The 55,068-nt window shown below is 62.8% G+C and carries 59 protein-coding genes (1 of these 59 only partly in view); 20 read left to right on the top strand and 39 right to left on the bottom strand.

Going from position 1 to position 55,068, the window contains the following annotated elements; translation table 11 throughout:
* Nucleotides 1–239 precede the first annotated feature (239 nt).
* Nucleotides 240–1,547 (top strand): PQQ-dependent sugar dehydrogenase, encoded by a 1,308-nt coding sequence (locus tag SB765_RS12600; RefSeq protein WP_410931422.1) that lies wholly within the window; start codon nt 240–242, stop codon nt 1,545–1,547.
* A 56-nt stretch (nt 1,548–1,603) separates the two neighbouring features.
* Here SB765_RS12600 and SB765_RS12605 read toward each other — a convergent pair whose 3' ends face one another.
* The 5 genes from SB765_RS12605 to SB765_RS12625 form a co-directional block, all read right to left on the bottom strand.
* Nucleotides 1,604–2,137 carry a C40 family peptidase gene (locus tag SB765_RS12605; RefSeq protein ID WP_341797795.1) on the bottom strand — a complete coding sequence of 178 codons (534 nt, stop codon included), beginning with the start codon at nt 2,135–2,137 and terminating at the stop codon, nt 1,604–1,606.
* A 139-nt stretch (nt 2,138–2,276) separates the two neighbouring features.
* Nucleotides 2,277–2,918, bottom strand: a complete 642-nt coding sequence (locus SB765_RS12610) for a C40 family peptidase (protein ID WP_410931423.1) — start codon at nt 2,916–2,918, stop codon at nt 2,277–2,279.
* Nucleotides 2,919–3,044: 126 nt separating this feature from the next.
* On the bottom strand, nt 3,045–3,752 hold the full coding sequence (hda, locus tag SB765_RS12615; RefSeq protein ID WP_016485270.1) for a DnaA regulatory inactivator Hda: 708 nt from the start codon (nt 3,750–3,752) through the stop codon (nt 3,045–3,047).
* 195 nt (nt 3,753–3,947) lie between these two features.
* Nucleotides 3,948–5,021 carry an AI-2E family transporter gene (locus SB765_RS12620; RefSeq protein ID WP_016501106.1) on the bottom strand — a complete coding sequence of 358 codons (1,074 nt, stop codon included), beginning with the start codon at nt 5,019–5,021 and terminating at the stop codon, nt 3,948–3,950.
* A 12-nt stretch (nt 5,022–5,033) separates the two neighbouring features.
* The gene (locus SB765_RS12625) at nt 5,034–6,101 is read right to left on the bottom strand and encodes a DUF2066 domain-containing protein (protein WP_410931424.1); all 1,068 of its coding nucleotides are present in this window, start codon (nt 6,099–6,101) and stop codon (nt 5,034–5,036) included.
* Nucleotides 6,102–6,356: 255 nt separating this feature from the next.
* On the opposite strand from SB765_RS12625, the gene purM reads away from it, so the two are divergent.
* The 4 genes from purM (at nt 6,357) to SB765_RS12645 (ending at nt 9,203) form a co-directional block, all read left to right on the top strand.
* Nucleotides 6,357–7,415, top strand: coding sequence for a phosphoribosylformylglycinamidine cyclo-ligase (gene purM, locus SB765_RS12630; RefSeq protein ID WP_043204324.1), 1,059 nt, complete (start codon nt 6,357–6,359; stop codon nt 7,413–7,415).
* Nucleotides 7,415–8,068, top strand: coding sequence for a phosphoribosylglycinamide formyltransferase (gene purN / locus SB765_RS12635; RefSeq protein WP_258655554.1), 654 nt, complete (start codon nt 7,415–7,417; stop codon nt 8,066–8,068). Before purM ends, purN begins: the two co-directional genes overlap by 1 nt.
* A gap of 8 nt (nt 8,069–8,076) precedes the next feature.
* The gene (locus SB765_RS12640) at nt 8,077–8,787 is read left to right on the top strand and encodes a DUF3108 domain-containing protein (RefSeq protein WP_016501109.1); all 711 of its coding nucleotides are present in this window, start codon (nt 8,077–8,079) and stop codon (nt 8,785–8,787) included.
* A 233-nt stretch (nt 8,788–9,020) separates the two neighbouring features.
* The gene (locus SB765_RS12645) at nt 9,021–9,203 is read left to right on the top strand and encodes a hypothetical protein (protein ID WP_341797791.1); all 183 of its coding nucleotides are present in this window, start codon (nt 9,021–9,023) and stop codon (nt 9,201–9,203) included.
* A gap of 44 nt (nt 9,204–9,247) precedes the next feature.
* Here SB765_RS12645 and SB765_RS12650 read toward each other — a convergent pair whose 3' ends face one another.
* From SB765_RS12650 to SB765_RS12680, 7 genes are all read right to left on the bottom strand, one after another.
* Nucleotides 9,248–9,787 (bottom strand): DUF2058 domain-containing protein, encoded by a 540-nt coding sequence (locus SB765_RS12650; protein ID WP_086974697.1) that lies wholly within the window; start codon nt 9,785–9,787, stop codon nt 9,248–9,250.
* Between the two features lie 26 nt (nt 9,788–9,813).
* Entirely contained in the window at nt 9,814–10,647 is an 834-nt protein-coding gene (mazG, locus tag SB765_RS12655; protein WP_049276301.1) for a nucleoside triphosphate pyrophosphohydrolase, read from the bottom strand.
* Between the two features lie 124 nt (nt 10,648–10,771).
* Nucleotides 10,772–13,012, bottom strand: a complete 2,241-nt coding sequence (relA, locus tag SB765_RS12660) for a GTP diphosphokinase (protein WP_019473071.1) — start codon at nt 13,010–13,012, stop codon at nt 10,772–10,774.
* A gap of 96 nt (nt 13,013–13,108) precedes the next feature.
* Nucleotides 13,109–14,467, bottom strand: coding sequence for a 23S rRNA (uracil(1939)-C(5))-methyltransferase RlmD (rlmD, locus tag SB765_RS12665; protein WP_410931425.1), 1,359 nt, complete (start codon nt 14,465–14,467; stop codon nt 13,109–13,111).
* A complete protein-coding gene (gene cysM / locus SB765_RS12670; protein ID WP_410931426.1) occupies nt 14,468–15,367 on the bottom strand; it encodes a cysteine synthase CysM in 900 nt (299 codons plus the stop codon).
* 159 nt (nt 15,368–15,526) lie between these two features.
* The gene (locus tag SB765_RS12675; RefSeq protein WP_410931427.1) at nt 15,527–16,918 is read right to left on the bottom strand and encodes a histidine kinase sensor domain-containing protein; all 1,392 of its coding nucleotides are present in this window, start codon (nt 16,916–16,918) and stop codon (nt 15,527–15,529) included.
* Between the two features lie 3 nt (nt 16,919–16,921).
* Nucleotides 16,922–17,641, bottom strand: coding sequence for a response regulator transcription factor (locus SB765_RS12680; RefSeq protein ID WP_232877173.1), 720 nt, complete (start codon nt 17,639–17,641; stop codon nt 16,922–16,924).
* A gap of 193 nt (nt 17,642–17,834) precedes the next feature.
* Here SB765_RS12680 and SB765_RS12685 point away from each other — a divergent pair, with 193 nt between their 5' ends.
* The 4 genes from SB765_RS12685 to SB765_RS12700 all read left to right on the top strand — a co-directional run bounded on the left by SB765_RS12685 (nt 17,835) and on the right by SB765_RS12700 (nt 22,521).
* A complete protein-coding gene (locus tag SB765_RS12685; RefSeq protein WP_410931428.1) occupies nt 17,835–20,588 on the top strand; it encodes a response regulator in 2,754 nt (917 codons plus the stop codon).
* Between the two features lie 73 nt (nt 20,589–20,661).
* Nucleotides 20,662–21,651 carry a 2-hydroxyacid dehydrogenase gene (locus tag SB765_RS12690; RefSeq protein ID WP_410931429.1) on the top strand — a complete coding sequence of 330 codons (990 nt, stop codon included), beginning with the start codon at nt 20,662–20,664 and terminating at the stop codon, nt 21,649–21,651.
* Nucleotides 21,652–21,682: 31 nt separating this feature from the next.
* Nucleotides 21,683–22,120: a hypothetical protein gene (locus SB765_RS12695; protein ID WP_016501120.1), complete on the top strand. Its 438-nt coding sequence runs from the start codon at nt 21,683–21,685 to the stop codon at nt 22,118–22,120.
* Complete coding sequence (locus tag SB765_RS12700) at nt 22,117–22,521, top strand: META domain-containing protein (RefSeq protein ID WP_041167849.1); 405 nt, start codon at nt 22,117–22,119, stop codon at nt 22,519–22,521. Before SB765_RS12695 ends, SB765_RS12700 begins: the two co-directional genes overlap by 4 nt.
* A gap of 117 nt (nt 22,522–22,638) precedes the next feature.
* On the opposite strand, the gene SB765_RS12705 is transcribed toward SB765_RS12700, so the two are convergent.
* Nucleotides 22,639–23,103 (bottom strand): TlpA disulfide reductase family protein, encoded by a 465-nt coding sequence (locus tag SB765_RS12705; protein WP_410912622.1) that lies wholly within the window; start codon nt 23,101–23,103, stop codon nt 22,639–22,641.
* An 85-nt stretch (nt 23,104–23,188) separates the two neighbouring features.
* On the opposite strand from SB765_RS12705, the gene arsC reads away from it, so the two are divergent.
* Genes arsC through SB765_RS12720 form a run of 3 tightly spaced genes read left to right on the top strand, consistent with a single transcriptional unit; the run spans nt 23,189 to nt 24,550 of the window.
* Entirely contained in the window at nt 23,189–23,542 is a 354-nt protein-coding gene (gene arsC, locus SB765_RS12710) for an arsenate reductase (glutaredoxin) (RefSeq protein WP_410912620.1), read from the top strand.
* Entirely contained in the window at nt 23,539–24,144 is a 606-nt protein-coding gene (wrbA, locus tag SB765_RS12715) for an NAD(P)H:quinone oxidoreductase (RefSeq protein ID WP_016501124.1), read from the top strand. The genes arsC and wrbA overlap by 4 nt, the downstream gene beginning before the upstream one ends.
* A complete protein-coding gene (locus tag SB765_RS12720; RefSeq protein ID WP_341797782.1) occupies nt 24,137–24,550 on the top strand; it encodes a DUF2069 domain-containing protein in 414 nt (137 codons plus the stop codon). Before wrbA ends, SB765_RS12720 begins: the two co-directional genes overlap by 8 nt.
* Nucleotides 24,551–24,581: 31 nt before the next feature.
* On the opposite strand, the gene SB765_RS12725 is transcribed toward SB765_RS12720, so the two are convergent.
* The gene (locus SB765_RS12725; protein ID WP_341797781.1) at nt 24,582–25,253 is read right to left on the bottom strand and encodes a DNA-3-methyladenine glycosylase I; all 672 of its coding nucleotides are present in this window, start codon (nt 25,251–25,253) and stop codon (nt 24,582–24,584) included.
* A gap of 4 nt (nt 25,254–25,257) precedes the next feature.
* Entirely contained in the window at nt 25,258–26,082 is an 825-nt protein-coding gene (gene ttcA / locus SB765_RS12730; RefSeq protein WP_016501127.1) for a tRNA 2-thiocytidine(32) synthetase TtcA, read from the bottom strand.
* Between the two features lie 262 nt (nt 26,083–26,344).
* On the opposite strand from ttcA, the gene SB765_RS12735 reads away from it, so the two are divergent.
* On the top strand, nt 26,345–26,944 hold the full coding sequence (locus SB765_RS12735) for a Yip1 family protein (RefSeq protein ID WP_016501128.1): 600 nt from the start codon (nt 26,345–26,347) through the stop codon (nt 26,942–26,944).
* 131 nt (nt 26,945–27,075) lie between these two features.
* Nucleotides 27,076–27,570, top strand: coding sequence for a SprT family zinc-dependent metalloprotease (locus SB765_RS12740; protein ID WP_016501129.1), 495 nt, complete (start codon nt 27,076–27,078; stop codon nt 27,568–27,570).
* 110 nt (nt 27,571–27,680) lie between these two features.
* On the opposite strand, the gene fpr is transcribed toward SB765_RS12740, so the two are convergent.
* A complete protein-coding gene (gene fpr / locus SB765_RS12745) occupies nt 27,681–28,460 on the bottom strand; it encodes a ferredoxin-NADP reductase (protein WP_016501130.1) in 780 nt (259 codons plus the stop codon).
* A gap of 118 nt (nt 28,461–28,578) precedes the next feature.
* Here fpr and finR point away from each other — a divergent pair, with 118 nt between their 5' ends.
* On the top strand, nt 28,579–29,505 hold the full coding sequence (gene finR, locus SB765_RS12750) for a LysR family transcriptional regulator FinR (protein WP_016501131.1): 927 nt from the start codon (nt 28,579–28,581) through the stop codon (nt 29,503–29,505).
* On the opposite strand, the gene SB765_RS12755 is transcribed toward finR, so the two are convergent.
* The 3 genes from SB765_RS12755 to SB765_RS12765 form a co-directional block, all read right to left on the bottom strand.
* Nucleotides 29,502–29,867, bottom strand: coding sequence for a diacylglycerol kinase (locus SB765_RS12755; protein WP_010952700.1), 366 nt, complete (start codon nt 29,865–29,867; stop codon nt 29,502–29,504). The genes finR and SB765_RS12755 overlap by 4 nt on opposite strands.
* A gap of 73 nt (nt 29,868–29,940) precedes the next feature.
* Nucleotides 29,941–30,591 carry a response regulator transcription factor ErdR gene (erdR, locus tag SB765_RS12760; RefSeq protein WP_003252375.1) on the bottom strand — a complete coding sequence of 217 codons (651 nt, stop codon included), beginning with the start codon at nt 30,589–30,591 and terminating at the stop codon, nt 29,941–29,943.
* A gap of 178 nt (nt 30,592–30,769) precedes the next feature.
* Complete coding sequence (locus tag SB765_RS12765) at nt 30,770–31,480, bottom strand: tRNA-uridine aminocarboxypropyltransferase (protein WP_341797780.1); 711 nt, start codon at nt 31,478–31,480, stop codon at nt 30,770–30,772.
* Nucleotides 31,481–31,698: 218 nt separating this feature from the next.
* On the opposite strand from SB765_RS12765, the gene SB765_RS12770 reads away from it, so the two are divergent.
* Nucleotides 31,699–32,118, top strand: a complete 420-nt coding sequence (locus tag SB765_RS12770; protein ID WP_016501135.1) for a quorum-sensing-regulated virulence factor family protein — start codon at nt 31,699–31,701, stop codon at nt 32,116–32,118.
* A 15-nt stretch (nt 32,119–32,133) separates the two neighbouring features.
* On the opposite strand, the gene SB765_RS12775 is transcribed toward SB765_RS12770, so the two are convergent.
* Nucleotides 32,134–32,343: a hypothetical protein gene (locus SB765_RS12775; protein ID WP_016501136.1), complete on the bottom strand. Its 210-nt coding sequence runs from the start codon at nt 32,341–32,343 to the stop codon at nt 32,134–32,136.
* 160 nt (nt 32,344–32,503) lie between these two features.
* Between SB765_RS12775 and SB765_RS12780 the strand changes: the two genes are divergently transcribed.
* Nucleotides 32,504–33,622: an LOG family protein gene (locus SB765_RS12780; protein WP_174370640.1), complete on the top strand. Its 1,119-nt coding sequence runs from the start codon at nt 32,504–32,506 to the stop codon at nt 33,620–33,622.
* Between the two features lie 191 nt (nt 33,623–33,813).
* Here SB765_RS12780 and recX read toward each other — a convergent pair whose 3' ends face one another.
* From recX to SB765_RS12805, 5 genes are all read right to left on the bottom strand, one after another.
* Nucleotides 33,814–34,284 carry a recombination regulator RecX gene (gene recX / locus SB765_RS12785; protein WP_410931430.1) on the bottom strand — a complete coding sequence of 157 codons (471 nt, stop codon included), beginning with the start codon at nt 34,282–34,284 and terminating at the stop codon, nt 33,814–33,816.
* Nucleotides 34,285–34,304: 20 nt separating this feature from the next.
* A complete protein-coding gene (recA, locus tag SB765_RS12790; RefSeq protein ID WP_016501139.1) occupies nt 34,305–35,372 on the bottom strand; it encodes a recombinase RecA in 1,068 nt (355 codons plus the stop codon).
* Between the two features lie 103 nt (nt 35,373–35,475).
* Entirely contained in the window at nt 35,476–35,958 is a 483-nt protein-coding gene (locus tag SB765_RS12795; RefSeq protein ID WP_016501140.1) for a CinA family protein, read from the bottom strand.
* A 44-nt stretch (nt 35,959–36,002) separates the two neighbouring features.
* Nucleotides 36,003–36,152: a hypothetical protein gene (locus SB765_RS12800; RefSeq protein WP_155737839.1), complete on the bottom strand. Its 150-nt coding sequence runs from the start codon at nt 36,150–36,152 to the stop codon at nt 36,003–36,005.
* 1 nt (nt 36,153) lies between these two features.
* The gene (locus tag SB765_RS12805) at nt 36,154–36,807 is read right to left on the bottom strand and encodes a hypothetical protein (protein ID WP_410931431.1); all 654 of its coding nucleotides are present in this window, start codon (nt 36,805–36,807) and stop codon (nt 36,154–36,156) included.
* Nucleotides 36,808–37,110: 303 nt separating this feature from the next.
* On the opposite strand from SB765_RS12805, the gene mutS reads away from it, so the two are divergent.
* A complete protein-coding gene (gene mutS / locus SB765_RS12810; RefSeq protein ID WP_410912650.1) occupies nt 37,111–39,684 on the top strand; it encodes a DNA mismatch repair protein MutS in 2,574 nt (857 codons plus the stop codon).
* Between the two features lie 140 nt (nt 39,685–39,824).
* A complete protein-coding gene (gene fdxA, locus SB765_RS12815) occupies nt 39,825–40,148 on the top strand; it encodes a ferredoxin FdxA (protein ID WP_012270863.1) in 324 nt (107 codons plus the stop codon).
* 627 nt (nt 40,149–40,775) lie between these two features.
* On the opposite strand, the gene rpoS is transcribed toward fdxA, so the two are convergent.
* From rpoS to SB765_RS12855, 8 genes are all read right to left on the bottom strand, one after another.
* The gene (gene rpoS, locus SB765_RS12820) at nt 40,776–41,783 is read right to left on the bottom strand and encodes an RNA polymerase sigma factor RpoS (protein WP_009686059.1); all 1,008 of its coding nucleotides are present in this window, start codon (nt 41,781–41,783) and stop codon (nt 40,776–40,778) included.
* A 108-nt stretch (nt 41,784–41,891) separates the two neighbouring features.
* On the bottom strand, nt 41,892–42,749 hold the full coding sequence (locus tag SB765_RS12825; RefSeq protein ID WP_341798857.1) for a peptidoglycan DD-metalloendopeptidase family protein: 858 nt from the start codon (nt 42,747–42,749) through the stop codon (nt 41,892–41,894).
* Nucleotides 42,750–42,988: 239 nt separating this feature from the next.
* Complete coding sequence (locus SB765_RS12830) at nt 42,989–43,627, bottom strand: protein-L-isoaspartate(D-aspartate) O-methyltransferase (protein ID WP_015269209.1); 639 nt, start codon at nt 43,625–43,627, stop codon at nt 42,989–42,991.
* A gap of 35 nt (nt 43,628–43,662) precedes the next feature.
* Nucleotides 43,663–44,412, bottom strand: coding sequence for a 5'/3'-nucleotidase SurE (gene surE / locus SB765_RS12835; protein WP_016501144.1), 750 nt, complete (start codon nt 44,410–44,412; stop codon nt 43,663–43,665).
* Nucleotides 44,400–45,458, bottom strand: coding sequence for a tRNA pseudouridine(13) synthase TruD (gene truD, locus SB765_RS12840; protein WP_410931432.1), 1,059 nt, complete (start codon nt 45,456–45,458; stop codon nt 44,400–44,402). Before truD ends, surE begins: the two co-directional genes overlap by 13 nt.
* Nucleotides 45,455–45,928 carry a 2-C-methyl-D-erythritol 2,4-cyclodiphosphate synthase gene (gene ispF / locus SB765_RS12845; protein WP_410931433.1) on the bottom strand — a complete coding sequence of 158 codons (474 nt, stop codon included), beginning with the start codon at nt 45,926–45,928 and terminating at the stop codon, nt 45,455–45,457. Before ispF ends, truD begins: the two co-directional genes overlap by 4 nt.
* A 176-nt stretch (nt 45,929–46,104) precedes the next feature.
* Nucleotides 46,105–46,959, bottom strand: coding sequence for an S-formylglutathione hydrolase (gene fghA, locus SB765_RS12850; protein ID WP_016501147.1), 855 nt, complete (start codon nt 46,957–46,959; stop codon nt 46,105–46,107).
* A gap of 10 nt (nt 46,960–46,969) precedes the next feature.
* The gene (locus SB765_RS12855; protein WP_016501148.1) at nt 46,970–48,082 is read right to left on the bottom strand and encodes an S-(hydroxymethyl)glutathione dehydrogenase/class III alcohol dehydrogenase; all 1,113 of its coding nucleotides are present in this window, start codon (nt 48,080–48,082) and stop codon (nt 46,970–46,972) included.
* A gap of 107 nt (nt 48,083–48,189) precedes the next feature.
* Here SB765_RS12855 and SB765_RS12860 point away from each other — a divergent pair, with 107 nt between their 5' ends.
* A complete protein-coding gene (locus SB765_RS12860) occupies nt 48,190–49,086 on the top strand; it encodes a LysR substrate-binding domain-containing protein (protein ID WP_410931434.1) in 897 nt (298 codons plus the stop codon).
* Nucleotides 49,087–49,156: 70 nt separating this feature from the next.
* Here SB765_RS12860 and ispD read toward each other — a convergent pair whose 3' ends face one another.
* The 6 genes from ispD to tilS all read right to left on the bottom strand — a co-directional run.
* Entirely contained in the window at nt 49,157–49,864 is a 708-nt protein-coding gene (gene ispD, locus SB765_RS12865; protein ID WP_341797771.1) for a 2-C-methyl-D-erythritol 4-phosphate cytidylyltransferase, read from the bottom strand.
* On the bottom strand, nt 49,861–50,142 hold the full coding sequence (gene ftsB, locus SB765_RS12870) for a cell division protein FtsB (RefSeq protein WP_023381955.1): 282 nt from the start codon (nt 50,140–50,142) through the stop codon (nt 49,861–49,863). Before ftsB ends, ispD begins: the two co-directional genes overlap by 4 nt.
* A 167-nt stretch (nt 50,143–50,309) precedes the next feature.
* Nucleotides 50,310–51,599 (bottom strand): phosphopyruvate hydratase, encoded by a 1,290-nt coding sequence (gene eno, locus SB765_RS12875; protein ID WP_016501151.1) that lies wholly within the window; start codon nt 51,597–51,599, stop codon nt 50,310–50,312.
* A 154-nt stretch (nt 51,600–51,753) separates the two neighbouring features.
* Nucleotides 51,754–52,599, bottom strand: coding sequence for a 3-deoxy-8-phosphooctulonate synthase (gene kdsA, locus SB765_RS12880; protein ID WP_016501152.1), 846 nt, complete (start codon nt 52,597–52,599; stop codon nt 51,754–51,756).
* Nucleotides 52,600–52,602: 3 nt separating this feature from the next.
* Nucleotides 52,603–54,231: a CTP synthase gene (locus tag SB765_RS12885; RefSeq protein WP_016501153.1), complete on the bottom strand. Its 1,629-nt coding sequence runs from the start codon at nt 54,229–54,231 to the stop codon at nt 52,603–52,605.
* A 269-nt stretch (nt 54,232–54,500) separates the two neighbouring features.
* Nucleotides 54,501–55,068, bottom strand: partial view of a tRNA lysidine(34) synthetase TilS gene (tilS, locus tag SB765_RS12890; protein WP_410931435.1) — the 3' portion only. 716 nt of this gene lie beyond the right edge of the window; 568 of the gene's 1,284 nt are visible here — the last part of the coding sequence; its start codon lies beyond the right edge, outside the window — the gene reads right to left on this strand; it ends in the stop codon at nt 54,501–54,503.

Below are 55,068 nucleotides of genomic sequence, written 5' to 3' on the forward strand. Positions count from 1 at the left end.
GCTGCAGGCCCCATCCTGGGGCCCAGCGCTTGACGGGCATCCATGCCCGTCACCTCCCTTCGCAAGCCCTGCGCTCGCCCTCCTGAAGTCGCAATCTGCGTCGCTTGAACTACCGCGCGCTTAGAAGCAAAAGCCGAAGCAAGAGCAAGAGCAAGAGCAATAGCCAGAGCAAACGGTGGGGAACCTGGCGAACACGGCCGGCCTCTCAATTCAACAGGCTTCTTGAGAGGACGCCGCACATGAAATGCCTGATGCCTTGGTTAATCGCAGCCAGCTTGGCAGGCTGCGGCGAAACAGCCCTGTTGAGCGTAAACGAGGGCAGCGGGCCAACCCCTAGCCTCCCCGCCCCCGTCAAAACACTGATCCCCACCGTAAACATCGCCCCCGCCGTCGGCTGGCCAAAAGGCAGCAAGCCGACCGCAGCTGCAGGCACGCAAGTCGAAGCCTTCGCCAGCGGCCTCGACCACCCGCGCTGGCTCTACTTGCTGCCCAACGGCGATGTGCTGGTGGCAGAGACCAACGCGCCACCCAAGCCCGAAGATGGCAAGGGCATCCGCGGCTGGGCCATGGGCAAGGCGATGAAACGCGCCGGCGCGACCGTACCCAGCGCCAACCGCATCACCCTGCTGCGCGATGCCGACCACGATGGCGTGGCAGAAATCCGCAGCCCTTTCATCGAAGGGCTCAACTCACCGTTCGGCATGACGCTGGTGGGCAAGGACTTGTACGTGGCCGACACCGACAGGCTGCTGCGCTTTCACTATGAACCGGGCGCCATGAAGGTGACCGACAAGGGCCACCCGGTGACCGAGTTGCCGGGCGGGCCGCTGAACCATCACTGGACCAAGAACGTGATCGCAAGCCCCGACGGCAAGAAGCTCTACGTCACGGTTGGCTCGAACAGCAACGTCGGGGAAAACGGCATGGAAAAAGAGCAAGGCCGCGCCGCGATCTGGGAAGTGGACCCGGCAAGCGGCAAGCACCGGCTGTTCGCCACCGGCCTGCGCAACCCCAACGGACTGGCCTGGGAGCCGCACAGCAACGCCTTGTGGACAGCAGTCAACGAACGTGACGAAATCGGCAGCGACCTGGTGCCGGACTACATCACCTCAGTGACAGACGGCGGCTTTTATGGCTGGCCATACAGTTACTACGGGCAGCACGTAGACCAACGGGTGCAACCGCAGGCCCCGCAGAAGGTCGCCCAGGCGCTAGCGCCCGACTACGCGGTGGGCCCGCATACCGCATCCCTGGGGCTGGCATTTGTCCAACCTGGCATGCTGCCGCCGCCTTTCGAACAGGGAGCTTTGGTCGGCCAGCACGGGTCGTGGAACCGTAAACCCCACAGTGGCTACAAAGTGTTGTTCGTACCCTTCAACCGTGCAGGCAAACCTGCAGGCCACCCCATCGACCTGCTCACCGGGTTTCTCGACAGCGATGGCAAGGCGATGGGGCGACCGGTGGGAGTGATCAACGACGGGAAAGGCGGGATATTGGTGGCCGACGATGTGGGCAATGTCATCTGGCGGGTGAGCAAAGCACCTTGAACCCGACGGCCTGTACCGGCCCCGCTGAACGGGGCCGCTGCTTCAGGCATTGAGAATCAGGGGTTCTGTGCCAGATGGCCTTGCGGAATCACACGCTTGGCTTGCAGATAGGCCTTGGCCCAGTAGCTGTTGGACAGGTAGTCCAATCGTACCGTGCCGCCCGTTGAGGGCGCATGCACGAAACGCCCTTCCCCTACATAAATGCCTGCATGGCTGACCTGCGAGCCGCCACTGGTGGCGAAGAACACCAGATCACCGGATTGCAGCGCCTTGGCATCCACCGTCGGTGCACGCATGACGATCATCTCCCGCGTGGAACGCGGCAAGCTGATGCCGGCTGCATCACGGTAGACATATTTGATCAAACCACTGCAATCGAAGCCGGAGTCCGGGGTGTTGCCGCCCCAGCGATAAGGCGTACCCACCAGGCCAATGGCGCGGATTAGCACGTCATCGGCAATCGGCGAAGGGCTCGGTTGGCTATAGCTAACCTGCGGCTGAACCACAGGGGCCGGCGCAGGCGCACGGCTGGAGCAGGCAGCAAGCAATGTCGCCAAGGAGAGAAATGCGAAGCGCGCCATCTTTATCATGGCCAGAACATCCTGTCTGAGACCGCTGCGCAGCAGCCGAAAAGAGTTGAGAATTTAGATTAGACGCTTTCTATAAATGCGCACGGCGGCGAGCTTTTTTCAAAGCATCGCCGCCGCGGCAGGATATATCATTTCGCCATCAGTTGCGCGCGATGTTGGTCGGCGCCATGGCCAAGGCACGCTTGGCTTCGATGAAGGTCTTGCTCCAGTAGCGGTCACCGAGGCTGTCGATGCGCACGCCACCGCTGCGGCGGCTGCTGGAGTGGATGAACTGGTTGTCACCCAGGTAGATGCCGGCATGGCTGACGCGGCCGCGACCATTGGTGCTGAAGAACAGCAAGTCACCTGGCTTGAGCTTGTTGCGTGCCACTTTCGGGGCATCGACGTTGATCATTTCACGCGTGGAGCGCGGCAGGGTCATGCCCGCCTCTTCGCGGAACAGGTAGCCGATGAAACCACTGCAATCGAAACCAGACTTCTCCGAGGTACCACCGAAGCGGTAGCGGGTGCCGATCAACGACATACCGCGCTCGAGAATGCTGTCCGCCAGCACTGGCAGCTGGTAAGGCTTGCTGTTGCTGGAGAAAGCCTCCAGGTCATCTTCACTGGCCAGCTCTTCCGGTTCGCCGAATACCGACGAGGACGAGGCCTTGGCCTTGATCACCGATTGTGCGGCGACCGGGGTGTGATCCTGAACCTGAGAAGCTGGGCCTTGGGCCGCGCAGCCAAACAGCAGGGTCACGAGTGCGAGTGGCACGAGGGGTGCGAAGCGCTTTAGCATGGGCACGACCGTGTCTGTAATCCTTTAGAGGGGGAAACTATGCCCTCTATCATGGCCATTTGCAAATTTTATCGAAAAAGATGTGACTTTTCTGTTTTGCCGCTCTGGCCCAGCGTTTTCAGGGGGTTACCAGCCGAGGGTTTCCTTGAGGAAAGGGATGGTGAGCTTGCGTTGTGCCTGGAGCGAGGCCTGGTCGAGGCGTTCGAGCAGGTCGAACAGCGCGCTCATGCTGCGCGCACCGCGGGTGAGGATGAAGTGGCCGACTTCGTCGGTAAGGTGCAGGCCGCGGCGCGAAGCACGCAATTGCAGGGCGCGCAGCTTGTCTTCGTCGGACAGGCCACGCATCTGGAACACCAGGGCCAGGGTCAGGCGCGACTTCAGGTCGGGGAGCTTGATCGGCAGCTCCCGTGGCGATGCCGAGGCGGCCAGCAGCAGGCGCCGGCCGCTGTCGCGCAGGCGGTTGAACAGGTGGAACATGGCCTCTTCCCAGTCTGCCTTGCCTGCAATCACATGCAGGTCGTCGATGCAGACCAGTTCGTACTGGGCCAGGTAGTCGAGCACCTCTACGCCACGGTCGAGCAATTGCGCCAACGGCAGGTAGACGGCGGGCTCACCACGTTGCTGGAAACGATGGGTGGCGGCCTGCAGCAGGTGGCTACGGCCAACACCCTGCTTGCCCCACAGGTAGATAAGGCTCTCGGTCCAGCCGGCGTCGGCTTCGCATAGCCGCTCGACGTAACCCAATGCCGCAGCATTGGCGCCCGGATAGTAGTTGATGAAGGTGGCGTCATCGCGCAGGCGCACACCCAGGGGCAACTGGATCGGTGGTTTCATGCTCGCGGGCGGTCAGCAGGACCGCAGGGGGCCTTTGGTGAACAATCTGCAAAGTCTATACCCGCAACGCGAGGCGCACAATGACGGCAATAGATAGCGCAAGCAAAATCAACAAGTTGCGCTGTCTTGCGGCTGAAATCGGTGCCTGTGGGAGCGGGCGTGCCCGCCCCCACAGGTTTAACATAAGCCTGTACGTTACAGCTCCGGGTCAATATCCCCGGCATACATGTCCGATTCTTTATACAAGTCATGCATATGCCGCAGCAGCACCATGATCACCGCCGCCACCGGCAGGGCCAGGAGCACCCCGGTAAAGCCGAACAGCTCACCACCGGCGAGGATGGCAAAGATCACCGCAACCGGGTGCAGACCGATGCGATCGCCCACCAGCAGCGGGGTCAGCACCATGCCTTCCAGCGCCTGCCCGACCATGAATACCGCGACGATGCCCAGCATCGGGTACAGGTCGCCGCCAAACTGGAACAGGCCAGCCACCAGCGCGGCACCAATGCCAATGATGAAGCCCATGTACGGCACGATGGCCGCAAGGCCAGCGAGCATGCCGATCAGCAGGCCCAGTTCGAGCCCCACCAGCATGAGCCCGGCCGAATAGATGATACCCAAGGCCACCATCACCATGAGCTGCCCGCGCACGAATGCCCCCAGTACCTCATGGCATTCGCCAGCCAGGCCCATCACCTGCGGCTCACGCTGGCGCGGTAGCAGGCCGCGCAGCTTGGCCATCATCAGGTCCCAATCGCGCAGCAGATAGAAGCCAACCACAGGAATCAGCACCATGTTCGCCAACCAGGCCATCAACGCCAGGCTCGAGGCGGTGGCATGGGACAACAGCATGCCCACGATATCGGTGGTCTGCCCCATGTGCGAGCCGATGGCGGCCTTGATCTTGTCGAACTTCCAGAAGCCATCGGCCAGGCCCAGACGACCCTGCACCCATGGCAGCGCCACCTGTTCGAGCCAGTCGAGCATCTGCGGCGCCAGCTCGTACAGGCGCACCAGCTGCTTGGCCAGCATCGGCACCAGCACCAGCAGCAAGGCCATCAGTAACAAGGTGAACAGGCCGAACACCACCACCACGCCCCAGGTGCGAGACAGCCCCAGGCGCTCCAGGCGGTCAACCAGCGGGTCGGCCAGGTAGGCCAGCAGGATGCCGACCAGAAACGGTGTAAGAATATTGTGCAAGCTATAAAGCAGCACAGCGATCAGCAGGGCTGCACCCAGCCAGATCCAGCGACGGACATCGATCAAGGTATGCTCCCTTTACCAGCGAAAACGCAGGCCGTCGAACGGCTTGGGCGCAGCCGAGGCCGGCGCGGGTTGCTCACCAGTTGCACTCGCGACCGGGGCTGGCGTGACGGGCGCTGCGGGCGCTTGCTCGACGGGTAGTTCCTGCAACTTGGCCAGGCCAAGCTGGGCACGCAATTGCTCGCGGTTGCCGGTCACGCCATAGGTCAGGGTGGTGCCTTCAACCATCTTCAGGCGCGGGCCGTAAGGCTCAAGTACGCGGCCAAGCTCGGCATAGCGCTGCAGGGTCATTCCCTGTACTTGCACCTGCATCTGGCTACTGGCGCCCGGGCGGGCGACATAACGCGGCGCCAGGCGGCTGCTTACCGCCAGCATAACCGCATCGGCCAAGGCTGCCGGGTCGGCCCCTTCGGCAGTACCTTGCTCACGCTGGTCGACCAGCCACAGCTGCCACTTGCCCTGCCACTTGCCATCGGCTTCCTGGGCATGTACCGCCAGCAAGGCGTCGGCGCCATAGCGCTCGGAGGCCTCACGCAACGGTGCCGGGTCGCTTCCTTCGATCTGCTTGGCATTGGCCACCAATTGCTCCTGCAGGTCGGCCAGCGGCAGGCGCAGCGGCAGGCCACGGTGCTGGGCGGCACGACGCAGAGGCTGGGCGCTGGCCTGGCCGTCACCGACCAGGCTGCTGCCGTCGACACTGTCATTCAGCCACCAGCCGAGAATCGAAGGCCGATTGCTGCCCCACAGCGCGAGGCCGGCCTTGCGCAGGGCACGCTCGGTACTGCCGGGGTCGAACTCCACCAGCACCGACTCGGGCGGGCCGGCTTCGCTGCCAACCTGATTGATGATTTGCTGCGGGTCCTTGCGCAGCTCGGCCAGCGCCGGGCTCTGCGCGGCCTTGGCGTCGCCGGTGAGGCGCAGCACCAGCGTGTCGAGGGCTTTGGCGGTAGCTGCGGTACGGGCTTCAGGGCCCTGCCCGGTGACCGGCTCGCGTACCTGATAAAGGCCGGAGACATTTTCAGCCTGAGCGGTGGCCGCTATCAGGGCCAGGCAACCGGCTGCCAGAATATTGAAAAAACGCATGGAGGATTCCTGTCCAGTCGAGCACGAAGCTCGCTACTTGCAGCTTATACACATGCAACCACATCAACCACCCTCGGCCCTTTTTCAACAATTTACCGCCCTGCCCGTCGGCCTGAGGATGGCCGCTGCCCGGCAACCCTGATAAAATCGCGCGCCTTCACAGACCACTGATGTTTCAGGCAGCCGCCGCTTACCCGCCGGTCTTGGCCGTCATGGTCGTTTTTAAGAATCCCTCCCTCCTAAAGGCCTGGATCAATGAGCAAGCAACCCTCCCTGAGCTACAAGGACGCCGGTGTAGACATCGACGCCGGCGAAGCACTGGTCGAACGCATCAAGGGCGTGGCAAAGCGCACTGCACGCCCTGAAGTCATGGGTGGCCTGGGCGGCTTCGGCGCCCTCTGCGAGATCCCGGCCGGCTACAAGCAGCCAGTGCTGGTCTCCGGCACCGACGGCGTTGGCACCAAGCTGCGCCTGGCGCTGAACCTGAACAAGCACGACAGCATCGGCCAGGACCTGGTCGCCATGTGCGTCAACGACCTGGTGGTGTGCGGCGCCGAGCCGCTGTTCTTCCTCGACTACTACGCCACCGGCAAACTGAACGTTGACGTAGCTGCCACCGTCGTCACCGGCATTGGCGCCGGTTGCGAACTGGCCGGTTGCTCGCTGGTTGGTGGTGAAACCGCCGAAATGCCTGGCATGTACGAAGGCGAAGACTACGACCTGGCCGGCTTCTGCGTCGGCGTGGTGGAAAAGGCCGAAATCATCGACGGCTCCAAGGTTGCCACTGGCGACGCGCTGATCGCCCTGCCGTCCTCGGGCCCGCACTCCAACGGCTACTCGCTGATCCGCAAGATCCTCGAAGTGTCCGCCACCGACATCGAGAACACCCAGCTGGACGGCCAGCCGCTGACCGACCTGCTGATGGCGCCTACCCGCATCTACGTCAAGCCGCTGTTGCAGCTGATCAAGAACACCGGTGCCGTGAAGGCCATGGCCCACATCACCGGTGGCGGCCTGCTGGACAACATCCCGCGCGTACTGCCGAAAAACGCCCAGGCCGTGGTTGACGTCGCCAGCTGGCAGCGCCCGGTGGTATTCGACTTCCTGCAGGAAAAAGGCAACGTCGACGAGCATGAAATGCACCGCGTGCTGAACTGCGGCGTCGGCATGGTCATCTGCGTAGCCCAGGATCAGGTCGAAGCTGCCCTGAACGAACTGCGCGCCGCCGGTGAGCAGCCATGGGTCATCGGCCACATCGCCGAAGCCGCCGAAGGCGCCGCCCAGGTCGAGCTGCAAAACCTCAAGGCACACTGATGCCGAGCAAGACCTGCAATGTAGTGGTGTTGCTGTCGGGTTCCGGCAGCAACCTGCAAGCCCTGATCGACAGCTGCCAAGGCCAGGACAGCCCGGTGCGCATCCGTGCGGTGGTTTCCAACCGCGCCGATGCCTACGGCCTGCAACGTGCGGCGGCGGCCGGCATCGACTGCGTCGTGCTCGACCACACCCAGTTCGACGGCCGTGAAGCCTTCGATGCCGCACTGGTTGCGCGCATCGACGGTTTTGCCCCGGACCTGGTGGTGCTGGCCGGTTTCATGCGTATCCTCAGTGGCGGCTTCGTACGCCACTATCAGGGCCGTCTGCTCAACATCCACCCGTCGCTGCTGCCCAGATACAAGGGCCTGCATACCCATCGCCGGGCGCTGGAGGCAGGCGACGCCGAGCATGGCTGCAGCGTACACTTCGTGACTGAGGAACTCGATGGCGGCCCACTGGTCGTACAGGCTGTGGTACCGGTGGCGTCTGACGACACCGTCGAAAGCCTGGCCCAGCGGGTACACCACCAGGAACACCTGATCTACCCGCTGGCGGTGCGCTGGTTCGCTGAAGGGCGCTTGCGCCTTGGCGAACAGGGTGCATTACTGGATGGCCAGCCGCTGGCGGCCAGCGGTCACTTGATTCGATCCTAGGAGAATTTATGCGTCGCGCCCTGCTCTTGGCTCTCGCCGTGCTTGCCCTGCCCCTCCAGGCAGCTGATCTCAAGCCTTTCTCGGCCAGCTACACCGCCGACTGGAAGCAGCTGCCCATGAGTGGCACCGCCGAGCGCAGCCTGGTCAAGAATGCCAACGGTACCTGGGACCTTAACTTCAAGGCTTCCATGATGATCGCCAGCCTGACCGAGCAAAGCACCCTGCGCCTGGAAAACGATACCCTGCTGCCGCAGAAGTACCACTTCGAGCGCGGCGGCCTGGGCAAAGCCAAGAAGGTCGATTTGAACTTCGACTGGACCGGCAAGAAGGTCACCGGCAGCGACCGTGGCGATGCAGTCAGCCTGCCGCTGAACCGCGGCGTGCTGGACAAGTCGTCCTACCAGCTGGCCCTGCAGCATGATGTAGCCGCCGGCAAGAAAAGCATGACCTACCAGGTCGTTGACGGTGACGAGATCGACACCTACGACTTCCGCGTGCTGGGCACTGAAAAGGTCGCCACCAAGACCGGCCAGGTTGATGCAGTGAAGGTCGAGCGTGTGCGCGACCCGAGCCAGAGCAAGCGCATCACCGAGCTGTGGTTCGCCAAAAATTGGGACTACCTGCTGGTGCAACTGCGCCAGGTCGAGACGGATGGCAAGGAGTACGTGATCGTGCTGCAGGATGGCACGGTCGATGGCAAGCCGGTGAAAGGCAACTGATCCAGCACCGCCTGCTGCCCCCGAAGCCCCGCCCAGTGCGGGGCTTTTTCATGCTCTCCGGGGCCGCTCTGCGGCCTTATCGCGACACAAGGCCGCTCCTACGAAAAGCCAGGCCCGGAAGCCGTACATGAAACTTGTTTCATGGCTGTTTTATTTACTTAGCCTGCTAACAAACTCTATAAAGAGGGTGTGCGACACACTGTCGCAGCCAACTGAAGAAGTGGAGTTTACCGATGACAGTCCAAGTAACCGAACGCGACGAATCGAAAATGTCCCACGAAGGCCTGGCCGCTGGCGTGCGGATCTGGGATGTGCACCAACAAGGCCAACTGGTGGGCATGTTCCACAATGAACACGAAGCGCACCAGTACCGCGTAGAGCTGGAAGTCCTGGAAGGCCAGCGCACCTCGCAGTGAGCACTCTTCAAATGAAAACCCCGCCAAAGCGGGGTTTTTCGTGTTTACCACATCAGGTCGTCCGGGATCTTGTAGGCCGCATACGGGTCGTCCTCGTCCGCTTCCTCGACATGGGTGTTGAGCAGCAGGATACGGCTGGGGTCGCGCTCCTGGATCTTCACCGCCGCCTCACGGGGAATGACCTCGTAGCCGCCGGCATGGGCCACCACCGCCAGTGCGCCGTTACTCAACCGGGTCCGCATCAGGGCGTTGACGGCAATGCGCTTGACCTTCTTGTCATCGACGAAGTTGTAGTAATCCTCGGTGTTCAGCTTGGGCAGGCGCGTGGCTTCGATCAACTGCTTGACCTGTGCGGCACGGGCTTTCTGCTCAGCCTTTTCCTGCTGCTGGCGGTTCAGTTCCTGGTCGCGCTTGACCTTTTCGGCCATGGCTTCCTTGGCGATGCGCTGTTGGCTGTCGTCGACTTCGACCTGGCCTTTGTGCTCCATGCGCTTCTGTTTCTTTTCAGCTTTGTTGGTCTGCGAGACCTGTTTCTGGTTGACCAGACCGGCTTTGAGCAATTGGTCGCGAAGGGAAAGGCTCATGAATATTCACTCACTTATGCAACAGCTCAGCCGCAGCTGGGCAGGTTCTTTTCCTGACGTTTGGCTTCACCCCAAAGGGCGTCCAGTTCGTCAAGGTTACAATCTTCAATGGGGCGGCCACTGTCGCGCAATGCCTGCTCGATAAAACGGAAACGTCGCTCGAACTTGCGGTTGGCGCGGCGCAGGGCATTTTCAGGGTCTTGCTTAAGATGGCGAGCCAGGTTGACGGCGGCAAACAGCAGGTCGCCGACCTCATCCTCGAGCGCATCGGCATCACCGTCGGCCATGGCCTGCAGTACTTCATCCAGCTCTTCGCGCACCTTGTCCAGCACCGGCAATGCTTCCGGCCAGTCGAAACCGACCGTGGCCGCACGTTTCTGCAGTTTGGCTGCCCGTGACAGGGCCGGCAAGGCCGACGGTACGTCGTCGAGCAGCGACAATTGCTCGGGCGTGCTTTTCTCGGCACGTTCCTGCGCCTTGATCTCTTCCCAGCGTGACTTGACCTGGGCCTCGTTCAGGCTGGGGGTGTCCAGCGGCGCATAGAGCTCGCCAGTGGGGAATACATGCGGATGGCGGCGAATCAGCTTGCGGGTGATGCTGTCCACCACGCCATCGAATTCGAAACGCCCCTCTTCCCGGGCCAGCTGGCTGTAGTAGACCACCTGGAACAGCAAGTCGCCCAGCTCACCCTGCAGGTGCTCGAAGTCGCCGCGCTCGATGGTGTCGGCGACCTCGTAGGCTTCCTCGATGGTGTGGGCAACGATACTCGCGTAGTTCTGTTTCAGGTCCCACGGGCAACCGTACTGCGGGTCGCGCAGACGGGCCATGAGGTGCAGCAGGTCTTCGAGGGTGTAGGTCATCTAGGCAGGTCCTTCGGCGGTGGCTTCTTCGCGGGCTTGCCCGCGCCCACAGGAGGGCTACAGGATCGAGCACCTGTAACGTAGCTGTGGGAGCGGGTTTACCCGCGAAGCAGGCGCCCCGGTCTCAAGGGGTTCTATTGCGCCGCGTTTCGATGATGTTCGGCAACTGCGAAATTCGTCCCAGCAGGCGCCCCAGCGCGTCCAGGCCCGGAATCTCGATGGTCAGCGACATCAGCGCCGTGTTGTCTTCCTTGTTCGAGCGGGTGTTCACCGCCAGCACGTTGATCTTCTCGTTCAGCAGCACCTGCGACACATCGCGCAGCAGCCCTGGGCGGTCGTAGGCGCGGATGACGATGTCGACCGGGTAGGTCTGCACCGGGATCGGCCCCCAGCTCACCTGGATCATGCGCTCCGGCTCCTTGCCCGCCAGTTGCAGCACCGAGGCGCAGTCCTGGCGGTGGATGCTCACGCCTCGGCCCTGGGTGATGTAACCGACAATGGCATCGCCCGGCAGTGGCTGGCAGCAGCCGGCCATCTGCGTCAGCAGGTTGCCGACCCCCTGAATCTGGATGTCACCACGCTTGCCGGTACGCGGCCCGGTAGGTTTGCGTGGCACCAGCTCGATCTGCTCGATACGCTCGGGCTCCAGCAACTGCTGAGCGGCGTTGACCAGGTGGGCCAGGCGCAGGTCGCCCGCGCCGAGCGAGGCGAACATGTCCTCGGCGGTCTTGACGTTGGTCTTCTCGGCCAGCCGTTCGAAGTCCACCTGCGGCAAGCCCAGGCGGCTGAGCTCGCGCTCGAGCAAGGTCTTGCCGGCGGCGACGTTCTGGTCACGCGCCTGCAGTTTGAACCAGTGCACGATCTTGGCCCGCGCCCGCGAGGTGGTGACGTAGCCCAGGTTGGAGTTCAACCAGTCACGGCTGGGGTTGCCGTGCTTGCTGGTGATGATCTCCACCTGCTCACCGGTCTGCAGGCTGTAGTTCAGCGGCACGATACGGCCGTTGATCTTGGCCCCCCGGCAGTTGTGGCCGATCTCGGTGTGCACACGGTAGGCGAAGTCCAGCGGGGTCGCCCCTTTGGGCAGGTCGATGGCGTGGCCGTCAGGAGTGAACACGTAGACCCGGTCCGGCTCAATGTCGACCCGCAACTGCTCGACCAGGCCACCGATGTCGCCCAGCTCTTCGTGCCATTCCAGCACCTGGCGCAGCCAGGAGATCTTCTCTTCGTAATGGTTGGAGCTGGGCTTGACGTCGGTGCCCTTGTATCGCCAGTGGGCACAAACCCCCAGCTCGGCCTCTTCATGCATGCCGTGGGTGCGGATCTGCACTTCCAGCACCTTGCCCTCGGGGCCGATCACTGCGGTGTGCAGCGAGCGGTAGCCGTTTTCCTTGGGGTTGGCGATGTAGTCGTCGAACTCTTTGGGGATGTGCCGCCACAGCGTGTGCACGATACCCAGCGCGGTGTAGCAGTCGCGAATTTCCGGCACCAGCACGCGCACTGCACGCACGTCGTAGATCTGGCTGAATTCCAGGCCTTTGCGCTGCATCTTGCGCCAGATCGAATAGATATGTTTCGCCCGGCCGCTGATGTCGGCATTGACGCCCGTGGCCAGCAGCTCGTTCTGCAGCTGGTTCATCACGTCGCTGATGAAGCGTTCGCGGTCCAGCCGGCGCTCGTGCAGCAGTTTGGCGATCTGCTTGTACTGGTCGGGTTCGAGGTAGCGGAAGGACAGGTCTTCCAGCTCCCACTTGATGTGGCCGATACCCAGGCGGTGCGCCAGCGGCGCATAGATGTCGAATACCTCACGCGCGACACGCAGGCGTTTCTCGTCGTCGGCGGCCTTGACCGCACGGATCGCGCAGGTACGCTCGGCCAGCTTGATCAGTGCCACACGCACATCATCGACCATGGCCACAAGCATCTTGCGCAGGTTCTCGACCTGCGCCTGCGAGCCCAGCACCAGCGACTGCCGCGGGCTGAGGCTGGCGCTGATGGCGGCCATGCGCAACACGCCGTCGATCAGCTTGGACACCACCGGACCGAACCGCTGGCTGACCTCGGCCAGGGTCACCTTGCCCTCGCGTACCGAACGGTAGATGACCGCGGCCACCAGGGAATCCTGGTCCAGCTTGAGGTCAGCCAGGATTTCGGCAATTTCCAGGCCCGCCTGGAAGCTGGACGTACCGTCCGCCCAGGAATGCTTGGCCGGGTTGCCCTTTTTCTCGATCTCATGGGCAAACTCGCAGGCTTCTTTGAGCGCTGCGCGATCCAGTGCCGAATCGACGCTTACCACATGGTCCAACCATCCTTCGAGATTGATACTGCCGTCGGTGTTGACCGGCTGGTGCACTCTCACCTGTACCATCTTTGTTTTACCTTTCCATACAGCGCACCACGCGGGTGCGCTGGCGATCACCGTGTGGCTGCCATTCCATGGAAGCCACACCAAGGGGCCAGTCTGCTAGCCCGCTTCGAATAACGCCATGGCCTCGACATGCGCCGTTTGAGGAAACATGTCGAGAATCCCGGCCCTTTTTAACCGGTACCCCTGGCCGACCAGCACCTGCGCGTCTCGCGCCAGCGTGGCCGGGTTGCACGATACGTAAACCAGCCGTTTGGCCTGGAGGCGTGCGATGCCTTGCACCACCTCGAACGCACCGTCGCGCGGTGGATCCAAGAGTACCGCAGAAAAGCCCTCGGCGGCCCATCCGGTGCCTGCCAAAGGCTGCGATAAATCGGCCTGAAAAAACCGTGCGTTATGCACATTGTTGTTCCGGGCATTGGCCGCGGCCCGATCGACCATGGCCTGTACACCTTCGACTGCCACTACCTCGCGGGCCTTGCGGGCCAGCGGCAGGGCAAAGTTGCCCAGGCCGCAGAACAGGTCCAGCACCCGCTCGTCGGCCTGCGGTGCGAGCCAAGCCAGGGCCTGCTCGACCATCGCCGTGTTGACCTGGGCATTCACCTGCACGAAGTCACCTGGGCGCCAGGCCAGCTCAAGCTGCCACGGCGCCAGGGCAAAGCCCAGTTGCGCGGCAGGGTTCACCGGCGCCGGCTCATCTTCACCTTGCAGCCACAGCTGGGCATTGGCCTGGTCGCAGAACGCCTGCAGCTTTGCCAGGTCTTCTGCCGGCAGCGGCGCAACGTGGCGCACCAACACCGCCTCGGCGGTGCCACTGAACAGTTCCACGTGGCCCAGCGCCTGCGGTTTGCTCAACGAGCGCAGCACCGTCGGCAAGTGGCGCAGAATCGACTGCAAGGGCTGTACCAGCACTGCGCAATCGTCGATGGCAATGATGTCCTGGCTGGCTTCGGCACGGAAGCCCACCTCCAGCTGACGCGCCTTGACGTCCCAGCGCACGGCCACACGGGCCCTGCGCCGGTAGCCGAATTCCGGCCCGCTCAGGGGTGCGGCCCATTCCTCGGGTTGCACGCCGGCCACCCGCTGCAGTTGCTCGGCCAGGGTGCGCTGCTTGAGCGCCAGCTGCGCGTCATGCGGCAGATGCTGCAGGTTGCAGCCACCACAGCGCGCATAATGGCGGCACGGTGCCTCACGGCGCTCAGGGCTGGCCTGCAGCAGCCGCTCCATGCGGGCCTCGACCACTTTGCCACGGGCGTTGAGCACCCGCGCCTCCACGGCCTCACCGGCCAGGGCACCACTGACGAACCAGGTGCGCCCGTCGAGGAAGGCGATGCCACGGCCGTCACCGGCCAGGCGCTCGATGTCCAGGCGCTGCTTCTTGCCCACGGGGACCTGGGGAGTGCGGTTGCCGCCGGCCGGCTGGAAGCGCAGGCCACTGTTGCTTTTTTTCTTGGACATTTAGCTCGGATCAAACAGGCCGGTGGACAGGTAACGGTCGCCGCGGTCGCAGATGATGGCGACCATCACGGCATTTTCCACTTCGCGGGAGAGGCGCAGCATGGCTGCAACCGCACCACCTGAGGACACGCCGCAAAAAATGCCCTCTTCACGGGCAAGGCGGCGGGTGGTGTCTTCGGCTTCCTGCTGCGACATGTCGACCACGCGGTCGACGCGCGTGGCGTCGAAGATTTTCGGCAGGTATTCCTCGGGCCAGCGGCGAATGCCCGGAATGGCCGAGCCTTCCATAGGTTGCAGCCCGATGATCTGTACCGCCGGGTTCTGCTCCTTGAGGTATTGCGAGCAGCCCATGATGGTGCCGGTGGTACCCATGGAGCTGACGAAATGGGTAATGTTGCCCTGGGTCTGCTGCCAGATCTCAGGGCCGGTGCTGTTGTAGTGGGCAATCGGATTGTCGCCGTTGGCGAACTGGTCGAGCACCAGGCCACGGCCTTCGGCCTGCAGCTTCTCGGCCAGGTCGCGGGCGCCTTCCATGCCCTCCTCCTTGGTCACCAGGATCAGCTCGGCGCCATAGGCGGTCATGGCGGCCTTGCGCTCGGCGGTGGAGTTGTCGGGCATGATCAGGATCATCTTGTAGCCCTTGATCGCCGCCGCCATTGCCAGGGCGATACCGGTGTTGCCGGACGTGGCTTCGATCAGGGTGTCGCCGGGCTTGATCTGGCCACGCACTTCGGCGCGGGTGATCATCGACAGCGCCGGGCGATCCTTCACCGAGCCGGCAGGATTGTTCCCTTCAAGCTTGAGCAGGAGGGTGTTGCTGGTTTCACCAGCAATGCGCTGCAGGCGAACCAGGGGCGTATTGCCGACGCAATCGGCGATGGTTGGGTACTGCAAGGTCATGGCGTATTTCACAATCCGGACGGCAGGGGCGCCTATCATACCGGCAAACCCTTCGCGGCCATATCACGCAATCTGTGGTGCATATAGCTACAAGCTATATCGATGGTCTGCATCGCCCTCTTCGCGGGCACGCCCGCTCCCACAGGTACTCCACTGGCCTCAAGAGTAGTGGTGACCCTGTGGGAGCGGGTTTACCCGCGAAGGGGCCGCCACATGTAACGGCAATCGCATCCACAGCCGCAGCCCATGCTTGCCATTCTGCGCCCACAAGGTGCCGCCCTGGCGCTGGATGGCACTGCGGGCGATGCTCAAGCCCAGGCCAAAACCACCATCCCCCGGCCGAGAACCGTCCAGCCGCGAGAAGGGCGCGAAGATCCGCTCCAGGTCCTCTTCAGCCACACCGCCACCCTCGTCCTCCAGCCACAGCCACCAATAACTGCCTTCGCGTTGCCCACCCAGGCGCACCACACCCTCGGGCGGCGAGTGACGAATGGCATTGCGCAAGATGTTTTCCAGCGCCTGGGCCAGATGATTGAGGTTGCCCTGCACCCAGCAGTCGGCCGGTACTTCGCAGCGCAGGCGCTCGGGCGACCAGCCACTCTCGTAGCTGGCATTTTCGGCCAGCAGTTCCCAAAGCGCGTGGACTTCGATGGGTTCCAGGTTCATCGGCACACGCTCGGCGTCCTGCCAGGCCAGCTGCAGGGTGTCCTCCACCAACTGCTGCATGCAGTCCACTTCACGGGTCAGGCGTTCGCGCAGGCGCGTCAGGTCGGTTTCGCCGTCACAGGCCACCCGTAACCGGCTCAATGGCGTGCGCATTTCGTGCGACAGGTCGCGCAGCAACTGCTGCTGCATGGCCACCGTGCCCTGCAGCCGCTCGGCCATCTGGTCGAAAGCGCGGGCCAGCTCGCCCAGTTCGTCATGCCGGGCAATGGTGCGCGAGTCGAGGCGCGCCGATAGCTGATCGGCGCGCCAGGCATTGGCCTGCTCACGCAGCTGGTTCAGCGGCACGATCAACATACGGTACAGGCCCACGCACAACAGCAAGGTGAACAGGCCAGGGATGATGCCGTTGGTGACGATGCGCCACAGCAACCGGTACTGGTCCGGGTTGAACCGCTGCGGCAGTTCGATCACCAGCATGCCCTGCTCCGGTGCCCCCGGGAACGGTATGCGTACCCACGGCTGGTCGACGCTGCGCCGGCTCATCGGCCAGTCGACACCGCGCAGACGCGTCAGTCGCTGCATGATCTGCGGATCGAGAGTAGCGCTGTCGAGCGGTCGCAGGTTGATATCGAGCACGCCAACCCAGCCCCGTTCGCGCTGGTGCATCGCCGTCACCCACTTGTCCAGCCCTTCCCGCCCACCACTGCGCCACGCCTGCTCAGCCTCACTGGCGTAGCCTCGCAGCGTCTGCCGCGCCGGTTCCGAGAGGAAGGCATTCTGGATTTCCATGTGCCGGCCCCACGTGTAACTGAGGCCGATCATCAGCAGGCAAAAGCCCACCAGCAGGATGGCCAGCTTCCAGAACAGCGAATGGCGGTCAAGCATGGCTCACTCTGCCTCGCCGGTGCTGAGTACGTACCCCTTGCCCCACACGGTACGGATCTGCCGCTCGTGATAGTCGATGCCCTTGAGCTTGCGGCGGATCTGGCTGACGTGCATGTCCAGGCTGCGGTCGTGCCGCGAATAGCCGCGCTGCAACACCTGCTGGTAAAGGAACGGCTTGCTCAGCACATCATCGAAGTTGCGGTTGAGGATGTCGAACAGCCGGTACTCGCTGGGGGTCAGGCCTGCCAGGCGGCCATTCAGGCGTACATCGCACAGCCCCTCGTCGAACTGCAGCTCGCCGCAGGCAGCCTGCTCCTGCGGGGCTTGATGACGGCGCTCGAGGGCCACGCGGCGCAGGATTGCCTCGATGCGCACCTGCAGCTCGGCCATGCTGAAGGGCTTGGGCAGGTAATCGTCAGCCCCGCGCTGGAAGCCACTGATGCGGTCGGCCTCGGCCCCCAGCGCCGACATCAGGATCACCGGCGTAGCGCTGCGCTTGCGCAGCTGCGCCAGGGCGTCCAGGCCGTTCAGCCCGGGCAGCAGAATATCCATGAGCACCACATCGAAAACCTCGCGACCAGCCGTTTCCAGGCCCTCCAGCCCATTACGGCACCAGGTGACCTGGAAGCCGCCACGTTGCAGCTCTTCGTGCAGGTAGGCACCCAGGACCGGGTCATCCTCGATGGCGAGGATATTGGAGTTGTAAATAGCTACAGGATTCATTGGCAACTGCCATGCATTCTCAATTGCGCAATTATTGAGTATCCACTACCGGTCAGGCAACCGCCCTGCGACCAATGCCCCGGCAACAACGCAAAACAGCGACTAAAGAGGTGCAATAGCGCTGCAGGCGGAGTAACTTCCCGGCTTGGCCGTCATCGCTTGACGGCTTCCAGGCACATCACAGGAGGCGAGTGTGCTCGATCGCTTGGGAATCCGCAGCCGGGTTCTGCTACTGGCCCTGCTGCCTGCCGGCCTGATGGCCCTGGTGCTGGGCAGTTACTTCACCTGGCTGCAACAGAACGACCTGCGCACCCAGCTGTTGCAACGCGGCAAGATGATCGCCGAGCAACTGGCGCCATTGGCTGCGCCCGCCATGGCCCGGCTTGCGCCCGCACAGCTGGAGCGCATTGCCGCGCAAACCCTGGAGCAGGCCGACGTTCGCGCCGTTGCCTTCCTGGCCCCGGACCGCACGCGCCTGGCACACGCCGGCCCGAGCATGCTCAACCAGCCTCCCAGCGGCGGTACCGGCACGCAATTGCTGCAGCGCAGCGGCAATGACGCCACCCGCTATTTGATGCCCGTATTCGGCCACCACCGCGATCTCGCCACCGATGCCGTGCCGGCCGAAGCCGAGCGCCTGCTAGGCTGGGTCGAGATCGAGCTGTCGCACGACGGCACCCTGCTGCGCGGTTACCGCAACCTGTTCACAAGCCTGCTTCTGATCCTCGCCTGCCTGGTGCTCAGCGGCCTGCTGGCGCTGCGCATGAGCCGCACCATCAACGACCCCATCGAACGCATCAAGCACGCGGTCAACCAACTCAAGGACGGTCACCTCGAAGAACGCCTGCCAACCATGGGCAGCCATGAGCTGGACGAGCTCGCCCGCGGCATCAACCGCATGGCCGAAACCCTGCAGAACGCCCACGAAGAACTGCAGCACAGCATCGACCAGGCCACCGAAGACGTGCGCCAGAACCTGGAAACCATCGAAATCCAGAACATCGAGCTGGACATGGCGCGCAAGGAGGCCCTCGAGGCCAGCCGCATCAAGTCTGAGTTCCTGGCCAACATGAGCCACGAGATCCGCACCCCGCTCAACGGCATCCTCGGCTTTACCCATCTGCTGCAGAAAAGCGAGCTGACGCCACGTCAGCTGGACTACCTGAACACCATCGAGAAATCCGCCGACAACCTGCTGGGGATCATCAACGAGATCCTCGACTTCTCCAAGATCGAGGCTGGCAAACTGGTGCTCGACAGCATTCCGTTCAACCTGCGCGACCTGATCCAGGACACGCTGACCATCCTCGCCCCGGCCGCCCACGCCAAGCAGCTGGAATTGCTCAGCCTGATCTACCGCGACACCCCGTCTTCGCTGATCGGCGACCCGCTGCGGCTCAAGCAGATCCTCACCAACCTGGTCAGCAACGCCATCAAGTTCACCCGCGAAGGCACCATCGTCGTGCGCGCCATGCTCGAAGACGAGCACGAAGACAGCGCGCAGCTGCGCATCAGCGTGCAGGACACCGGTATCGGCCTGTCGCCGCAAGAGGTGCGTACGCTGTTCCAGGCTTTCAGCCAGGCCGACAACTCGCTGGCCCGCCAACCTGGCGGCACAGGGCTGGGGCTGGTGATATCCAAGCGCCTGATCGAACAGATGGGCGGCGAAATCGGCGTCGACAGCACCCCGGGCGAGGGCTCGCAGTTCTGGATCAGCCTTAACCTGCCCAAAGCCCACGACGACCTCGAGGAGCAGCCGATGCAGCCGCTGCTGGGCCGTCGCGCAGCCATCGTCGATGGCCACGAGCTGGCACGCCAGGCGCTGGAGCACCAACTGGAAGACTGCGGCCTCAGCGTTAGCCTGTTTGCTTCCTACGACCAGTTGCTGCAGGCGGTTCAGGCTGCCAGCCAGGCCGGCCTGCCGTTCGAGTTCGCCGTGCTCGGGGCCAACCTGGGCAACCTTTCGCCCGAGCAACTGGGCCACTACCACCAGCAACTCGAACGTTACCACTGCCAGTGCGTGGTGCTGTGCCCGACCACCGAGCAGGCGCTGTACCATCCGTACCTGCCCAACGGCCATGGCCAGTTGCTGTCAAAGCCCACCTGCACCCGCAAACTGCGCCGCCTGCTGATGGAACTGGTGCAACCGCGCCGCCCGCAGAGCGAGGCACAGAGCCTCAACGGCCAGCGCCAGCCGAAGGTCCTCTGCGTCGACGACAATGCCGCCAACCTGCTGCTGGTGCAGACCCTGCTCGAAGACCTGGGCGCCGAGGTGCTGGCCGTCGACAACGGCTATGCAGCGGTACAGGCCGTGCAGGATGAACCGTTCGACCTGGTGCTGATGGACGTGCAGATGCCCGGCATGGACGGCCGTGTCTGCACCGAGCAGATCCGCCTCTGGGAAAACACCCAAAGTGGCAACCCGTTGCCGATCGTCGCCCTTACCGCCCATGCCATGGCCAACGAAAAACGCGCATTGCTGCACGCCGGCATGGACGACTACCTGACCAAGCCGATCAGCGAGCGGCAACTGGCCCAGGTGGTGATGAAGTGGACCGGCATGAGCCTGGGCGTGCCGCAACAGGCGCAGGCCGAGCAAGCGACCAGCAGTGATGACCTGAAGGTGCTCGACCCCGAAGAAGGCCTGCGCCTGGCGGCAGGCAAGGCCGACCTGGCGGCCGACATGCTGAGCATGCTGCTGTCCTCGCTGGACGCCGACCGCGAGGCCATACGCGCCGCCCGCGAGGCGGACGACCGCACCGCCCTGATAGAACAGGTACACCGCCTGAACGGTGCCTCGCGTTATTGCGGGGTGCCACAGCTGCGCGCCGCTTGCCAGCGCAGCGAGACCTTGCTCAAGCAGGAACACCCACAGGCGCAGCAAGCGCTGGATGAGCTGGACGGCGCGATCAGCCGGCTGGCGGCGCAGGCCAGGTTGAGTGCCTGAACGGCTAGATTCGGCGCTCGATCTCACGGGCAGCGGCCAACACAAGACATGTACCACAAAGGAAACCTTCACCATGCGCGTCCTGTTGTTCAGCAGCCAACATTACGACCAGGAAAGTTTCACCCAGGCCGCCAATGGCAGCGCGCTGGAGCTGCATTTCCAGCCCACCCGCCTGACCCTCGACACCGCCGCCCTAGCCAGTGGCTACGAAGCCGTTTGTGCCTTCATCAATGACGAACTCGACGCCCCGGTGCTCCAGCGCCTGGCCGAAGGCGGCACACGCCTGATCGCCCTGCGTTCGGCCGGCTACAACCACGTCGACCTGGCCGCTGCCAAGCGCCTGGGCCTTGCCGTGGTACGCGTGCCGGCCTACTCGCCACACGCCGTGGCCGAACACGCCGTGGCACTGATCCTGGCCCTCAACCGGCGCCTGCACCGGGCCTACAACCGCACCCGCGAAGGCGACTTCTCCCTGCACGGGCTGACCGGCTTCGACCTGCATGGCAAAACCGTCGGCGTGGTCGGCACCGGCCAGATCGGCGTTGCCTTCGCCCGCATCATGGCCGGCTTCGGCTGCCAACTGCTGGCCTACGACCCTTACCCCAACCCGGAGCTGCTGGCCCTCGGCGCGCGCTACCTGACGTTGCCTGAGCTGCTGCGCGAAGCCCGTATCATCAGCCTGCACTGCCCGCTGACCGAGCACACCCGGCACCTGATCAATGCACAAAGCCTGGCCCAACTGCAGCACGGCGCCATGCTGATCAACACTGGCCGTGGCGCACTGGTCGACACCCCGGCACTGATCGACGCGCTGAAAAGCGGCCAGCTTGGCTACCTGGGCCTGGACGTCTACGAAGAAGAAGCCCAGCTGTTCTTCGAGGACCGCTCCGACCTGCCGCTGCAAGACGATGTGCTGGCCCGCCTGCTGACTTTCCCCAACGTGATCATCACTGCCCACCAGGCCTTCCTTACCCGCGAGGCGCTGGACGCCATTGCCGCGACCACGCTCGACAACATCAACTGCTGGGCGGCGGGCAATCCACAGAATCTGGTAATGGGTTAGTGCTAGGATACGCGGCATTTCTGGAGGACCCATGGTCGAGCACGATTTCCGCTACACCCTTTTCAACCCGCAACACACCCTGATCGAGTGCCGTGCACTGGTGCCGGGCCGCTATCAGGTCACCGGCAACGGTGGTTCGATGCATAAAGGCGACACCCTGCTGGTGACCCTCAAGGGCAGCAAGGATTTGTCCATGCGATTGACCGTGGACAGCGTGCGCCACCTGATCAACCCGCGCGGCCAGTGGGTCGCCGTGGCCAGCGGACCGGTGTTCAACGAACTGGAAATTCTCACCTGGCAGGTCGAGTGCGACAGCTGCGACGCCGTGCTGGATTTTGAATTTGCCGTGGACGCCAAGCTGGGCAAGAAAGCCCGTCAGCCCGCCGCCAGCGCACGCATTGCCGAACTGGGTTGGGCCAGCCGTGGCGAAAAACACCTGTGCCCGCGTTGCCAGGAGAGCGCCGAGTGAAGAATCTGCTGACCGGCGTGCTGATTGCAACCGGCCTGCTCGGCTGCGCCGCAGAACCTTCAAAGCTGCAGCAGGAGCGCAGCTACGTGCTGGAGTGGATTGGCGAGCGCCCGCTGATCGACTACAGCCACCTGACCCTGACCTTGGCCAGCGACGGCCGCGCCTACGGCAATGGCGGCTGCAACCACTGGTTTGCGCCGTATACGCTGGAGGGCGAGCGCCTGAGCTTCGGCAAGGTCGGCAAGACCCGCAAGCTGTGCGCACCGGCGTTGATGGAGCAGGAAAAGCGCTTTTTGCAGGCGCTGGAAACGGTAGAGCGCTGGGATGTGTCGCCGGTGGAGCAGATGCGCTTCTGGCCGGCCGAGGGCAAGCCGCTGCGGTTCTGGCCAGAGGAAGGCTGACATCATGGGGGCTGCTTTGCAGCCCTTCGCGGCACAAGGCCGCTCCTACAAGGGCGCGCGATTCCCTGTAGGAGCGGCCTTGTGCCGCGATGGGCCGCTAAAGCGGCCCCAACTGCATCAGGCGCCTTTCAGGGCCTTGATCCTGGCCTGCAGCCCTTCCAGGGTCTGCTCGCCCAGCAGCTGTTCGCGCACCTTGCCCTTGTCATCGATGATGTAGGTGACCGGCAGCGCCTCGCTACGCGGCAAGTCATAGCGCTCGGCCGGGTCCTGGGCCAGCACGGTAAAACCGATGCCCAAGGTTTCAGAGGCCTGTTTCAGGTCCTGCCCCTGCAAGCCATCGAAGTTCACCCCCACCACCTTGATGCCATCGGCCGCCCACTGCTTGGCCGCCGTGTTCAGCTCCGGGATTTCGGTACGGCACGGCCCGCACCATTCGGCCCAATAGTTGAGCACCAGCCAGTGCCCTTCTATCTGTTCGGCCTTAACCGTATTACCGTGCTGGTCCACGCCATAATCGGCACCGCAACCACCGAGCAACAGGCTCGCGGTGATGGCCAGTACTGCTGCCAGACGCCTTGCCATGGGTCAATCCTTCTCGAGTTTTAAAGCAAATGGGTCAGTCGCTGCGGTTAGAATAGCCGCCACACCCAGCTGGATGCGACCCGACATGACTGACCTGACGCTCTATCATAACCCGCGCTGCTCGAAATCCCGCGGCGCGCTGGAACTGCTCGAAGCCCGTGGCCTCGCCCCGACCATCGTGCGTTATCTGGAAACCCCGCCCGACGCCGCCACCCTCAAGGCCCTGCTCGCCAAGCTGGGCATCGCCCCGCGCGAGCTGTTGCGTACCGGCGAGGACGAATACAAAACGCTGAACCTCGCCGACCCGGCGCTGACCGACGCACAACTGATCGAGGCCATGGCCCAGCACCCTAAACTGATCGAACGGCCGATTCTAGTCGCTGATGACAAGGCCGTGGTCGGCCGCCCGCCGGAAAAAGTGCTGGAGATCCTGCCGTGAGCGCGCCCTACATCCTGGTGCTGTACTACAGCCGCCATGGCTCGACCAGCGAAATGGCCCGGCACATCGCCCGCGGCATCGAACTGGCCGGTATGGAGGCGCGCCTGCGCACAGTGCCTGCTATCTCTACCGAATGTGAAGCGGTGGCACCGGACATTCCGGCCAGTGGTGCGCTGTACGCCACCCTGGACGACCTTCGCCACTGCGCAGGCCTGGTACTGGGCAGCCCGACCCGCTTCGGCAACATGGCAGCGCCGCTGAAGTACTTCCTGGATGGCACCAGCAGCCTGTGGCTGGGCGGTGAACTGGTCGGCAAGCCGGCGGGGGTGTTCACCTCTACCGCCAGTTTGCACGGTGGCCAGGAAACCACCCTGCTGTCGATGATGTTGCCGTTGATGCACCACGGCATGCTGGTGATGGGCCTGCCGTACAGTGAGTCGGCCTTGCTGGAAACCCGCGGCGGCGGCACCCCTTACGGCGCCAGCCACCATGCGGGGGCCGATGGCAAGCGTGAGCTTGATCAGCACGAAATTGCCCTGTGCCGCGCTCTGGGCCAACGCCTGGCGACCACGGCCAAGGCCCTGGAGGCCGCGCGTGGCTAAAAAGCCCAAGGTGTTGCCGCCTCTGGAATGGCTGGCACCGCGCCTGCGCCTGACACGGGCGTTGAGCCTGGCGTTTTTCTTCGGCCTGATCGGCCTGCTGCTGGTGAACAACCTGTGGTTCGCCAACCTGCATGGGGCGCGAGTCGGGGTGATTCTGGCAATCGAGCTGGTGCCACTGCTGCTGCTGTTGCCGGGCATGCTGACAGGCAGCGCCCGGGCACATGCCTGGGCCTGTTTCGTGGTGAATATCTATTTCATCAAGGGCGTGCTGGCGGCGTTCGACCCGGCGCGGGCGGTGTTTGGCTGGGTTGAAGTGCTGGTGAGCCTGGGGTTGTTCATTGCCGGGCTGCTGTATGTGCGCTGGAAGTTCCAGCATGAGCGGCGCATGGCGGGCGAAGGGAGTTGAATTCGGGGGCTGCCCAGCAGCCCCGACGATCTCAATGGTTGACGGTATGCGCCAGCATCACCGACAACTGGCACAGCGGCCGCCCACTTTCTTCATGCCACTGGTTGAACGCCTGTTGCACCAAGGCCAGGTCGCGTTGACTGGTCGGCTGCTTGTCGATCACCTTCTGTGCAATCAACGCCGCCGCCATGTCATCGGTAGGGATGAAGGTATCCTTGCCAACCATACGCAAAAAGCGCGGCGCCGACAGCCCACCCAGCTGGTTGCCGTGCTTGGCCAGGTACTTCCACAAGCCGACAATGTCGGTCACCGGCCAGTCGGCGATGAAGGCGCCAAAGCTGCCCTTCTCCTTCGTCACGTCGAGGATCATCTGCGCATTGCGCGGTACGCTCTTGAGCTTGCCCAGGTGGCGGATGATGCGCTCGTCCTGCATCAGCCGCTCCAGGTGCTCGGCGCCCATCAGCACGACCTTCTCCGGGTCGAAGCCGAAAAACACCTGCTCGAACGCTGGCCACTTGGCATCCACCAGGCTGTGCTTGAGCCCCGCGCGGAACACGCGCAGGGCCAAGGTCGACAGGTAGCGGTCGTCGCTGATACCGCGCAGTTGCACAGCTGTGCGCGGCTGCGGCAGGAAGGCCTCCAGCGCCTGGGCCGAGCCAAAGCGGTTCAGGCAGTACTCATGCAGCCACTGGTAATCGCGCATGGGCTCAGATATTCAGCACGTCGAGGAAACGCGGCGTGGCGTTTTCGTCGATCTTCAGGCCGATGAAGTCGAACAGGTTGCGGTCGGCCAGTTGCGACGGCGCCACGTTCTGCAGGGCACGGAAGATGCTCTCGGTACGGCCCGGGTGCTTGCGCTCCCACTCCACCAGCATGTCCTTGACCACCTGACGCTGCAGGTTTTCCTGCGAGCCACACAGGTTGCACGGGATGATCGGGAATTCCTTCATGTCCGAGTAGGCCTGGATGTCCTTCTCGCTGCAGTAGGCCAGGGGGCGGATCACCACATTGCGGCCGTCGTCGGCGCGCAGCTTCGGCGGCATGCCCTTGAGCGCACCGTTGAAGAACATGTTGAGGAAGAAGGTTTCGACGATGTCGTCGCGGTGGTGCCCCAGCGCCATCTTGGTCGCGCCGATTTCGTCGGCGAAGGTGTACAGGGTGCCACGGCGCAGGCGCGAGCACAGCGAACACGTGGTCTTGCCCTCGGGTACCAGCTCCTTGACCACCGAGTAGGTGTCTTTCTCGACAATGTGGTACTCGACGCCCAGCTCTTTGAGGTAGGCCGGCAGCACGTGCTCAGGGAAGCCTGGCTGCTTCTGGTCCATGTTCACCGCGACGATCTCGAACTTGATCGGTGCCACCTTCTGCAGGTGCAACAGAACGTCGAGCATGGTGTAGCTGTCCTTGCCGCCAGACAGGCAGACCATGACCTTGTCGCCATCCTCGATCATGTTGAAGTCGGTGATGGCTTCGCCGGCGAGACGACGCAGGCGTTTTTGCAGTTTGTTCTGGTTGACCGAGAGGGTGCCCATAGCGCTTGGATCCGCGAGGTGTGACAAAAGCCGGCTATTTTACGCACAAACGCAGCATCGCTGTAGGCATTCCGATAAAGACTTCGATGTAATCAACAGCCCCCCTTACAGCGCAATTTGCTCTAAAAAGCACGGTTCGTGCCGGCAACCGCTTCCTATACTGCGACATAAGGCCACATTACCGCTTGCATCGGTGTTCGGGCCTCGGGCCGCTTGCGCTCCATCTGGGGGGCGTTTGGCAACATTGAGAGGAGTGATCGGCATGATTCATCACGTTGTGGGGCTGTTTACCCATCCCGATCAGGAATGGCGGGAAATTCGTGGCGAAGAAGAAACCATCAGCCACATGTACCTGACGCATACCTTGATCCTGGCGGCGATCCCTGCCGTTTCCGCATTCATCGGCACCACCCAGGTGGGCTGGGTAATCGGTGACCGGCCAGCCGTGATGCTCACCATGGAAAGCGCCATCTGGATGAGCATCATGTCGTACTTGGCCATGCTCGGCGGGGTGGCGGTAATGGGCGCGTTCATCCACTGGATGGCTCGCACCTACGATGCCAATCCGTCCATGGCGCAGTGCATCGCCTTTGCCACCTACACCGCCACACCGTTGTTCATCGGCGGCTTGGCGGCGCTGTACCCGCACCTTTGGCTGGGCATGCTGATCGGCACTGCTGCTATCTGCTACACGGTGTACCTGCTGTATGTCGGCTTGCCGACGTTCATGAACATACCGTCCGACGAAGGCTTCCTGTTCTCCAGCTCGGTGCTGGCAGTGGGCCTTGTGGTACTCGTGGCGATCATGGCTGCCACGGTAATTATCTGGGGACTGGGCGTGGGGCCCGTCTACACCAACTAGAACAGACTCAACCAACACTGGGGCATCAACCAGGGGCCGCCGCAAGGCGGCCTCTGGCTGTGCGCAGACCGGTGGCACGGCAGGCCGCCGATGCTTGCGGCATAATGCCCGGTCAGGAGAACCGCCCCACCATGCCCGAGCTGCTCAAACAACGCGTCGAAACCTGTTACCAGCAAGCCGAAACCTTTTTCAAACGCCCCTTCCCGCGCCCGGAAGTCAGCTTCAAGCTGCGCGGGCAAAAAGCCGGCGTCGCCCACCTGCACGAGAACCTGCTGCGCTTCAACCTGCAGCTTTACCGGGAAAACCAGGAAGACTTCCTGCGCCAGACCGTTGCCCACGAAGTGGCGCACCTGGTGGCCCACCAGTTGTTTGGCGACCGCATCCAGGCCCATGGCGAAGAGTGGCAATTGATCATGCGCGGGGTGTATGAGCTGCCACCCAACCGTTGCCACAACTATGAAGTGCAACGGCGCGTGGTAACCCGCTACATCTACCGCTGCCCGTGCCCGCAGGGTGATTTCCCGTTTACCGCACAGCGGCACAAGCTGGTGCGCCAGGGGCGGCGGTACCTGTGCAAACGCTGCCGGGAGATTCTGGTGTACAGCGGCGAGACCCGCGTCGAATAGGGGCCGGCCTCATCGTGGGCAAGCCCGCGAAAAAGCCGACACAAGCAATGCAAAAATCACCGGCATAAGAAAGGCGACCCGGGGGTCGCCTTCTTTTACCAGCCTGCGCCTTACTTCTCGACGAAGGCACGCTCGATCAGGTAGTCACCCGGCTCGCGCATGCGGGCGGAGACTTTCAGGCCGAAGCTGTCCAGCACTTCGCTGGTCTCGTCGAGCATGCTCGGGCTGCCGCAGATCATCGCACGGTCGTCCTGCGGGTTGATCGGTGGTAGGCCAATGTCGCTGAACAGCTTGCCGCTGCGCATCAGGTCGGTCAGGCGGCCTTGGTTTTCGAAAGGCTCGCGGGTCACTGTCGGGTAGTAGATCAGCTTGTCGCGGACCGACTCACCGAAGAACTCGTTCTGCGGCAGGTGCTCGGTGATGAACTCGCGATAAGCCACTTCGTTCACGTAACGCACGCCGTGTACCAGGATCACTTTTTCGAAGCGCTCGTAGGTTTCCGGGTCCTGGATGACGCTCATGAACGGCGCCAGGCCAGTGCCGGTGCTCAGCAGATACAGGTGCTTGCCCGGGTTCAGGTCGTCGAGCACCAAGGTACCGGTAGGCTTCTTGCTGATGATGATCTCATCGCCTTCCTTCAGGTGCTGCAGCTGCGAGGTCAGCGGGCCGTCAGGCACCTTGATGCTGAAGAACTCCAGGTGCTCTTCCCAGTTCGGCGAGGCGATGGAATAGGCACGCATGAGCGGACGGCCGCTTTCCTGCTGCAGGCCGATCATCACGAACTGACCGTTCTCGAAGCGCAGCCCCGGGTCGCGGGTGCACTTGAAGCTGAACAGGGTGTCGTTCCAGTGGTGCACACTGAGGACACGTTCGTGGTTCATGTTGCTCATCGATGGGGCTCCTGAAGAAAAACGCGGCGCGCAAAACGCGCAGTTGCGCGATAGTTTAGGGGCAGCGACAATATCTGTTAACTGGATTATCAAGATATGTGTTATCGGTTATATCGATATGCGATTCACACTCCGTCAACTGCAAGTCTTCGTCGCCGTCGCACAGCACCAAAGCGTCTCCCGGGCCGCTAGCCTGCTGGCGTTGTCGCAGTCGGCCGCCAGCACTTCCATCACCGAACTGGAGCGGCAATCGAGCTGCCAGCTGTTCGACCGTGCCGGCAAGCGCCTGGCGCTCAACGCCTTGGGCCATCAACTGTTGCCACAGGCAGTGGCCCTGCTCGACCAGGCCAAGGAAATTGAAGACCTGCTTAACGGCAAGTCCGGTTTCGGTTCGCTGGCGGTCGGCGCCACATTGACCATCGGCAACTACCTGGCCACCCTGCTGATCGGCAGCTTCATGCAGACCCACCCGGAAAGCCAGGTCAAGCTGCATGTACAGAACACAGTGCATATCGTGCAACAGGTCGCGCACTACGAAATTGATCTGGGTCTAATCGAAGGTGACTGCAACCACCCCGACCTGGAAGTGCAGCCGTGGGTCGAGGACGAACTGGTGGTGTTCTGCGCGCCGCAGCATCCACTGGCCAAGCCGGGCCGGGCTGATATCGAAAGCCTGTCGCAAGAGGCGTGGATATTACGCGAGCAAGGCTCAGGCACCCGCCTCACCTTCGACCAAGCCATGCGCCATCACCGCGCCAACCTCAACATCCGCCTGGAGCTGGAACACACCGAAGCGATCAAGCGCGCGGTGGAGTCGGGCCTGGGCATTGGCTGCATTTCGCGGCTGGCGCTGCGTGACGCTTTCCGCCGGGGCAGCCTGGTACCGGTGGAAACGCCGGAACTGGACCTGATGCGCCAGTTCTATTTCATCTGGCACAAACAGAAGTACCAGACCTCGGCCATGCGCGAGTTTCTGGAACTGTGCCGCAACTTCACTGCGGGCTATACCCGCAGTGATGAAATCGTGCTGCCGCCGATCGCTTAGAGCAGGATCACGCCCCACACCAGCGCCACCATGGTCAGTGCCACCAGTTGCGCGGCGCTGCCCATGTCCTTGGCGTTTTTCGACAGCGGGTGGCGCTCCAGCGAGATGCGGTCGATGGCCGCCTCCACCGCCGAGTTGAACAGCTCGACGATCAGCCCCAATAGGCACACCGCAATCATGATCGCCCGCTCGGCACGGCTGACCGGCAGCCAGAAGGCGATCGGGATCAGCAGCACGTTAAGCAGCACCAGCTGGCGGAATGCGGCCTCACCCTTGAAGGCGGCACGCAGGCCATCCAGCGAGTAGCCGGCGGCGTTGAAGATGCGTTTCAGGCCGGTCTGGCCCTTGAATGGCGATGTCATGTGGGTCACTTAACAACAGAAAGGCCAGCAGACTAGACCGGCTCGGGTCAAAAAAGCGTGAAGCCACGCGCAGTCAGTTGCTGGCAACCGATTCAAGTTGTTGCAGCAGCAGCGCGGCCTGGGTGCGGGTACGCACGCCCAGCTTGCGGAATATTGCAGTGACGTGGGCCTTGATCGTGGCCTCGGAGACACTCAGCTCATACGCAATCTGCTTGTTCAGCAGGCCTTCGCAGACCATGGTCAGCACGCGGAACTGCTGCGGCGTGAGGCTGGCCAGTCCCTCGCTTGCGGCCTTGGCCTCGGCCGAGACATCGACCTTTTCGAACGCCTGCGGCGGCCACCAGACTTCGCCATCGAGCACCTTGCGCACGGCATCCTGGATCACTTCGAGGGTGCTGGACTTGGGAATGAAGCCACTGGCGCCAAACTCGCGGGACTTGACCACCACCGCGGCCTCCTCCTGTGCCGACACCATCACCACCGGGATCTGCGGGTATTGCCCGCGCAGCAGCACCAGCCCGGAAAAACCATAAGCACCCGGCATGTTCAAGTCCAGCAGCACCAGGTCCCAGTCGGCTTTTTCGCTCAGGCGGGTTTCCAGTTCGGCAATGCTTGCGACTTCGACCAGGCGCACATCCGGGCCCAGGCCAAGGGTAACGGCCTGGCGCAGGGCGCCACGGAACAGCGGGTGGTCATCGGCAATCAGGATTTCGTAAGTGGCCATCGATCTAAGGATCCTGTTCTATGCCAGGCGCTCGGGGGATTGAGAAGCGCCCGGCGGGGAATCGGCGCCAAGGATGCCGAGCACGGTCAAGGGTGGTCAAGCCATTGCCCTGCCGTCTCGCCCACCTTGGCTGCCAGCCCCGTCATTATGAACCAAAGCAGGGGTTGTGCCCCTTGGACTATAGGAAGGTATGCAAACGCTGGTGGGTGTCGTCCTGATCATCCAGCGGCAGACGCCGCTTGCCGCTCAGATAGTGCAGGCTGAATACATCCAGGTAGGCATCCAGCGCCTGCGAAGCCTGGCTGTCGCCGGCCAGGTCCAGGCACATGGCTGCGACCTCTGCCGTGCAGAAATGGTCGTCGCGCTTGGAGCGCCGCAGGCGGTAGCGCGACATCTGCTCGGCCTGCAGGCTCAACACCGGGAAGCGGTCAAGGTACGGGCTTTTGCGGAACATCTTGCGGGCTTCGGTCCAGGTGGCATCCAGCAGGATGAACAGCGGGCGCTTGCCCGGCTCACGCGCCACCTCGCTGACCACCCGCTGCTCGGCCACGAACTCACCGGGGAAGACGATATAGGGCTGCCAGTGCGGGTCGTCCAGCAACGCCAACAAGCGCTCGTCGACCGAGGTGCGCAGCCAGCCGAAGGCCCAGGTGTCCTGGATCAGGTCGGCAATCAGCCAGCCGGTGTTGGTGGGCTTCAACGGCTCGGTGTCATGCATCAGCAGGCATACGCCCGACTCGGCCTGCACCCGAGGCTTCCAGGCACACAGGCAATGGGTGGCGATGACCCGGCAATCCGCGCAGCGCTCGGCACGCGAGCCACGGGCGATGAAAGGCTTGTTGCTGCGGGCCAGGCGTTCGGCGCGCAGCCGCGCTACCGCGTGGCTCATGCCGGCAGGCCTCTGGACAGGTAGGAAATGGGCACAAGGATGACTCGGAAAAAACAAGGCGCCCAGTTTAGCAGAACAGGGGCCATTTACTGTGCAGCTGGCGAGGTGCCCCTTATAATCGACGCTTACCGTGCCCGAACCTCGCGCTCGCGCGACTTTCACGGAACGCCGTCGACCTGCGCATGTCAAAGCGCCAGTCATCGAACCAGGAGAGATTCATGCTGCGCCTTATCGTCCCCGCCCTGAGCCTGCTACTCGCTCTGCCCCTGGCAGCCCAGGCAGCCTCCAAGCAGGATTACGACCTGAACAGGACATTGCAGAAGGTTGCCAAAGAAAGCAGCGTCGGTACCCCGCGCGCGATCAACGAGGACATCCTCGACCAGGGCTACACCGTGGAAGGCAAGGCACTGGTCAACCACCTGAGCGTACGCCAGAGCCACGCCGAGCGCATGCAGGCCAATCCCGCCCAGGTACGCAGCCAGCTGGGCGACAGCGTGTGCCGCAACAGCGGCTTTCGCAACCTGATGTCCAAGGGCGCGGTCATGGTCTATCGCTTCACGGTGTACAAGACCAACCAGCCGATCATGGACCAGGCATTCGACAGTGCCAGCTGCGTGGCCGGCAACAAGAAGAAGTAACAGCAGCTGTTCAAGCTATACCTTCTCATCCTCACGGGCGCGCCAGCGCCCTTCGGCCGCATCGGCGCGCATCTCGGCCAATAACGCCTGCAAGTAGCGCGACTGGCACTCCAGCCCCGCCAACCTGCGGCAGCACTCGTCCTCAAGGCTCAAGTGATGCACCTGAGCCGCACTCTCCAGCTGCTGGTAGAGCTGCCGGTCAATCTCGATGATCAAGCGATGCATACCGCCACCTCCTGCATCGATACGTTTCGCTTTACCAGTTAACCAAACCCCTGCTGCCGGTGGCCACATACCGACGGGCGGCTGCGCCAAACAGCCCGGCACGATCCTGCGCGAGGGTCTAGATTGAGGTCAGAGGTATTGGTGCAGAAGGAGACGTTGCATGCCTTACCAAGCGAATGAACTGCTGTTCAGCCACTTCCGTGACAACAATATCGACCTGAGCAACATCGACGCACAACTTCAACTGGTAGCCCCCGACAGCCCCAACCTGCCGCTATACCGCGACATGATGCTGACCATCCTGCGCATGGCCCATGACGACAGCGACCGCTGGAGCGCCAAGATCACCCTGCAGGCGCTGCGCGAACTGGACCAATCGTTCCGCACTCTGCAGCGCTACAAGGGCCGGCGCAAGGTGACCGTGTTCGGCTCGGCACGCACCCCGCTGGAGCACCCGATGTACGCCTTGGCCCGCGAGTTGGGCGCTACCCTGGCGCGCTCCGATCTGATGGTCATCACCGGTGCCGGCGGCGGCATCATGGCTGCCGCCCACGAAGGCGCTGGCAGCGACCACAGCCTGGGTTTCAACATCACCCTGCCCTTCGAGCAACACGCCAACCCCACCGTGGGCGGCACCGACAAGCTGCTGCCCTTCCATTTTTTCTTTATCCGCAAGCTGTTCTTCGTCAAGGAAGCTGATGGCCTGGTGCTGTGCCCGGGCGGCTTCGGCACCCTGGATGAAGCGCTCGAAGTGCTGACGCTGATCCAGACCGGCAAGAGCCCCTTGGTGCCGGTGGTGCTGCTGGACTCGCCCGGCGGCAGCTTCTGGCGCGACTGCCTGGACTTCATCAGCCGCCAGCTGGAAGAAAACCGCTACATCCTGCCCAGCGACCTGAAGCTGGTGCGCCTGGTGCACAGTGCCGATGAGGCCGTGGAGGAAATCAACCAGTTCTACAGCAACTATCACTCCAGCCGCTGGCTGAAGAACCAGTTCGTGATCCGCATGCACCACCCGCTCAGCGAAGCAGCGCTGTTTGATATTCAGGAAGGCTTTGCCGACTTGCGCCTGAGTGGCAAGTACCACCAGCAAGCGGATAGCAGTGCCGAACATGAAGTGGGCAACTTCAACCACCTGACCCGGCTGTCATTCGCCTTCAATGGCCGCGACCAGGGCCGGCTGCGCGAGCTGGTGGATTTCATCAACTTGCCGGAGAACTGGGCCAAGCCTCAGCCAATGCATACCACGCAGCGGGCCAGGGAGGCGTTGAAGGTGAGCTGATGCCGCTTGAGATTCGCTTCCTGCACTGTACCTGTGGGAGCGGGCGTGCCCGCGAAGAATCCAGCGCGGTGGATGGCACCGGCGCTGCCGGTGTTCGCGGGCTCGCCCACTCCCACATGGATTGCGTCAGCTTTCGGATTTTAAGTCAGACCTTAACCATGCGAGACCGCCTACAACTGCAGATCTGGTGGTCAGTAATCGTCGAGATCACGCCCACTGAGCAGGCGGCCGATCATGTCCATGGGGAAACCCCGGTAAGCCAGAAAACGGGTTTGCCGGGCACGGCTGCGCGGATCCTGCGGGTGCTGCCCGGCAAACTTGCGCTGCCACACATCACGCATGCGCTCGCGCCAGTCCACCTCGCTCTTGCGCAATGCCTGCTCGATATCAGCACGCGCCAGACCACGCTGGCCCAGCTCCTCACGAATACGCGAAGGGCCATAGCCAGCGCTGGAACGGTACCTGATGAAGCTTTCGAGGTAGCGGGCTTCACAAAGCAGCCCTTCTTCGGCGAGCCGGTCGAGCTCAGGCTCGATCAGCTCGTCCGAAGCGCCGCGCTGACGCAACTTGCGCGTCAGCTCGACGCGACCGTGCTCACGTCGCGCGAGCAGGTCCATGGCTGTCCGCCGAATGGCGACGGGGGTGTCGAGTACGGCGGACATATTGGCTATCTACCGCGCAATCAATAACCGGCTTCGGCGTCAGCCACATCGTCGGCGCTGGCATCAACGGCGGCAGCTTTGTTGGCTTCAGCGGCAGCACCGGCTTTCAGCAGCTTCTCACGAATCTGCTTCTCGATCTCGGTACCAATAGCCGGGTTCTCGGCCAGGTATTTGGCAGCGTTGGCTTTGCCCTGACCGATCTTGTTGCCCTGGTAGGCGTACCAGGCACCCGACTTCTCAATCAGGCCTTGGGACACACCCAGGTCAATGATCTCGCCATTACGGTAAATACCTTTGCCGTACAGAATCTGGAACTCGGCCTGACGGAACGGCGGCGAAACCTTGTTCTTGACGATCTTGACGCGGGTTTCGCTACCGACCACCTCGTCGCCTTCCTTGACCGCACCGGTACGGCGGATGTCCAGACGCACCGAGGCGTAGAACTTCAGGGCGTTACCACCGGTGGTGGTTTCCGGACTGCCGAACATCACGCCGATCTTCATACGGATCTGGTTGATGAAGATGACCAGGCAGTTGGCGTTCTTGATGTTACCGGTGATCTTGCGCAGGGCCTGGGACATCAGGCGAGCCTGCAGGCCCACGTGCATGTCACCCATTTCACCTTCGATCTCGGCCTTGGGTACCAGCGCGGCCACGGAGTCGACGATGATCACGTCAACGGCGTTGGAGCGCACCAGCATGTCGGTGATTTCCAGGGCCTGTTCGCCGGTATCCGGCTGCGAGACCAGCAGGTCGTCGACATTGACGCCCAGCTTGCCGGCGTACTCAGGGTCGAGGGCGTGTTCGGCATCGACGAAGGCGCAGGTGGCACCGCTTTTCTGGGCTTCGGCGATGACCGACAGGGTCAGCGTGGTCTTACCCGACGATTCCGGGCCATAGATCTCGACGATACGGCCTTTTGGCAGGCCGCCGATGCCGAGGGCAATATCCAGGCCCAGGGAGCCGGTGGAGATGGCCGGAATGCCTTGGCGCTCCTGGTCACCCATGCGCATGACTGCGCCTTTGCCGAATTGGCGTTCGATCTGACCCAGGGCCGCAGCCAAGGCGCGCTTCTTGTTGTCGTCCATTGAAATCCTCACGTGTTCGACTTGGCCCTGATGGCCGGAATACCTGTATAAGTAGCCAGTATTATTCCACAGGCAGGCGCCCGCGCAAACCCCTGTCGTCGATTTACTCGGCACCAAGCTGTAACAAGCCGTCTAACGCGGCGCTCACCGTCTGTCGGCGTACCGCTTCGCGGTCACCCTCGAACTGGCGGCGCTCGCTGAACACCCGGTTGCCGTCACCCCAGGCGAGCCATACGGTACCTACCGGTTTGGCTGGCGAACCACCGTCCGGCCCGGCCACGCCGCTCACCGCCACGGCGAAGCGCGCGCCGCTGGCGGCCTGGGCACCGCGTACCATGGCTTCGACCACTTCCTGGCTGACTGCGCCCACCTGGCCGAACAAGGCCTCGGGCACGCCCAACAGGCGGGTTTTCTGGGCGTTGGAATATGTCACGTAGCCAACCTCGAACCAGGCCGAGCTGCCAGGTATACGGGTGATGGCTTCGGCAATGCCACCGCCGGTGCAGGATTCGGCGGTAGCCACCTGTGCATTGAAACGGCGCAGGTGTTCACCCAGGCGGGTGGCAAGTGTGGTGATCGGGTCCATGTCGGGCTCCTGAAGGCTGCACCTACCCTACCAGCTTGTGTGTTTCACTGATATTCGGCCAGCTCGCGAAGCCTGCGACCACAACGGCAGCAGGCCTGCCGTGAAATGACGATTTCGCCGACAAACACGCGCTCGACTTCGACAGGCTTGTGCCTGTACAGCCGGCACAGCACAAGCCTGAGCCATTCGGTCATATCAGAAGTTCAACCGAAGCACGGTGCGCCAGATGTTCTTCGCCGGTGAACGACGATGCTTGACCCAGTTGCGCTCCCACCATTCATCTTCATTGCGTACCACCTGCTCCAGATCACTGCCGGTAACAGCGGCAGCATGCTGGCGGAACATCATGGGGAATACGCAATGCTGGCGGATCCTGTGTTTGACAACCACATCCACCGGCGTGCCATCGTAGGGCGTGTCGGCCAGGATCCGGCAGCCTTGGCGCGACAACACATAGGCGTGCAACGCGACCACCCGCCCCCGGGCGATAAACGGAAACCAGGTCAGCCACGTCCGCCCCATGGAGTAGCCCAGGTGCAGAGCCTCGAAAGGCCGCTTCTGCATGAAGCGGTTTACCCAGCGAACCCGCGTAGCCGTAAATTCATAGGCCTTGGCATCGTCCTCGAAAATCAAAATTCTATCCAGGCCGTTTTCCAGTGCATGGCGAGCCAGTTGCTGATGCGACTCGTAGCAACCACGCGCGGGATCGCTGTGTTTCTGGACGACATGAAAAACCACCTCATTGTCCAGCTGCTGACCGATAGTTTCTGTGAATAGTTTACGCCGGTCACCCCGGGTATCGAGAGAGATGCAAAAAACTGCATCGACATCAAAACGAATTCCGCTCACTGCTTTAATCAACCCGATTGCAATAACTGTTTATTGGGTCACACGCCACCGCAGTTGATTCCGGCAGGTCTTCCCTGATGTGAAAAAGCCGCCAATTCTCCATGGGGGCGCCGTGCTGTCAATATGCCCTCACTTCAACCCTGATCGCTGCCAGGACGTGCAGGTACTGCCCGTGCGGTTGCCGTGGTACGCTATGCGGCTTGAAAAATCAGGTGGGTCTCGGCGCCGCGCACGCAACACGGAACGCCCCAATTTGCCCCACAATGTTGAGACCTACTTTCTAAGCCTTTGATGAATAAAGCAATCTCCGATCTTTCCGCACACACCCCGATGATGCAGCAGTACTGGAAGCTGAAGAACCAGCACCCGGACCAGCTGATGTTCTACCGCATGGGCGACTTCTACGAAATCTTCTACGAAGATGCGAAGAAGGCCGCGAAACTGCTGGACATCACCCTGACCGCGCGCGGTCAGTCGGCCGGCCAGTCCATCCCCATGTGCGGGATTCCGTTCCATTCGCTGGAAGGTTACCTGGCCAAGCTGGTCAAGCTGGGCGAATCGGTGGTGATCTGCGAACAGATTGGCGACCCGGCCACCAGCAAGGGCCCGGTGGAGCGTCAGGTGGTGCGCATCATCACCCCAGGCACGGTCAGCGACGAGGCGCTGCTGGACGAGCGTCGCGACAACCTGATTGCTGCGCTGCTCGGTGACGAACGCCTGTTCGGCCTGGCCGTACTGGACATCACCAGCGGCAATTTCAGCGTGCAGGAAATCAAAGGCTGGGAGAACCTGCTGGCCGAGCTTGAGCGCCTGAACCCGGTCGAGCTGCTGATCCCTGACGACTGGCCACGCGACCTGCCCGCCGAAAAACGCCCGGGCGCCCGCCGCCGTGCGCCGTGGGACTTTGACCGCGATTCGGCACGCAAGGCCCTGTGCCAGCAGTTCGCGACCAAGGACCTCAAGGGCTTTGGCTGCGACAAGCTGACGCTGGCCATCGGCGCCGCCGGCTGCCTGCTGACCTACGCCAAGGAAACCCAGCGCACCGCCCTGCCGCACCTGCGCAGCCTGCGCCACGAGCGCCTGGACGACACGGTCATCCTCGATGGCGCCAGCCGTCGCAACCTGGAGCTGGACGTCAACCTGGCGGGCGGGCGTGACAACACCCTGCAATCGGTGGTCGACCGCTGCCAGACTGCCATGGCCAGCCGCCTGCTGAGCCGGTGGCTGAACCGCCCGTTGCGCGACCTCAAGGTACTGCAAGCACGCCAGGACTCGATTCGCTGCCTGCTCGACAGCTACCGTTTCGAGAAGCTGCAGCCGCAGCTGAAAGAAATTGGCGACATCGAGCGGATCCTCGCCCGAATCGGCCTGCGCAATGCCCGCCCACGCGACCTGGCGCGCCTGCGCGATGCATTGGGCGCCTTGCCTGAACTGCAAAACGCCATGACCGAGCTGGAGGCGCCGCATCTGGCGCGCCTGGCAGCCATCACCGGCACCTACCCGGAGCTGGCCAGCCTGCTGGAGCGGGCGATCATCGACAACCCACCGGCGGTGATCCGCGACGGCGGCGTGCTAAAGACCGGCTATGACAACGAGCTGGACGAGCTGCTGGCGATCAGCGAAAACGCCGGCCAGTTCCTGATCGACCTGGAAGCCCGAGAAAAAGCCCGCACCGGCCTTGCCAACCTCAAGGTCGGCTACAACCGTGTGCACGGCTACTTCATCGAGCTGCCCACCAAGCAGGCCGAGCAGGCACCGGGCGACTACATTCGCCGTCAGACCCTCAAGGGCGCCGAGCGCTTCATCACCCCCGAGCTGAAAGTGTTCGAGGACAAGGCGCTGTCGGCCAAGAGCCGCGCCTTGGCCCGTGAGAAGATGCTCTACGACGCCCTGCTGGAAACCCTGATCAGCCACCTGGCGCCGCTGCAAGACAGCGCCGCCGCCCTGGCCGAACTGGATGTGCTCAGCAACCTGGCCGAACGTGCGCTGAACCTCGACCTGAACTGCCCCCGCTTCGTCGACGAGCCGTGCCTGCGTATCGAGCAAGGCCGCCACCCGGTCGTGGAGCAGGTACTGACCACGCCGTTCGTGGCCAACGACCTGGGCCTGGACAACAGCACGCGCATGCTGATCATCACCGGCCCGAACATGGGCGGTAAATCCACCTACATGCGCCAGACCGCCCTGATCGTGCTGCTGGCGCACATCGGCAGCTTCGTGCCGGCGGCCAGCTGCGAACTGTCGCTGGTCGACCGCATCTTCACCCGCATCGGCTCCAGTGACGACCTGGCCGGCGGGCGCTCGACCTTCATGGTCGAGATGAGCGAAACCGCCAACATCCTGCACAACGCGACCGACCGCAGCCTGGTGCTGATGGACGAAGTGGGCCGCGGCACCAGCACCTTCGACGGCCTGTCGCTGGCGTGGGCTGCCGCCGAGCGTTTGGCCCAGCTGCGCGCCTATACACTGTTCGCCACTCACTATTTCGAGCTCACCGTGCTGCCAGAAAGTGAGCCGCTGGTGGCCAACGTGCACCTGAATGCCACCGAGCACAACGAGCGCATCGTGTTCCTGCACCATGTGCTGCCTGGCCCTGCCAGCCAGAGCTACGGCCTGGCCGTGGCACAACTGGCCGGCGTGCCGGGTGTGGTGATCCAGCGTGCTCGCGAACACCTGGCGCGCCTGGAAACCACCAGCCTGCCGCATGAGCAAGTCCCGAGCGAGAAGGCCAGGGATGTGCCACAGGTGCCGCACCAGAGCGATCTGTTCGCCAGCCTGCCACACCCGGCCATCGAGAAGCTGGGCAAGCTGCAACTGGACGACATGACCCCGCGCCAAGCTATCGAAATGCTATATCAACTAAAGAACCTGTTATAACGGCGCCCACTACAAGCTGGTAGAATCCGCCGCGGTTTGCTGGTGCTGCAGGTTATTAGCCTGGCCTGCAGCCACATACCTGTAAACCGCGCGGCCCTGAGAGGAAGGGCCGCCGCCGTCGCCTGAGGAGAGAACTAGAAATGACCTTCGTCGTCACCGACAACTGCATCAAATGCAAATACACCGACTGCGTGGAAGTCTGTCCGGTGGACTGCTTCTACGAAGGCCCGAACTTCCTGGTCATTCACCCGGACGAGTGCATCGATTGCGCGCTCTGCGAACCGGAATGCCCGGCGCAAGCCATCTTCTCGGAAGACGAAATCCCTGCCGGGATGGAGAACTTCATCGAGCTGAACGCCGAACTGGCGGAAGTCTGGCCAAACATCACCGAGCGCAAGGATGCCCTGCCTGACGCTGAAGAGTGGGACGGCAAGACTGGCAAGATTGCAGACCTGGAGCGCTGATAGCGACCGGACACGAAAAAGGCCCCTCGGGGCCTTTTTTGTTTTTCTGCGGGCAAAAAAAAGGGGCGGTTTGACCCGCCCACATTTTTTCCGTAGTCCCTGCTTGTCCCGAACATCTTCCTGATGAAATCGCTTCTTGCGATGTCCTTGGCCTTCGTCCTGAATGCCTGTGCATGTCCCTGTGCACAGTTCGAATACTAGCGGGTTCAGCCGGGCGGGCAAGCGCGAGACCTCACAAGGTATTACAGGGGACACATTTCCTCACAACCGAATAAGCCATGCTTTTCAATGGGTTGTAAAAATACAGGGGCTGAAAACGACAATGATTTACTGCGACTTGCATAGATAGCTTACAAAACAAGTAAGAAAAGGCTTACACGCAATGTTACTGGGGTAGCGCAGTACACATTAGATATCTGTTTTACCTGGCGGATTTTGGGGCTGCCTTGCAGCCCATTCGCAGCACAAGGCTGCTCCTACAGATATACGCGATCATGCAGGCAATCACGGTCTCTTGTAGGAGCAGCCTTGTGCTGCGAATGGGGCGCGCAGCGCCCCCGACATTCTCAAATGACACACACAAAAACGCCCCGAGGTCATCGGGGCGTTTTGTGTCACAGGCCTTCGCTACTGGAACAACGACTCGCTGGACAGGCCGTTCTTTTCAAGGATCTCGCGCAGACGCTTGAGCCCCTCTACCTGGATCTGCCGTACCCGTTCCCGGGTCAAGCCAATCTCCAGGCCAACATCCTCCAGGGTGCTGCTTTCATGCCCACGCAGGCCAAAGCGGCGCACCACCACTTCCCGCTGCTTGTCAGTCAGCTCGCCCAGCCACTGGTCGATGCTCTGTGACAGGTCGTCATCCTGCAGCAGTTCGCACGGGTCGGTGGGGCGGTCGTCGGTCAAGGTGTCGAGCAGGGTCTTGTCCGAGTCCGGGCCAAGCGACACGTCCACGGAGGACACCCGCTCGTTCAGGCCCAGCATGCGCTTGACCTCGGCGACCGGTTTCTCCAGCAGCGTGGCGATTTCTTCCGGGGAGGGTTCGTGGTCGAGTTTCTGGGTCAGCTCGCGTGCGGCGCGCAAGTAGACGTTGAGTTCCTTGACCACGTGGATCGGCAGGCGGATGGTGCGGGTCTGGTTCATGATCGCCCGTTCGATGGTCTGGCGAATCCACCAGGTCGCATAGGTCGAGAAACGGAAACCACGCTCCGGGTCGAATTTCTCGACCGCACGGATCAACCCCAGGTTGCCCTCCTCGATCAGGTCGAGCAGCGACAGGCCGCGGTTCACGTAACGACGGGCAATTTTTACAACCAGGCGCAGGTTGCTTTCGATCATGCGCTTGCGGCCAGCGGGGTCGCCCTTCTGCGACAGGCGCGCAAAGTGCACTTCTTCTTCCGGCGAAAGCAGCGGCGAGAAGCCGATCTCGTTGAGATACAACTGGGTGGCATCTAGCGCCCGGGTGTAATCGATGTACTTGTGTTGCTTGAGCGAAGAGCCCGACTTGGCCCTCGTCCGAACCGAAGATACAGCAGGTTCGTCTGACACCACATCCGTTTCCAAAACGATGCCCGTCTCCATGAGGAGGACGTCATCGTCGATGTCAAACTCCGGCACTTCTTTACTGAGAGCCATTGTTATAGTCCTTTGCTGAGTTCGAACTCAGACTCGAGCGGCACCTTGATCCCTGGCAGCGCTGGAGCCTGTCCCCTCTACATCACAGGAACAGGCCGGGTACAACAATCAACGGCGTGGCAGGAACTGGAGTGGATCGACGGGTTTGCCCTGGCGGCGAATCTCAAAATGCAGCTTCACCCGATCTGTGCCCGTGGACCCCATTTCAGCAATCGACTGCCCTGCCTTGACCTGCTGCCCCTCCCGAACCAACAGCCTGCGGTTATGACCGTAGGCACTGACGTAGGTATCGCTGTGTTTGATGATGATCAGCTCGCCGTAGCCCCTCAAACCACTCCCGGCGTAAACCACCGCACCATCAGACGCAGCAAAAACAGGCTGTCCCAAATCACCGGCGATATCAATGCCTTTATTCAAACTACCGTTTGAAGCAAATTTTCCAATCAGCACGCCGTTGGCAGGCCAGGTCCAGCCGCCTACTGCGCGCTCCGCAGCGGGCACGGTGGCAACCACCGGCGAGCTGGCGGAAGGTGCCGGCGTGGCCGGTTTGCCGGTGCTGGCAGGCACCGTGGCAGTGCTGCCCACAGGCCGCCGCGTGACCGTGGTGCGGCTCGACGAGGACGGGTTGGTCACGACCGTGGTACTGCTGCTCGAACCACTGCTGAAACGAATCGCCTGGCCCGGCCGGATGGTATAAGGCGCCGGGATGCCGTTGCGCGCAGCCAGCTCCTTGTAGTCCCAGCCGTAGCGGAAGGCGATGGAGAACAGCGTGTCACCCGGCTTGACGACGTACTGCCCGGACGTAACCGCCGGGCGCTTGGGCACGCTGTTGTTGCGGTCGACCACCCGCGCGCTGGTGTTACTGGTGCTCGAACAACCCACCAGTAGCGTGCCCATGGCCAGTGCAATCACCAGAAGCTTGAAACCCGACCCATCCTTGCGCTGCCGAATGACTGTGTGACCCACCCGCGCTCCCCTCATGGTGCCGAAATACGATATGAAGACAAGAAATGCAATATTGTTGCAATTATAACCAAGCCGGCCGGTAATGGCAGGCTGATGCAAAAGGCTGTTGCAAAGCCATGGTGCGCGCTGCGTACTAGCGCTTCGCTCCGCCAGATAGACAGGGCGAAGCTGCAAGAATTCGCCGCCGGCGCAAAAATACCGCGCAGCTTACACCGCCAGCGCCCGGCTCGACGCAGTGCTCAGGCCAGCGGGCCATTGAGCAGCGGTACGAAGCGCACTGCCCCCAGCACTCGGCGGGAGAAGCCATGCTCCTCGCGCACGATCAGCATCAGTTGCTGGGTTTCGCCGGCCGGCCCCACCGGGATAACCATGCGGCCACCAGGTGCCAGTTGGTCAAGCAGTGCCTGCGGCACTTCCGGCGCCACTGCCGTGACGATGATGCCGTTGTACGGCGCCAGCGCCGGCCAGCCTTCGCAACCATCGCCCCAGCGGAATACCACATTGCGCAGGTTCAGCTCCACCAGGCGCTCTTTGGCCCGGTCCTGCAGCACCTTGATACGCTCAACCGAGAATACCCGCTCCACCAGTTGGGCAAGGATCGCCGTCTGGTAACCCGAGCCAGTGCCAATCTCCAGCACCTTGTCCAACGGACCGGCTTCGAGCAGAAGCTCGCTCATGTGGGCAACCATGAAGGGCTGGGAGATGGTCTGGTTGTGGCCGATCGGCAACGCGGTGTCTTCGTATGCACGATGCGCGAGTGCCTCGTCGACGAACAGATGACGCGGGGTACGCCGGATCACGTCGAGCACCTTGGTGTTCGACACACCCTCTTCGCACAGGCGCTGGATCAGACGCTCCCGGGTACGCTGGGAGGTCATGCCGATGCCACGCCGCAGCATATCGTCCTCGCGCATCAGAGCACGCCCTCCAGCCAACCGTCGAGCTGCTCGAAGGCATCATTGAAGGTACGGTCGAGCTGCAGCGGCGTGATCGAGACGAAGCCTTGCATCACCGCATGGAAGTCGGTGCCAGGGCCGCCATCTTCGGCATCACCGGCCACGGCGATCCAGTAGCCTTCCTTGCCGCGCGGGTTGACCACCTTGGTCGGTGCCGCCGCCCGCGCCCGATGACCGAGGCGGGTGAGCTGGATGCCACGGATGTGCTCCAGCGGCAGGTTGGGGATATTGACGTTGAGGACGGTGCGTGGCGGCAGCACCAGACGCGACTGTGCCTCGACCAGGCGACGGGCGATGTAGGCCGCCGTCGGCAGGTTGTCCGGCTGACGCGACAACAGCGAAAACGCCAGCGATGTGGTGCCCAGGAAACGGCCCTCCAACGCAGCGGCGACCGTACCGGAGTACAACACGTCATCACCCAGGTTGGCGCCGAGGTTGATCCCCGACACGACCATGTCCGGCACCTGCGGCAACAGCCCATTGAGCCCCAGGTGCACACAGTCGGTCGGTGTGCCGTTGAGGCTGATGAAGCCGTTGGCCAGGGTCTGCGGGTGCAGTGGCCGGTCCAGCGTCAGTGAACTGCTGGCGCCGCTCTTGTCTTGATCCGGGGCGATCACCGCGCACTCGGCGTAATCCGCCAGCGCAGCGTGCAGCGCGGCGAGGCCGGGTGCGGTAACACCGTCGTCGTTCGAAATCAGAATACGCATGGGCTGTCCGTCTGCCCTGCCGACACCAGATCCAAGACTTCGCGCACCACTACGGTGGCGAAGCATCCGGCCGGCAGGACGAATTCCAGTTGCAGGATATCAGGCTCGGGATAATGCCATGTCAGGCCGCCAATAGGGAGCCGCAAAATACGCCGTTCGTGATCCATGCCCGCCTGGGCCAACCACTGGCAAAGTGCCGGCTGCCGTGCGCCGACGGCATTTTCCAGCTGCGCGGTGGTGGCGCCTGCAGGCGAGTCGCCCTCGCCCCACATCGGGCCGGTCGGGTGCAGGTCGAGAATCGCCAGGCGTGGATCGGCGCATTCCGCCTCGCCAGCCGGGAAGAAGCTACGGCTGTCGGTGAACGCCAGCAGGTCGCCGACCTGGGCCCGCGCCCAGCTACCTTCGGCGACACGTGCCGCCAGCACCTGGTTGAACAGGTAGCTGCGCCCGGCCGAAAGCAGCCGCGAACGCAGGTTGCGCTGCTCGGGTAATGCTTTGCGCGCGGCCCAGTCGAGGGCGTCATGGACGTTGCCCCCGCCATGACCGAAGCGCTGGGTACCGAAATAGTTGGGCACGCCGTGCTGCTTGAGCTTTGCCAGGCGTGCATCCACAGCCTGGTGGTCGGCAGCCAGGGCCGTCAGGCGCAGGGTGAAGCCGTTGGCCGAATGCGCGCCACGCTGCAGCTTGCGCTGGTGGCGCACCTGCTTGAGCACGCGCAGGCTGACATCTTCAGCGCGCGACAGGTCCGGGTCGGCCTTGCCCGGCAGGTGCAGGCTGAACCACTGGCGGGTCAGGGCCTGACGGTCCTTGAGCCCGGCGTAGCTGATCGAACGCACCGGCACGCCTGCGGCGCGCGCCAGGCGGCGGGCAGCCTCTTCGGTGTTCAGGTCACGCTTTTCGACCCACAGCCACAGGTGCTCGCCTTGGCCGGACAGCGGAATGTCCAGCACTTCATCGACCTGGAAGTCTTCAGCCACCGCCTTGAGGACGGCAGTGCCCAAGGGTTCGCCCGATGCGCGCGGGCCCAGCAGTTCCGGTTCGGTCATGCAGGCAGCAGCAGGGCGACCGAATGCACGGCAATCCCCTCCTCACGGCCGGTGAAGCCCAGCTTTTCAGTGGTGGTGGCCTTGACGTTGACCTGGTCGAGTTCGACCTGCAGGTCTTCGGCGATCAGCTGGCGCATGGTCTCGATGTGCGGGGCCATCTTCGGCGCTTGGGCGACGATGGTGGCGTCGACATTGCCGACCTGCCAGCCCTTGGCCTTGACGATGCCGACTACATGGCGCAGCAGCACGCGGCTGTCGGCACCCTTGAATTGTGGGTCGGTGTCGGGGAAGTGCTTGCCGATGTCGCCCAGCGCCGCGGCGCCCAGCAAGGCATCGCTCAGGGCATGCAGCAGCACGTCGCCGTCGGAATGGGCCAGCAGGCCGTACTTGTAGGGGATACGCACCCCGCCCAGGGTAATGAAATCACCGTCGCAGAAACGGTGCACATCGTAGCCATGGCCAATACGCATAGAAAAACGCCCTGAATGAGTCAGGGCGTGATTCTACCTGCTTTTGAAGCATTGGGGCTGCTTCGCAGCCCATCGCCGGCAAGCCAGCTCCCACCTGGACCACATGGCCCTCGAGCCATGCACAGTACCTGTGGGAGCTGGCTTGCCGGCGATGAGGCAAACACCCCAGCTACGCCTTACACCCGCCCCAATGCCACCGCATGATGGCGCAGGTGATCCTCGATGAAGCTGGCAATGAAGTAGTAGCTATGGTCGTAGCCCGGCTGCAAACGCAGGGTCATTTCATGCCCCCCTTTGCGTGCCGCCTGCTCCAGCGCTTCAGGCTTGAGCTGCTTTTCGAGGAAGTCGTCACGGTCGCCCTGATCGACCAGCAACGGCGGGCATTGGCCAGCAGGGGTTTCGGCCAGCAGCACGCTGGCATCCCACTCGCGCCAGCGCGCCCGGTCTTCACCCAGGTAGCGGCTGAAGGCCTTCTCGCCCCACGGGCAATCCATCGGGTTGCTGATCGGCGAGAACGCCGACACCGAGCGGTAGCGCCCCGGGTTGCGCAAGGCGCACACCAGCGCGCCGTGCCCACCCATGGAGTGGCCGCTGATGCTGCGCTCGCCCGACGCCGGGAAGTGCGCCTCGATCAGCGCCGGCAACTCCTCCACCACATAGTCGTGCATGCGGTAGTGCTGGGCCCAGGGTTGCTGGGTGGCGTTGAGGTAGAAGCCGGCCCCCAGGCCGAAGTCCCAGGCGCCGTCCGGGTCGCCCGGCACCTGCTCGCCACGCGGGCTGGTGTCGGGGGCCACGATGATCAGCCCAAGCTCCGCAGCCATGCGCTGGGCGCCGGCCTTCTGCATGAAGTTCTCGTCGGTGCAGGTGAGGCCGCTAAGCCAGTACAGCACCGGCAGCTTCTCGCCCTGCTCGGCCTGCGGTGGCAGGTACACGGCAAACACCATGTCGCAGCCCAGCACCTTGGAGTGATGCCGGTAACGCTTGTGCCAGCCGCCGAAGCTCTTCTGGCAGGAGATGTTATCCAGGCTCATGGCACACCTCTCAGAAGTGGATCACGCTGCGGATGCTCTTGCCTTCATGCATCAGGTCAAAGGCTTTGTTGATGTCCTCCAGGCCCATGGTATGGGTGATGAAGGTATCCAGCGGAATCTCGCCTTTTTCAGACATTTCCACGTAGCTTGGCAGCTCGCTGCGGCCACGCACGCCGCCAAACGCCGAACCACGCCAGACGCGCCCGGTGACCAGCTGGAACGGACGGGTGGCGATTTCCTGCCCGGCACCGGCTACGCCGATGATGACCGACTCGCCCCAGCCCTTGTGGCAGCATTCCAGGGCAGCGCGCATCAGTTGCACGTTACCAATGCACTCGAAGGAGAAGTCCACGCCGCCGTCGGTGAGGTCGACGATCACTTCCTGGATCGGGCGGTCATATTCTTTCGGGTTGATGCAGTCCGTGGCACCCAGTTGGCGGGCGATCTCGAACTTGGCCGGGTTGATGTCGACGGCAATGATGCGCGAGGCCTTGGCCTTGACCGCACCGATCACTGCCGACAGGCCGATGCCGCCCAGGCCGAAGATGGCCACGGTATCACCGGGTTTGACCTTGGCGGTGTTGAGCACCGCGCCGATACCGGTGGTGACGCCACAGCCCAGCAGGCAGACCTTTTCCAGGGGTGCTTCTTTCTGGATCTTGGCCACGGAGATTTCCGGCAGCACGGTGTACTCGGAGAAGGTCGAGGTGCCCATGTAGTGGAACAGCTGCTGGCCCTTGTACGAGAAGCGCGTGGTGCCGTCCGGCATCAGGCCCTTGCCCTGGGTAGCGCGGATGGCCTGGCACAGGTTGGTCTTGCCCGAGAGGCAGAACTTGCACTTGCCGCATTCCGGGGTGTACAGCGGGATCACATGGTCGCCCACGGCCACCGAGGTCACGCCCTCGCCTACCGCTTCGACGATCGCGCCGCCTTCATGGCCGAGGATCGACGGGAAGATGCCTTCCGGGTCGGCACCGGACAGGGTGTAGGCATCGGTGTGACAGACACCACTGGCGACCACACGCAGCAGCACTTCACCGGCCTTGGGCATGGCCACGTCGACTTCGACGATTTCCAGGGGTTTCTTGGCTTCGAAGGCTACGGCAGCACGGGACTTGATCATCAAAGGTCTCCAGACAGAGGGTCGATTCAGACTCACAGTGTAATTCACCGCCTTTTGATGAATAATCCGGCCAAAGACAAAACATTATTGCCACACAGGGACAATCCATGACCAGCCGCTGGGAAGGCATCGACGAATTCGTCGCCGTGGCCGAATCGGGCCAGTTCACGGCAGCAGCCGAACGCCTAGGGGTTTCGTCGTCGCACATCAGCCGCCAGATCGCGCGGCTGGAGGAGCGCCTGCAGACGCGCCTGCTGTACCGCAGCACCCGCCGGGTCACCCTGAGCGAAGCCGGGCAGACTTTTCTGCAGCATTGCCAGCGCCTCCAGGATGGCCGCGAGGAAGCCCTGCGCGCGATGGGTGACCTGGCCAGCGAACCCAAAGGGTTGCTGCGCATGACCTGCGCGGTCGCCTACGGCGAGCGCTTCATCGTGCCGCTGGTAACACGGTTCATGGCGCTATACCCACAGTTGCGGGTGGATGTGGAACTGAGCAACCACACCCTCGACTTGCTGCATGAGGGCATGGACCTGGCCATCCGCCTGGGCCGCCTGGCCGATTCCCGGCTGGTGGCCACGCGCCTGGCGCCGCGGCGCATGTACCTGTGCGCCTCGCCGGCCTACCTGGAACGTTATGGCCGGCCGCACAGCCTGTCGGAACTGGCGCGGCACAATTGCCTGGTGGGCAGTTCGGACTTGTGGGCATTGCAACAGGACGGCCGCGAGCTCAGCCAGCGGATACAGGGCAACTGGCGCTGCAACAGTGGCCAGGCAGTGCTGGACGCGGCGCTGCAGGGGATAGGGTTGTGCCAGTTGCCGGATTACTACGTGCTGGAGCACCTGAACAGTGGTGCGCTGGTGTCCTTGCTGGAGGCGCACCAGCCGCCAAATACGGCAGTGTGGGCGCTGTATCCGCAGCAGCGGCACCTGTCGCCGAAGGTGCGGCGGCTGGTGGATTACCTGAAGGAAGGGTTGGCGGGGTTGCCGGAATATAAGCTTGGCTGAAGGGATACATTTGCTGTACCGGTCTATTCGCGGGTTCACCCGCGAAGAGGCCGGTACAGAAGAGCGACGTTCAGCGCCTGCCCGCCCAGCGCTGGCGCAACCATTCCAGGTCTTCGGGGCGGGTGACCTTGATGTTGTCACTGCGCCCTTCCACCAGCCGCGGCGCCTGGCCGGACCATTCGATGGCAGAGGCCTCATCGGTCACCACCACATCCGATACCAGGCACTCGGCCAGCGCCCGATGCAACGCCCCCAGGCGGAACATCTGCGGCGTATACGCCTGCCAGATAGTACTGCGGTCCACGGTAGCGCTGACCCGGCCATCGCTGTCGGCACGCTTCAGGGTGTCGCGCGCCGGCACGGCCAGCAGGCCACCCACCGGGTCGTTTGCCAGCTCCGACAACAACTTGTCCAGGTCGCTGCGCGCAAGGTTCGGCCGCGCGGCATCGTGCACCAGCACCCAGTCGCTGTCCGAGGCCCCTTGGGCATGCAGCAACAGCAACGCATTAAGCACCGAGTCGGCGCGCTCACGCCCGCCCGCTGCGCGCTGGATGCGCGAGTCGCTGGCGCAACGCAGGGTGGGCCAGAACGGGTCATCTTCAGCAATGCTGACCACCACGCCGTTAAGCCCCGGATGGCCAAGAAAACAGTCGAGGCTGTGCTCGAGAAGGGTCTGCCCGGCCAGCTCCAGGTATTGCTTGGGGCGGTCGGCAGCCATGCGGGCACCAACGCCCGCAGCAGGAATCACGGCCCAGAAGGCCGGCAAGGTATCGATCATTTCTGTGGCAACTGGAAGAGGGTTTCGCCCTCTTTGACCATTCCCAATTCGTGGCGAGCCCGCTCTTCAACGGTCTCCATGCCTTTTTTCAGCTCCAGCACTTCGGCATCGAGCACACGATTACGCTCGAGCAGGCGCTCGTTCTCGGCATGCTGCTCGGCAATCTGCTGCTTCAGCTCGGCCACTTGCGCCAGGCTGCCATTACCCACCCACAGGCGGTACTGCAGGCCACCCAGCAGCAGGAGCAGGACGAGGAACAACCAATAAGGACTGCGCATCTAGGTATCCAGGTTAAAAAGACCGCCGCACACTATGCATTTCGGGGTCTCAAATAGCACGAAGCCTGGCCGAGGCCAGGCTTCGTAGACAGAAACCCGTTGGAACGCAGTGACGTTCAGCACGAACGTCCTACAGCTCCGGCTGCTGTCTTTTTACCATCTCTTGCTTAGCCGCGAAACTCGGCACGACCACGGTAAACCGCTTTGGCACCCAGTTGCTCTTCGATGCGCAGCAGTTGGTTGTACTTGGAAACGCGGTCGGAACGGCACAGCGAACCGGTCTTGATCTGGCCGGCAGCAGTACCCACGGCCAGGTCGGCAATGGTCGAGTCTTCGGTTTCACCGGAACGGTGCGAAATCACCGCGGTGTAGCCGGCAGCCTTGGCCATCTGGATGGCTTCCAGGGTTTCGGTCAGCGAGCCGATCTGGTTGAACTTGATCAGGATCGAGTTACCGATGCCCTTCTCGATGCCTTCCTTGAGGATCTTGGTGTTGGTCACGAACAGGTCGTCGCCAACCAGCTGTACCTTCTCGCCGATCTTGTCGGTGAGGATCTTCCAGCCAGCCCAGTCGGACTCGTCCAGGCCGTCTTCGATCGAGATGATCGGGAAGCGCTCGGTCAGGCCTTTCAGGTACTCGGCGAAGCCTTCGGCGTCGAACGATTTGCCTTCGCCGGACAGGTTGTACTTGCCGTCTTCGTAGAATTCGGAAGCCGCGCAGTCCAGTGCCAGGGTCACGTCGGTGCCCAGCTTGTAGCCGGCTTTTTCGACCGCTTCGGCGATGGCAGCCAGGGCGTCTTCGTTGGAAGCCAGGTTAGGCGCGAAGCCACCTTCGTCACCCACGGCGGTGTTCAGGCCACGGGCCTTCAGCACGGCTTTGAGGTGGTGGAAGATTTCGGTGCCCATGCGCAGGCCGTCGGAGAAGGTCTTGGCGCCAACCGGCTGAACCATGAACTCCTGGATGTCGACGTTGTTGTCGGCGTGCTCGCCACCGTTGATGATGTTCATCATCGGTACCGGCATCGAGTACTGGCCCGGGGTACCGTTCAGGTTGGCGATGTGCGCGTACAGCGGCAGGTCCTGGTCCTGGGCAGCGGCCTTGGCGGCAGCCAAGGAAACAGCCAGGATGGCGTTGGCGCCCAGCTTGGCCTTGTTCTCGGTACCGTCCAGTTCGATCATGGCGCGGTCCAGGGCCTTCTGGTCGGAAGGGTCCTTGCCCAGCAGCAGCTCACGGATCGGGCCGTTGATGTTGCCGACGGCTTTCAGCACGCCCTTGCCCAGGTAACGGCTCTTGTCGCCATCACGCAGCTCCAGCGCTTCGCGCGAGCCGGTGGAAGCACCGGACGGCGCGCAAGCGCTGCCGATGATGCCGTTGTCGAGCAGTACATCGGCTTCCACGGTGGGGTTGCCACGCGAATCGAGAACTTCACGACCTTTGATGTCGACGATTTTTGCCATTGTTGTAAGCACTCCAGAATTGACGAAAACAACCTAGCTTAAGAAATTCTTGCCGTTCACCAGGCGGACTTTGCAGTGGGCAGGCCGGGTGAAGGGAGCCCCTGACCGATTGGTCAGGGGTGGATCGGGCGGTACTTTACCCGAGAAATGAGCTTTACGCGGTTTCTACCGTCGGAAAACTTTTCACCAGGTCGTCCAGTTGCTTGAGCTGGGCCAGGAATGGCTCCAGTTTGTCCAGGCGCAGGGCGCATGGGCCATCGCACTTGGCGTTGTCCGGGTCGGGGTGGGCTTCGAGGAACAGGCCGGCCAGGCCCTGGCTCATGCCGGCCTTGGCCAGGTCGGTGACCTGGGCGCGGCGTCCACCGGCGGAATCGCTGCGACCACCCGGCATCTGCAGGGCGTGGGTCACGTCGAAGAACACCGGGTACTCGAACTGCTTCATGATGCCGAAGCCGAGCATGTCCACTACAAGGTTGTTGTAGCCGAAGCTCGAACCACGCTCGCAGAGGATCAACTGGTCGTTACCGGCCTCAGCGCACTTGGCCAGGATGTGTTTCATTTCCTGGGGTGCGAGGAACTGGGCCTTCTTGATGTTGATCACCGCGCCGGTCTTGGCCATGGCCACCACCAGGTCGGTCTGCCGCGACAGGAAGGCCGGCAGCTGGATGATGTCGCACACCTTGGCGACGGGCTCGGCCTGGTAAGGCTCGTGCACGTCGGTGATCACCGGCACGTTGAAGGTGCGCTTGATCTCTTCGAAGATCTTCAGCCCTTCTTCCATGCCCGGACCACGGTAGGACGTCACCGACGAACGGTTGGCCTTGTCGAAGCTGGCCTTGAACACGTACGGGATACCGAGCTTCTCGGTCACCCGCACGTACTCTTCGCAGACCTTCATTGCCAGGTCACGGGACTCCAGGACGTTCATCCCGCCGAACAGGACGAACGGCTTGTCGTTGGCGATCTCGATGTTACCGACGCGAATGATCTTCTGGGTCATTGATCAGGCCTTGTTCTTCTGAGCCAGGGCTGCCTTGACGAAACCACTGAACAGCGGGTGGCCGTCACGCGGGGTGGAGGTGAATTCCGGGTGGAACTGGCAGGCAACGAACCATGGGTGGTCCTTGGACTCGACCACTTCCACCAGCGCGCCGTCTTCGGAACGGCCTGAAACCACCAGGCCGGCATCGACCAGTTGCGGCAGCAGGTTGTTGTTCACTTCGTAGCGGTGACGGTGACGCTCGGTGATCACGTCCTTGTTGTAGCAGTCGTGCACCTTGGAACCGGCAGCCAGCTGGCAGTCCTGTGCGCCCAGGCGCATGGTGCCGCCAAGGTCGGAAGCCTCGGTACGGGTCTCGACGGCACCGGTGGCATCAGCCCACTCGGTGATCAGGCCGACGACCGGGTGGCCGCTGTTGCGGTCGAACTCGGTGGAATTGGCGTCTTTCCAGCCCATCACGTTACGGGCGAACTCGATCACGGCCACCTGCATGCCCAGGCAGATGCCCAGGTACGGTACCTTGTTCTCACGGGCGTATTGCACCGCGGTGATCTTGCCTTCCACGCCGCGCAGGCCGAAACCGCCCGGCACCAGAATGGCGTCGGCGCCTTCGAGCAGGCTGGTGCCCTGGTTCTCGATGTCTTCCGAGTCGATGTAGCGCAGGTTGACCTTGGTGCGGTTGGTGATGCCGGCGTGGCTCATCGCTTCGATCAGCGACTTGTACGCATCCAGCAGCTCCATGTACTTGCCGACCATGGCGATGGTCACTTCGTGCTCAGGGTTGAGCTTGGCATCGACCACTTTGTCCCACTCGGACAGGTCGGCGCCATTGCACTGCAGGCCGAAACGCTCGACGACGAAGTCGTCCAGGCCCTGTGCATGCAGCACGCCCGGAATCTTGTAGATGGTGTCGACGTCTTCCAGCGAAATCACCGCACGCTCTTCAACGTTGGTGAACAGCGCAATCTTGCGACGCGACGAAGCATCGACCGGGTGGTCGGAGCGGCAGATCAGCACGTCAGGCTGCAGGCCGATGGAGCGCAGCTCCTTGACCGAGTGCTGGGTCGGCTTTGTCTTGGTTTCGCCAGCGGTGGCGATGTACGGGACCAGGGTCAGGTGCATCAGCATGGCGCGCTTGGAGCCCACCTCGACGCGCAGCTGGCGAATGGCCTCGAGGAACGGCTGCGACTCGATGTCACCCACGGTACCGCCGATTTCCACCAGGGCCACGTCGGCATCGCCGGCGCCCTTGATGATGCGACGCTTGATCTCGTCGGTGATGTGCGGGATGACCTGGATGGTCGCGCCCAGGTAGTCACCACGACGCTCTTTACGCAGCACATGCTCGTAAATTCGACCCGTGGTGAAGTTGTTGTTCTGGGTCATGGTGGTGCGGATGAACCGCTCGTAGTGGCCCAGATCGAGGTCAGTCTCGGCGCCATCGTGGGTGACGAACACTTCACCGTGCTGGAACGGGCTCATGGTGCCCGGATCGACGTTGATGTACGGATCCAGCTTGAGCATGGTGACCTTCAGGCCCCGCGCTTCCAGGATGGCCGCCAGGGAAGCCGAGGCAATGCCTTTCCCCAATGAAGAAACAACACCGCCCGTGACGAATATGTAGCGCGTCATGAAAAACCCTAGAAGTCTGCGTTAAGGCGGCCAGCGCCGCCGGAGAAAGCGAAGGAAGGCCGAAGCCCCCGATCACCTGCGTCAGTCACAGTGCATCTCGAAAAACTGTCGCGTCTGTACAGACCAGGGGTATCCCCGGCATGGAGCTCGCTCGTCATTTTCAGAATCAGCCCAGCAAAAAACTGCTTGGTAACCGGCAACCCCTGTGTTTTCGCGGAAGCCACAGAAGTTGTATCAAGAAGGGAGGGTAGTCTACCGGAATGTACCCTTCATCTCAAACCTTGCGCGCTCGTCGGCAACTGCCAATGCAGCTGGCAATCCGCCTGCACCAGCCCGGGCAGGCTGGCCACCGCCAGCAGGCGCTCCCCCTGGTACAGCAACGGCAGGCGCGGACGCAGGAAATACGGTACCCGCTGCTCATTGAGCAGACGCTTGAGATCGCGCCGGCCGCGGCCGGGAACCTCCAGCATTTCGCCGCCCTGGCGGTAGGCAATGCGCAGACCAGCCATTGGCACGGCGACATCAAGACGCACCCTGCCGTTACCTGGCAGTACCAAGGGCAACGTTGAATTCGGCCAGGCCATTTCTCCGACAGGCTGTTGCAGCCAGTCGCCGCTCAGCCACCAGATGCGCCCATCGCTGCGCAGCAGCTGCCCATCGGCAAGCCGCCAGACCGGCCGGGCATCGGCGGCAGCATCGCGCAGGTCTGCCCAGCCGGCCCAATGCCGAGTGTCGGGCAGACGGGTGCGCCGGCTCAGCCAGTATTGCAAGGCATTGCGCTGACGGGCTGGCGACAGCGCCGTGAGCGTGGCCAGGTCAAGGGAGTCCAGGCCCGAC

The sequence above is a fragment of the Pseudomonas sp. SIMBA_067 genome, assembly GCF_046534675.1.
Lineage (GTDB): Bacteria > Pseudomonadota > Gammaproteobacteria > Pseudomonadales > Pseudomonadaceae > Aquipseudomonas > Aquipseudomonas putida.

Excerpts from the sequence above, each read along its gene's own strand:
- SB765_RS12600 (WP_410931422.1), top strand. The coding sequence starts at position 240 with ATGAAATGCCTGATGCCTTGGTTAATCGCAGCCAGCTTGGCAGGCTGC.
- SB765_RS12605 (WP_341797795.1), bottom strand. The coding sequence starts at position 2,137 with ATGATAAAGATGGCGCGCTTCGCATTTCTCTCCTTGGCGACATTGCTT.
- SB765_RS12610 (WP_410931423.1), bottom strand. The coding sequence starts at position 2,918 with ATGCTAAAGCGCTTCGCACCCCTCGTGCCACTCGCACTCGTGACCCTG.
- hda (WP_016485270.1), bottom strand. The coding sequence starts at position 3,752 with ATGAAACCACCGATCCAGTTGCCCCTGGGTGTGCGCCTGCGCGATGAC.
- SB765_RS12625 (WP_410931424.1), bottom strand. The coding sequence starts at position 6,101 with ATGCGTTTTTTCAATATTCTGGCAGCCGGTTGCCTGGCCCTGATAGCG.
- purM (WP_043204324.1), top strand. The coding sequence starts at position 6,357 with ATGAGCAAGCAACCCTCCCTGAGCTACAAGGACGCCGGTGTAGACATC.
- purN (WP_258655554.1), top strand. The coding sequence starts at position 7,415 with ATGCCGAGCAAGACCTGCAATGTAGTGGTGTTGCTGTCGGGTTCCGGC.
- SB765_RS12640 (WP_016501109.1), top strand. The coding sequence starts at position 8,077 with ATGCGTCGCGCCCTGCTCTTGGCTCTCGCCGTGCTTGCCCTGCCCCTC.
- SB765_RS12645 (WP_341797791.1), top strand. The coding sequence starts at position 9,021 with ATGACAGTCCAAGTAACCGAACGCGACGAATCGAAAATGTCCCACGAA.
- SB765_RS12650 (WP_086974697.1), bottom strand. The coding sequence starts at position 9,787 with ATGAGCCTTTCCCTTCGCGACCAATTGCTCAAAGCCGGTCTGGTCAAC.
- mazG (WP_049276301.1), bottom strand. The coding sequence starts at position 10,647 with ATGACCTACACCCTCGAAGACCTGCTGCACCTCATGGCCCGTCTGCGC.
- relA (WP_019473071.1), bottom strand. The coding sequence starts at position 13,012 with ATGGTACAGGTGAGAGTGCACCAGCCGGTCAACACCGACGGCAGTATC.
- rlmD (WP_410931425.1), bottom strand. The coding sequence starts at position 14,467 with ATGTCCAAGAAAAAAAGCAACAGTGGCCTGCGCTTCCAGCCGGCCGGC.
- cysM (WP_410931426.1), bottom strand. The coding sequence starts at position 15,367 with ATGACCTTGCAGTACCCAACCATCGCCGATTGCGTCGGCAATACGCCC.
- SB765_RS12675 (WP_410931427.1), bottom strand. The coding sequence starts at position 16,918 with ATGCTTGACCGCCATTCGCTGTTCTGGAAGCTGGCCATCCTGCTGGTG.
- SB765_RS12680 (WP_232877173.1), bottom strand. The coding sequence starts at position 17,641 with ATGAATCCTGTAGCTATTTACAACTCCAATATCCTCGCCATCGAGGAT.
- SB765_RS12690 (WP_410931429.1), top strand. The coding sequence starts at position 20,662 with ATGCGCGTCCTGTTGTTCAGCAGCCAACATTACGACCAGGAAAGTTTC.
- SB765_RS12695 (WP_016501120.1), top strand. The coding sequence starts at position 21,683 with ATGGTCGAGCACGATTTCCGCTACACCCTTTTCAACCCGCAACACACC.
- SB765_RS12705 (WP_410912622.1), bottom strand. The coding sequence starts at position 23,103 with ATGGCAAGGCGTCTGGCAGCAGTACTGGCCATCACCGCGAGCCTGTTG.
- arsC (WP_410912620.1), top strand. The coding sequence starts at position 23,189 with ATGACTGACCTGACGCTCTATCATAACCCGCGCTGCTCGAAATCCCGC.
- SB765_RS12725 (WP_341797781.1), bottom strand. The coding sequence starts at position 25,253 with ATGCGCGATTACCAGTGGCTGCATGAGTACTGCCTGAACCGCTTTGGC.
- ttcA (WP_016501127.1), bottom strand. The coding sequence starts at position 26,082 with ATGGGCACCCTCTCGGTCAACCAGAACAAACTGCAAAAACGCCTGCGT.
- SB765_RS12735 (WP_016501128.1), top strand. The coding sequence starts at position 26,345 with ATGATTCATCACGTTGTGGGGCTGTTTACCCATCCCGATCAGGAATGG.
- SB765_RS12740 (WP_016501129.1), top strand. The coding sequence starts at position 27,076 with ATGCCCGAGCTGCTCAAACAACGCGTCGAAACCTGTTACCAGCAAGCC.
- fpr (WP_016501130.1), bottom strand. The coding sequence starts at position 28,460 with ATGAGCAACATGAACCACGAACGTGTCCTCAGTGTGCACCACTGGAAC.
- finR (WP_016501131.1), top strand. The coding sequence starts at position 28,579 with ATGCGATTCACACTCCGTCAACTGCAAGTCTTCGTCGCCGTCGCACAG.
- SB765_RS12755 (WP_010952700.1), bottom strand. The coding sequence starts at position 29,867 with ATGACATCGCCATTCAAGGGCCAGACCGGCCTGAAACGCATCTTCAAC.
- erdR (WP_003252375.1), bottom strand. The coding sequence starts at position 30,591 with ATGGCCACTTACGAAATCCTGATTGCCGATGACCACCCGCTGTTCCGT.
- SB765_RS12765 (WP_341797780.1), bottom strand. The coding sequence starts at position 31,480 with ATGAGCCACGCGGTAGCGCGGCTGCGCGCCGAACGCCTGGCCCGCAGC.
- SB765_RS12770 (WP_016501135.1), top strand. The coding sequence starts at position 31,699 with ATGCTGCGCCTTATCGTCCCCGCCCTGAGCCTGCTACTCGCTCTGCCC.
- SB765_RS12775 (WP_016501136.1), bottom strand. The coding sequence starts at position 32,343 with ATGCATCGCTTGATCATCGAGATTGACCGGCAGCTCTACCAGCAGCTG.
- SB765_RS12780 (WP_174370640.1), top strand. The coding sequence starts at position 32,504 with ATGCCTTACCAAGCGAATGAACTGCTGTTCAGCCACTTCCGTGACAAC.
- recX (WP_410931430.1), bottom strand. The coding sequence starts at position 34,284 with ATGTCCGCCGTACTCGACACCCCCGTCGCCATTCGGCGGACAGCCATG.
- recA (WP_016501139.1), bottom strand. The coding sequence starts at position 35,372 with ATGGACGACAACAAGAAGCGCGCCTTGGCTGCGGCCCTGGGTCAGATC.
- SB765_RS12795 (WP_016501140.1), bottom strand. The coding sequence starts at position 35,958 with ATGGACCCGATCACCACACTTGCCACCCGCCTGGGTGAACACCTGCGC.
- SB765_RS12800 (WP_155737839.1), bottom strand. The coding sequence starts at position 36,152 with ATGACCGAATGGCTCAGGCTTGTGCTGTGCCGGCTGTACAGGCACAAG.
- fdxA (WP_012270863.1), top strand. The coding sequence starts at position 39,825 with ATGACCTTCGTCGTCACCGACAACTGCATCAAATGCAAATACACCGAC.
- rpoS (WP_009686059.1), bottom strand. The coding sequence starts at position 41,783 with ATGGCTCTCAGTAAAGAAGTGCCGGAGTTTGACATCGACGATGACGTC.
- SB765_RS12830 (WP_015269209.1), bottom strand. The coding sequence starts at position 43,627 with ATGACCTCCCAGCGTACCCGGGAGCGTCTGATCCAGCGCCTGTGCGAA.
- surE (WP_016501144.1), bottom strand. The coding sequence starts at position 44,412 with ATGCGTATTCTGATTTCGAACGACGACGGTGTTACCGCACCCGGCCTC.
- truD (WP_410931432.1), bottom strand. The coding sequence starts at position 45,458 with ATGACCGAACCGGAACTGCTGGGCCCGCGCGCATCGGGCGAACCCTTG.
- ispF (WP_410931433.1), bottom strand. The coding sequence starts at position 45,928 with ATGCGTATTGGCCATGGCTACGATGTGCACCGTTTCTGCGACGGTGAT.
- fghA (WP_016501147.1), bottom strand. The coding sequence starts at position 46,959 with ATGAGCCTGGATAACATCTCCTGCCAGAAGAGCTTCGGCGGCTGGCAC.
- SB765_RS12855 (WP_016501148.1), bottom strand. The coding sequence starts at position 48,082 with ATGATCAAGTCCCGTGCTGCCGTAGCCTTCGAAGCCAAGAAACCCCTG.
- SB765_RS12860 (WP_410931434.1), top strand. The coding sequence starts at position 48,190 with ATGACCAGCCGCTGGGAAGGCATCGACGAATTCGTCGCCGTGGCCGAA.
- ispD (WP_341797771.1), bottom strand. The coding sequence starts at position 49,864 with ATGATCGATACCTTGCCGGCCTTCTGGGCCGTGATTCCTGCTGCGGGC.
- ftsB (WP_023381955.1), bottom strand. The coding sequence starts at position 50,142 with ATGCGCAGTCCTTATTGGTTGTTCCTCGTCCTGCTCCTGCTGCTGGGT.
- eno (WP_016501151.1), bottom strand. The coding sequence starts at position 51,599 with ATGGCAAAAATCGTCGACATCAAAGGTCGTGAAGTTCTCGATTCGCGT.
- kdsA (WP_016501152.1), bottom strand. The coding sequence starts at position 52,599 with ATGACCCAGAAGATCATTCGCGTCGGTAACATCGAGATCGCCAACGAC.
- SB765_RS12885 (WP_016501153.1), bottom strand. The coding sequence starts at position 54,231 with ATGACGCGCTACATATTCGTCACGGGCGGTGTTGTTTCTTCATTGGGG.